This is a genomic window from Polaromonas sp., assembly GCF_049790275.1.
Taxonomy (GTDB): domain Bacteria; phylum Pseudomonadota; class Gammaproteobacteria; order Burkholderiales; family Burkholderiaceae_C; genus Polaromonas.
In genome coordinates, this window is sequence record NZ_JBAQYR010000167.1 from 1 (window position 1) to 56,041 (window position 56,041).

54 protein-coding genes and 2 tRNA genes are annotated in these 56,041 nt (G+C 61.6%); 37 read left to right on the top strand and 19 right to left on the bottom strand.

Annotated features, from left to right (window positions below; translation table 11 throughout):
- Positions 1–85 precede the first annotated feature (85 nt).
- Together tatB and tatC are read left to right on the top strand one after the other, a co-directional pair.
- The gene (gene tatB / locus WA904_RS21325; RefSeq protein WP_425199130.1) at positions 86–565 is read left to right on the top strand and encodes a Sec-independent protein translocase protein TatB; all 480 of its coding nucleotides are present in this window, start codon (positions 86–88) and stop codon (positions 563–565) included.
- A 54-nt stretch (positions 566–619) separates the two neighbouring features.
- Complete coding sequence (gene tatC / locus WA904_RS21330) at positions 620–1,420, top strand: twin-arginine translocase subunit TatC (RefSeq protein ID WP_425199131.1); 801 nt, start codon at positions 620–622, stop codon at positions 1,418–1,420.
- Between the two features lie 65 nt (positions 1,421–1,485).
- On the opposite strand, the gene WA904_RS21335 is transcribed toward tatC, so the two are convergent.
- The gene (locus tag WA904_RS21335) at positions 1,486–2,640 is read right to left on the bottom strand and encodes a trypsin-like peptidase domain-containing protein (protein ID WP_425199132.1); all 1,155 of its coding nucleotides are present in this window, start codon (positions 2,638–2,640) and stop codon (positions 1,486–1,488) included.
- A gap of 219 nt (positions 2,641–2,859) precedes the next feature.
- On the opposite strand from WA904_RS21335, the gene cysK reads away from it, so the two are divergent.
- The gene (cysK, locus tag WA904_RS21340) at positions 2,860–3,783 is read left to right on the top strand and encodes a cysteine synthase A (protein ID WP_425199133.1); all 924 of its coding nucleotides are present in this window, start codon (positions 2,860–2,862) and stop codon (positions 3,781–3,783) included.
- A gap of 121 nt (positions 3,784–3,904) precedes the next feature.
- The gene (locus WA904_RS21345; RefSeq protein WP_425199134.1) at positions 3,905–4,681 is read left to right on the top strand and encodes a Nif3-like dinuclear metal center hexameric protein; all 777 of its coding nucleotides are present in this window, start codon (positions 3,905–3,907) and stop codon (positions 4,679–4,681) included.
- Between the two features lie 16 nt (positions 4,682–4,697).
- Here the strand turns inward: WA904_RS21345 and WA904_RS21350 are convergent, their stop codons facing one another.
- Positions 4,698–5,993, bottom strand: coding sequence for a diguanylate cyclase domain-containing protein (locus WA904_RS21350; RefSeq protein WP_425199135.1), 1,296 nt, complete (start codon positions 5,991–5,993; stop codon positions 4,698–4,700).
- 232 nt (positions 5,994–6,225) lie between these two features.
- Here WA904_RS21350 and pdxA point away from each other — a divergent pair, with 232 nt between their 5' ends.
- Positions 6,226–7,266 (top strand): 4-hydroxythreonine-4-phosphate dehydrogenase PdxA, encoded by a 1,041-nt coding sequence (pdxA, locus tag WA904_RS21355; RefSeq protein ID WP_425199181.1) that lies wholly within the window; start codon positions 6,226–6,228, stop codon positions 7,264–7,266.
- Between the two features lie 172 nt (positions 7,267–7,438).
- On the opposite strand, the gene mscL is transcribed toward pdxA, so the two are convergent.
- Positions 7,439–7,861 carry a large conductance mechanosensitive channel protein MscL gene (gene mscL, locus WA904_RS21360; protein ID WP_425199136.1) on the bottom strand — a complete coding sequence of 141 codons (423 nt, stop codon included), beginning with the start codon at positions 7,859–7,861 and terminating at the stop codon, positions 7,439–7,441.
- 224 nt (positions 7,862–8,085) lie between these two features.
- Here mscL and petA point away from each other — a divergent pair, with 224 nt between their 5' ends.
- From petA to WA904_RS21390, 6 genes are all read left to right on the top strand, one after another.
- Positions 8,086–8,709, top strand: coding sequence for a ubiquinol-cytochrome c reductase iron-sulfur subunit (gene petA, locus WA904_RS21365; RefSeq protein WP_425199137.1), 624 nt, complete (start codon positions 8,086–8,088; stop codon positions 8,707–8,709).
- Positions 8,710–8,783: 74 nt separating this feature from the next.
- Positions 8,784–10,184, top strand: a complete 1,401-nt coding sequence (locus WA904_RS21370; protein ID WP_425199138.1) for a cytochrome b — start codon at positions 8,784–8,786, stop codon at positions 10,182–10,184.
- Between the two features lie 19 nt (positions 10,185–10,203).
- Positions 10,204–10,971, top strand: a complete 768-nt coding sequence (locus tag WA904_RS21375; protein ID WP_425199139.1) for a cytochrome c1 — start codon at positions 10,204–10,206, stop codon at positions 10,969–10,971.
- Between the two features lie 86 nt (positions 10,972–11,057).
- Positions 11,058–11,669 (top strand): glutathione S-transferase N-terminal domain-containing protein, encoded by a 612-nt coding sequence (locus WA904_RS21380; protein ID WP_096667159.1) that lies wholly within the window; start codon positions 11,058–11,060, stop codon positions 11,667–11,669.
- Between the two features lie 162 nt (positions 11,670–11,831).
- A complete protein-coding gene (locus WA904_RS21385; protein ID WP_425199140.1) occupies positions 11,832–12,365 on the top strand; it encodes a ClpXP protease specificity-enhancing factor in 534 nt (177 codons plus the stop codon).
- Positions 12,366–12,377: 12 nt separating this feature from the next.
- Positions 12,378–12,453: transfer RNA gene (locus WA904_RS21390), tRNA-Thr, on the top strand.
- A gap of 118 nt (positions 12,454–12,571) precedes the next feature.
- On the opposite strand, the gene WA904_RS21395 is transcribed toward WA904_RS21390, so the two are convergent.
- A complete protein-coding gene (locus WA904_RS21395; RefSeq protein ID WP_425199141.1) occupies positions 12,572–12,889 on the bottom strand; it encodes a hypothetical protein in 318 nt (105 codons plus the stop codon).
- A gap of 49 nt (positions 12,890–12,938) precedes the next feature.
- On the opposite strand from WA904_RS21395, the gene WA904_RS21400 reads away from it, so the two are divergent.
- The 7 genes from WA904_RS21400 to eutC all read left to right on the top strand — a co-directional run bounded on the left by WA904_RS21400 (position 12,939) and on the right by eutC (position 22,015).
- On the top strand, positions 12,939–13,919 hold the full coding sequence (locus WA904_RS21400) for a M23 family metallopeptidase (protein ID WP_425199142.1): 981 nt from the start codon (positions 12,939–12,941) through the stop codon (positions 13,917–13,919).
- A gap of 135 nt (positions 13,920–14,054) precedes the next feature.
- Positions 14,055–16,820 carry a preprotein translocase subunit SecA gene (gene secA / locus WA904_RS21405; RefSeq protein ID WP_425199143.1) on the top strand — a complete coding sequence of 922 codons (2,766 nt, stop codon included), beginning with the start codon at positions 14,055–14,057 and terminating at the stop codon, positions 16,818–16,820.
- Between the two features lie 38 nt (positions 16,821–16,858).
- Positions 16,859–18,100: a bifunctional glutamate N-acetyltransferase/amino-acid acetyltransferase ArgJ gene (gene argJ / locus WA904_RS21410; protein WP_425199144.1), complete on the top strand. Its 1,242-nt coding sequence runs from the start codon at positions 16,859–16,861 to the stop codon at positions 18,098–18,100.
- Between the two features lie 11 nt (positions 18,101–18,111).
- Entirely contained in the window at positions 18,112–19,083 is a 972-nt protein-coding gene (locus tag WA904_RS21415) for an ATP-binding protein (protein ID WP_425199145.1), read from the top strand.
- The gene (locus WA904_RS21420; RefSeq protein WP_425199146.1) at positions 19,080–19,550 is read left to right on the top strand and encodes an NUDIX domain-containing protein; all 471 of its coding nucleotides are present in this window, start codon (positions 19,080–19,082) and stop codon (positions 19,548–19,550) included. Before WA904_RS21415 ends, WA904_RS21420 begins: the two co-directional genes overlap by 4 nt.
- Before the next feature lie 203 nt (positions 19,551–19,753).
- Positions 19,754–21,160 carry an ethanolamine ammonia-lyase subunit EutB gene (locus WA904_RS21425; protein ID WP_425199147.1) on the top strand — a complete coding sequence of 469 codons (1,407 nt, stop codon included), beginning with the start codon at positions 19,754–19,756 and terminating at the stop codon, positions 21,158–21,160.
- Positions 21,161–21,184: 24 nt separating this feature from the next.
- A complete protein-coding gene (eutC, locus tag WA904_RS21430) occupies positions 21,185–22,015 on the top strand; it encodes an ethanolamine ammonia-lyase subunit EutC (RefSeq protein ID WP_425199148.1) in 831 nt (276 codons plus the stop codon).
- Positions 22,016–22,035: 20 nt separating this feature from the next.
- Here the strand turns inward: eutC and WA904_RS21435 are convergent, their stop codons facing one another.
- Both WA904_RS21435 and WA904_RS21440 read right to left on the bottom strand, forming a co-directional pair.
- Complete coding sequence (locus WA904_RS21435; protein ID WP_425199149.1) at positions 22,036–22,719, bottom strand: lytic transglycosylase domain-containing protein; 684 nt, start codon at positions 22,717–22,719, stop codon at positions 22,036–22,038.
- A gap of 5 nt (positions 22,720–22,724) precedes the next feature.
- A complete protein-coding gene (locus WA904_RS21440; RefSeq protein ID WP_425199150.1) occupies positions 22,725–24,467 on the bottom strand; it encodes a proline--tRNA ligase in 1,743 nt (580 codons plus the stop codon).
- A 114-nt stretch (positions 24,468–24,581) separates the two neighbouring features.
- Here WA904_RS21440 and WA904_RS21445 point away from each other — a divergent pair, with 114 nt between their 5' ends.
- A complete protein-coding gene (locus WA904_RS21445; protein WP_425199151.1) occupies positions 24,582–25,271 on the top strand; it encodes an RNA pyrophosphohydrolase in 690 nt (229 codons plus the stop codon).
- Positions 25,261–25,755 carry a CNP1-like family protein gene (locus WA904_RS21450; protein ID WP_425199152.1) on the top strand — a complete coding sequence of 165 codons (495 nt, stop codon included), beginning with the start codon at positions 25,261–25,263 and terminating at the stop codon, positions 25,753–25,755. Before WA904_RS21445 ends, WA904_RS21450 begins: the two co-directional genes overlap by 11 nt.
- Here WA904_RS21450 and proB read toward each other — a convergent pair.
- The 4 genes from proB to rplU all read right to left on the bottom strand — a co-directional run bounded on the left by proB (position 25,745) and on the right by rplU (position 28,773).
- On the bottom strand, positions 25,745–26,881 hold the full coding sequence (proB, locus tag WA904_RS21455) for a glutamate 5-kinase (RefSeq protein ID WP_425199153.1): 1,137 nt from the start codon (positions 26,879–26,881) through the stop codon (positions 25,745–25,747). The two genes, WA904_RS21450 and proB, sit on opposite strands and share 11 nt — an antisense overlap.
- Before the next feature lie 87 nt (positions 26,882–26,968).
- Positions 26,969–28,054 carry an Obg family GTPase CgtA gene (cgtA, locus tag WA904_RS21460; protein WP_425199154.1) on the bottom strand — a complete coding sequence of 362 codons (1,086 nt, stop codon included), beginning with the start codon at positions 28,052–28,054 and terminating at the stop codon, positions 26,969–26,971.
- A gap of 122 nt (positions 28,055–28,176) precedes the next feature.
- Positions 28,177–28,434: a 50S ribosomal protein L27 gene (gene rpmA / locus WA904_RS21465; protein ID WP_425199155.1), complete on the bottom strand. Its 258-nt coding sequence runs from the start codon at positions 28,432–28,434 to the stop codon at positions 28,177–28,179.
- Positions 28,435–28,461: 27 nt separating this feature from the next.
- Positions 28,462–28,773, bottom strand: a complete 312-nt coding sequence (gene rplU, locus WA904_RS21470; RefSeq protein ID WP_077593996.1) for a 50S ribosomal protein L21 — start codon at positions 28,771–28,773, stop codon at positions 28,462–28,464.
- 159 nt (positions 28,774–28,932) lie between these two features.
- Here rplU and WA904_RS21475 point away from each other — a divergent pair, with 159 nt between their 5' ends.
- The 8 genes from WA904_RS21475 (at position 28,933) to WA904_RS21510 (ending at position 35,712) form a co-directional block, all read left to right on the top strand.
- Complete coding sequence (locus tag WA904_RS21475; protein ID WP_425199156.1) at positions 28,933–29,916, top strand: polyprenyl synthetase family protein; 984 nt, start codon at positions 28,933–28,935, stop codon at positions 29,914–29,916.
- A gap of 19 nt (positions 29,917–29,935) precedes the next feature.
- Positions 29,936–30,012: transfer RNA gene (locus tag WA904_RS21480), tRNA-Pro, on the top strand.
- Positions 30,013–30,167: 155 nt separating this feature from the next.
- Entirely contained in the window at positions 30,168–31,904 is a 1,737-nt protein-coding gene (pilB, locus tag WA904_RS21485; protein ID WP_425199157.1) for a type IV-A pilus assembly ATPase PilB, read from the top strand.
- Positions 31,905–31,990: 86 nt separating this feature from the next.
- A complete protein-coding gene (locus tag WA904_RS21490; protein ID WP_425199158.1) occupies positions 31,991–33,208 on the top strand; it encodes a type II secretion system F family protein in 1,218 nt (405 codons plus the stop codon).
- Positions 33,208–34,068 carry a prepilin peptidase gene (locus WA904_RS21495; protein WP_425199159.1) on the top strand — a complete coding sequence of 287 codons (861 nt, stop codon included), beginning with the start codon at positions 33,208–33,210 and terminating at the stop codon, positions 34,066–34,068. The genes WA904_RS21490 and WA904_RS21495 overlap by 1 nt, the downstream gene beginning before the upstream one ends.
- Positions 34,069–34,072: 4 nt before the next feature.
- Positions 34,073–34,672 carry a dephospho-CoA kinase gene (coaE, locus tag WA904_RS21500; protein ID WP_425199160.1) on the top strand — a complete coding sequence of 200 codons (600 nt, stop codon included), beginning with the start codon at positions 34,073–34,075 and terminating at the stop codon, positions 34,670–34,672.
- Between the two features lie 38 nt (positions 34,673–34,710).
- Entirely contained in the window at positions 34,711–35,466 is a 756-nt protein-coding gene (gene zapD, locus WA904_RS21505) for a cell division protein ZapD (protein WP_425199161.1), read from the top strand.
- A gap of 39 nt (positions 35,467–35,505) precedes the next feature.
- Entirely contained in the window at positions 35,506–35,712 is a 207-nt protein-coding gene (locus tag WA904_RS21510; RefSeq protein ID WP_425199162.1) for a DNA gyrase inhibitor YacG, read from the top strand.
- A 369-nt stretch (positions 35,713–36,081) separates the two neighbouring features.
- Here the strand turns inward: WA904_RS21510 and grxD are convergent, their stop codons facing one another.
- From grxD to hemA, 4 genes are all read right to left on the bottom strand, one after another.
- Positions 36,082–36,402 carry a Grx4 family monothiol glutaredoxin gene (gene grxD / locus WA904_RS21515; RefSeq protein ID WP_425199163.1) on the bottom strand — a complete coding sequence of 107 codons (321 nt, stop codon included), beginning with the start codon at positions 36,400–36,402 and terminating at the stop codon, positions 36,082–36,084.
- A 90-nt stretch (positions 36,403–36,492) separates the two neighbouring features.
- On the bottom strand, positions 36,493–37,362 hold the full coding sequence (gene prmC, locus WA904_RS21520) for a peptide chain release factor N(5)-glutamine methyltransferase (RefSeq protein WP_425199164.1): 870 nt from the start codon (positions 37,360–37,362) through the stop codon (positions 36,493–36,495).
- 98 nt (positions 37,363–37,460) lie between these two features.
- The gene (gene prfA, locus WA904_RS21525) at positions 37,461–38,579 is read right to left on the bottom strand and encodes a peptide chain release factor 1 (protein ID WP_425199165.1); all 1,119 of its coding nucleotides are present in this window, start codon (positions 38,577–38,579) and stop codon (positions 37,461–37,463) included.
- 97 nt (positions 38,580–38,676) lie between these two features.
- Positions 38,677–39,957, bottom strand: a complete 1,281-nt coding sequence (hemA, locus tag WA904_RS21530; protein ID WP_425199166.1) for a glutamyl-tRNA reductase — start codon at positions 39,955–39,957, stop codon at positions 38,677–38,679.
- A 116-nt stretch (positions 39,958–40,073) separates the two neighbouring features.
- Between hemA and WA904_RS21535 the strand changes: the two genes are divergently transcribed.
- Entirely contained in the window at positions 40,074–40,364 is a 291-nt protein-coding gene (locus WA904_RS21535; RefSeq protein ID WP_425199167.1) for a hypothetical protein, read from the top strand.
- A 7-nt stretch (positions 40,365–40,371) separates the two neighbouring features.
- Here the strand turns inward: WA904_RS21535 and ugpQ are convergent, their stop codons facing one another.
- From ugpQ to ugpB, 5 genes are all read right to left on the bottom strand, one after another.
- Positions 40,372–41,109 carry a glycerophosphodiester phosphodiesterase gene (gene ugpQ / locus WA904_RS21540; RefSeq protein ID WP_425199168.1) on the bottom strand — a complete coding sequence of 246 codons (738 nt, stop codon included), beginning with the start codon at positions 41,107–41,109 and terminating at the stop codon, positions 40,372–40,374.
- Positions 41,106–42,122 (bottom strand): sn-glycerol-3-phosphate import ATP-binding protein UgpC, encoded by a 1,017-nt coding sequence (locus tag WA904_RS21545; RefSeq protein WP_425199169.1) that lies wholly within the window; start codon positions 42,120–42,122, stop codon positions 41,106–41,108. Before WA904_RS21545 ends, ugpQ begins: the two co-directional genes overlap by 4 nt.
- A gap of 108 nt (positions 42,123–42,230) precedes the next feature.
- Positions 42,231–43,082: a sn-glycerol-3-phosphate ABC transporter permease UgpE gene (gene ugpE / locus WA904_RS21550; protein WP_425199170.1), complete on the bottom strand. Its 852-nt coding sequence runs from the start codon at positions 43,080–43,082 to the stop codon at positions 42,231–42,233.
- A 79-nt stretch (positions 43,083–43,161) separates the two neighbouring features.
- Entirely contained in the window at positions 43,162–44,049 is an 888-nt protein-coding gene (ugpA, locus tag WA904_RS21555) for a sn-glycerol-3-phosphate ABC transporter permease UgpA (protein ID WP_425199171.1), read from the bottom strand.
- Positions 44,050–44,162: 113 nt separating this feature from the next.
- Entirely contained in the window at positions 44,163–45,473 is a 1,311-nt protein-coding gene (ugpB, locus tag WA904_RS21560) for a sn-glycerol-3-phosphate ABC transporter substrate-binding protein UgpB (RefSeq protein ID WP_425199172.1), read from the bottom strand.
- A gap of 204 nt (positions 45,474–45,677) precedes the next feature.
- Between ugpB and WA904_RS21565 the strand changes: the two genes are divergently transcribed.
- From WA904_RS21565 to WA904_RS21600, 8 genes are all read left to right on the top strand, one after another.
- Positions 45,678–49,622: a DUF3683 domain-containing protein gene (locus WA904_RS21565; protein WP_425199173.1), complete on the top strand. Its 3,945-nt coding sequence runs from the start codon at positions 45,678–45,680 to the stop codon at positions 49,620–49,622.
- Positions 49,623–49,641: 19 nt separating this feature from the next.
- Positions 49,642–50,055 (top strand): gamma-butyrobetaine hydroxylase-like domain-containing protein, encoded by a 414-nt coding sequence (locus WA904_RS21570; protein WP_425199174.1) that lies wholly within the window; start codon positions 49,642–49,644, stop codon positions 50,053–50,055.
- Between the two features lie 159 nt (positions 50,056–50,214).
- Positions 50,215–50,946, top strand: coding sequence for a bifunctional demethylmenaquinone methyltransferase/2-methoxy-6-polyprenyl-1,4-benzoquinol methylase UbiE (ubiE, locus tag WA904_RS21575; RefSeq protein ID WP_425199175.1), 732 nt, complete (start codon positions 50,215–50,217; stop codon positions 50,944–50,946).
- A gap of 23 nt (positions 50,947–50,969) precedes the next feature.
- Positions 50,970–51,914, top strand: a complete 945-nt coding sequence (locus tag WA904_RS21580; RefSeq protein ID WP_425199176.1) for a Tim44 domain-containing protein — start codon at positions 50,970–50,972, stop codon at positions 51,912–51,914.
- 139 nt (positions 51,915–52,053) lie between these two features.
- Positions 52,054–52,632, top strand: coding sequence for a hypothetical protein (locus WA904_RS21585; protein ID WP_425199177.1), 579 nt, complete (start codon positions 52,054–52,056; stop codon positions 52,630–52,632).
- On the top strand, positions 52,629–54,182 hold the full coding sequence (gene ubiB / locus WA904_RS21590) for a ubiquinone biosynthesis regulatory protein kinase UbiB (protein WP_425199178.1): 1,554 nt from the start codon (positions 52,629–52,631) through the stop codon (positions 54,180–54,182). Before WA904_RS21585 ends, ubiB begins: the two co-directional genes overlap by 4 nt.
- Before the next feature lie 45 nt (positions 54,183–54,227).
- Positions 54,228–55,673: a sodium:solute symporter family protein gene (locus tag WA904_RS21595; protein ID WP_425199179.1), complete on the top strand. Its 1,446-nt coding sequence runs from the start codon at positions 54,228–54,230 to the stop codon at positions 55,671–55,673.
- Positions 55,674–55,808: 135 nt separating this feature from the next.
- Positions 55,809–56,041 (top strand): FmdB family zinc ribbon protein (locus WA904_RS21600; protein ID WP_425199180.1); only part of this gene is annotated, 233 nt, incomplete at its 3' end.

The following is a 56,041-nucleotide window of genomic DNA, read 5'->3' on the forward strand; positions in this document are numbered from 1 at the left end:
CTGCGCCTGCGGGCCGGCAAAGCCGGGCCCGCCGCCCTGGCTTGCAATCTCGCCACGCTCGCCCGTTCCTGGGTGCTGATCCCGCATGATTGATCTTGGCATTTCAAAAATCGCGCTGATAGGCGCAGTGGCCCTGATCGTGATCGGTCCGGAGAAACTGCCGCGCCTGGCGCGGACGGTGGGTACCCTGCTGGGCAAGGCGCAGCGCTACGTTGCAGACGTCAAGCAGGAAGTCAACCGCTCCATGGAACTGGACGAACTCAAGAAGATGAAAGAAACGATGGAAGGCGCCGCCCGCGACGTCGAAAACTCCATCCAGACCAATGCCAGCGACTTCGAGAAGTCCTGGGCTGAAACCACCGGCGCCGCCTCCACCGACGAGCTGCCGGGCATGGTCAGCTTTCCCGAATACAAACACCCGAAAAAGAACTGGCGCCTCAAGCAGGGCGCTACGCCGCAGTGGTACAAGGCCCGCTCGGGCACGCGGACACGCGCGCTCTCCGGTGCGGCGCGCGTGGCACGTTTTCGTCCCCGCCCAGGCACCTCGTCCGGGCGCAATGCCTGACCTTCACTTTTCCGCGCGTCCCCAGGCGCCACACCAACAGCGCAAACTTCCTTCATGAGCGACCCCAACACCGACAAGCCCGACGAACTCGCGGGTACCGAGCAGCCTTTTGTGCAGCACCTGATGGAGCTGCGCGACCGGATGATCAAGGTGGTGATCGCCATCGGTGTTTGCGCCGCGCTGCTGGCGCTGTACCCCGGCCCCGGCGCCCTGTATGACCTGCTGGCTGCGCCGCTGGTGGCGGCCCTGCCCAAGGGTGCCACCCTGATCGCCACCAACGTGATTTCTCCGTTTGTGGTGCCGATCAAGATCCTTTTCATGGCGGCCTTCATGATTGCGCTGCCGGTGGTGCTGTACCAGGTCTGGGCCTTTGTCGCCCCCGGCCTGTATTCGCACGAGAAAAAACTGGTGATGCCGCTGGTGGTGTCCAGTACGGTGCTGTTTTTTGTCGGCGTGGCTTTTTGCTATTACTTCGTGTTTGGCCAGGTCTTTCATTTCATCCAGAGTTTTGCGCCCAAGTCGATCACCGCCGCGCCGGATATCGAGGAATACCTGAACTTCGTGCTGGGCATGTTCCTGGCGTTCGGCTTGGCCTTTGAGGTGCCGATTGCCGTGATCTTGCTGGTGCGCATGGGCATTCTCAGTGTGGCCCAGCTGCGCGAGTACCGCGGTTATTTCTGGGTGGTCGCCGCCGTGGGCACGGCGCTGGTGACGCCGCCCGACGCAGGCTCAATGATCATGCTGCTGATGGTGGTTGGCGGCCTGTACGAAGTCGGAATTCTGGCCGCCCAAGTGTTTGTCAAACACACCAGGAAGCCCGAGACCGAGGACGACACCGAGACTGCCAAGCCTTAATAAAAAGGCCTTCAGCCGTTATTCGGCGGGCGCGAATAGCTATTAATTGGATAGCAATCAGGCGTTTACCGCTTGACTTTCGGGCGCTGCCGGGTGCCCGGTACCACCGTAATTTCAGTTTTCTTGTCCTTGCGCAGGACGCCCAGAGGGGCCTGCGCGCCCGGCTTGAGGGCCGCGACAGTGCTCAGCAGTTCGGTGACGGTTCGCACCGGCTTGCCGCCCACGTCGGTGATCACGTCGCCCGGCAAAATGCCGGCCTGTGCCGCCGGGCCGTTTTGCAGCACACCGGTGATGATCACGCCGCCGGCCTTGACGGCGTCGGGCCGGATGCCGAAGGCCTCCACCAGTTCGGGGCTCAAATCCTGCGGCTCCACACCTATCCAGCCGCGCGTCACCTGCCCGTCTTTCACGATGCTTTCCAGCACCTGCTTGCCGGTGGACACCGGAATGGCAAAGCCTATGCCCATGGAGCCTCCGGAGCGCGAGTAAATCGCGGTGTTGATGCCCAGCAGCCGGCCCTGCGTGTCCACCAGCGCACCGCCGGAGTTGCCGGGGTTGATGGCCGCGTCGGTCTGGATGAAATTTTCAAAAGTGTTGATGCCCAGCTGGTTGCGGCCCAGCGCGCTGACAATGCCGCTGGTCACGGTCTGTCCCACGCCGAAGGGGTTGCCGATGGCCAGCACCGGGTCGCCGACCTGCAGCGTGTCGGAGCTCCCCAGCACGATGATGGGCAGCTTGTCGAGTTCGATTTTCAGGATGGCCAGGTCGGTTTCCGGATCGGTGCCTATGACCTTGGCCTTGGCCTTGCGGGTGTCGTTGAGGATGACCTCGATATCGTCCGCGCCCTCGACCACATGGTTGTTCGTCAGGATGTAGCCGTTGGGGCTGACGATCACGCCGCTGCCCAGGCCGACCTGCGGCTCGCTTTGCCCGCCCTGGTCGCCGAAAAAGAAGCGGAACCAGGGGTCGTCCATGTTGGGGTTGCGCGCAGCCGCCTTGCTAGTGTTGATGCTGACTACCGCGGCCGAAGCCGCCTTGGCCGCTGCGGCAAAACTGCCGGCCGGTGCCGCCACGCCCGGCAGACCGGCCGGCGCTTCGATCACGGCCAGGGTGTTTCCCGGACCCCGGTCCAGCCACTGTGGCTTGAGCGTGGCCACCACGAAATAGGCGGCCAGGACAACCGTCACGGTTTGGGAAAACAGAAGCCAGAATTTACGCATGTTGGGATCCAGGACAAGGGCGGCCGAAGGGTAAAACGCCCTGAGGCTGAAAAGGTTGGGGGGGCGATGTGGAATTACCAAGTGTTGCGATTTTCCCCCACTTTCTGGCTGTGCTGGCCTGCGCAACGCCCCTGCGGCCGTCGGCGGGACGGGACATAATTTGCAGAACCTGCGTCCGCATCCGCCGGCGTGCCGATTGAAACACAAGGAACCCTCGCCATGAAAGCTTCCAGCGTCCTCGCCACCATTGGCAACACACCGCATATCCGGATCAACCGGCTGTTTGGCGCGGCCTGCCAGACCCACGAGATTTACGTCAAGTCCGAACGCAGCAACCCGGGCGGCTCCATCAAGGACCGCATTGCGCTGTCCATGGTCGAGGCGGCCGAACAGTCGGGCGCCCTGAAACCGGGCGGCACCATCATCGAGCCGACCTCGGGCAACACCGGCGTCGGGTTGGCCATGGTCGCAGCCGTGAAGGGCTACACACTGGTGCTGGTGATGCCCGACAGCATGAGCATCGAGCGGCGCCGGCTGATGCTGGCCTACGGCGCTACCTTCGAGCTCACGCCGCGCGAAAAAGGCATGAACGGCGCGATTGCCCGCGCCAAAGAGCTGGTGGCGCAGACCCCCGGCTCCTGGATGCCGCAGCAGTTTGAAAACCCGGCCAACATCGAGGTGCATGTGCGCACCACGGCGCAGGAAATCCTGGTTGATTTTCCGCAGGGGGTGGACTACCTGATCACCGGTGTGGGCACCGGCGGGCATCTGAGTGGCGTGGCGCAAGTGCTCAAGGCCAGATTTCCGAAGACCAGGGTGTATGCGGTGGAGCCGTCGGCCTCCCCGGTCATCAGCGGCGGCAAACCCTCGCCGCACCCGATCCAGGGCATAGGCGCAGGGTTTATTCCGGCCAACCTGCAGACGGCCTTGCTCGATGGCGTGATCCAGGTGGAAGGTGATGCCGCCAAGGACTACGCCCGCCGCAGTGCTGCCGAAGAAGGCCTGCTGGTAGGCATCTCCTCGGGCGCCACGCTGGCCGCCATTGCCCAGAAGCTGCCGGACATCGCGCCCGGCAGCACGGTGCTGGGGTTCAACTACGACACCGGTGAGCGCTATCTTTCCATCGAAGGTTTTTTACCTTGATACATGCCCCCACGCTCCCCACTTCGTGTGGTTCGCTGCCCCCCGAGGGGGCGCTGCGCCTGCGGACCGGCAAAGCCGGATCCGCGGCCCCGGCTGAAAGAAGAGCCGCTTGGTGTTACCCATGAACGCCGATAGCTCTGCCATTGCGCCGCGTGCGCTGTTGCTGGCCGCCTTCGACCAGCTGCTGCAGCCTGAACGCTTCAAGGACTATGGGCCGAATGGCCTGCAGGTCGAGGGCAAGGCCGAGGTGCGCAAGATTGTTTCAGGCGTCACTGCCAGCTTGGCACTGATCGAGGCAGCGGTGGCCGCGCAGGCGGATGCCATTTTTGTGCATCACGGCCTGTTCTGGCGTGGCCAGGACGGCCGCGTGACCGGCTGGATGAAGCAGCGCCTGGCGCTGCTGCTGGCGCATGACGTCAACCTGTACGCCTACCACCTGCCACTCGATGCGCATCCCGAGCTGGGCAACAACGCGCAACTGGGCAGCAAGCTCGGCCTCAAAGCCGACCGTTATTTCGGCGAGAACAACCTGGGTTTCATGGCCAGCGTGGGCAACGCCGGCCCGGGCGTCGCGCAACACCTGGCTGATCATGTGAAAAAAGCATTGAATCGGCCTGTAGTCCTTGTCGGACCTGCGCAATCAGCTATTAAAAATATAGCGTGGTGCACCGGCGGCGCGCAAGGCTATTTTGAGGATGCCATTGCCGCCGGGGCGGACGCTTTCATCACCGGCGAAATCTCCGAGCCGCAGGTGCACTACGCGCGCGAAATGGGTGTGGCCTTCATTGCCTGCGGCCATCACGCGTCCGAGCGCTACGGCGCGCCTGCGGTGGCAGCGCATGTGGCCGCGCAGTTCGGGCTGGTGCACGAATTCATCGACATCGACAACCCGGCCTGAGCGGACGCCTTTGCGTTCAGGCCGGCGATCGGCGTTGCCGCACTGCGTGCGACGGTCGCGTGTGGTGCGGCCGGGCCGGGCGCATGGCGTGCCAGCTGGCACCGAGTTCGGCGTTTTCCACCGGCACGGCCTGGCGGCTTATTTCGTCCAGCAGCGCGGCGCGTGATCGCATGCCGCGTGCCGCAGCCGCCATGTCTTCGGCCTCATGCAGCAGCTGGTCCACGTCCTTGCCGGCGCCCGACAGGTGCACCATGCCAACGGCGATGTCAGCGCTGAGCTTGATGCGTTCGCCGCTGAGCGAGGTTACCTCCAACGGCCGGCGCAGACTGGAGGCCACGCGCAGCCCCATCGTGCGTATCCAGCCCGGGGAATGCAGGCTCTCGATCAGCACGACAAAGCAGCGGTCGTAGTAGCGTCCTGCCGGGTTGACGACGCCGGTATGGCGCTGCATGCGCCGCGCCAGCTGGCTGTAGGCCTCGTTCAATCCATGCTGGCCGGCCAGGGCCAGCATCTGCTCGGGCTCGAACACGCGCACCACCATCAAGGCGCCGTCGCGCCGCGTGCGCGCCAGCCGGCGCTGTGCGCGAATGATTTTCTGCACGATCACCACGCTGTCATAAAGCTGGGTGGTGGGGTCGCGGTGCGACCGGCGGTCATGGCGGATCTGCAGGTCCTGGTGGTTGCGCAGCCACAGCACCACGCCGATCACGGAGATGCTCAGCAAACCCAGCAGCGCCACCCCGGCCTGTAGCAGGACCGAAGGCCGGCTGGTGTTGAGCGCCATTCCGTACAGCCCCAGCTGCAGCGGAAGTGTCAGCAGGCAGCCGGCGGCCAGTCCCCAGGCCAGCCGGTCGCCTTGCTGGGTAGCCCGCACCGCCAGCCAGAGCGCCACGGACAGGCTCAGGACGGTCAGTACGGCCGATGCGGCAAGCTGTATGCCTGACGAGGGCAGCAGCAGGCACAGGGGGCCGCCGGCCAGGCACAGCGCACTCGTGCTGCGGAAACTGATGTCGGTCAGCCGGTCGCGCCTGGGTGCCGACAGCCAGTGGCCGGCCCCATAGGTGCCCAGGCCTGCACACAGGGGACCGATCAGCACCTGCGCCGTCTGCAGCCATGGCGCGCCACCGGGCGGCAGCAGCGCTGCGGGCAAACCGCTGAGCAGGGTGAAAAACAGCCAGGAGGCGGTGAGGTAGATCAGGCTTTGTACGCTGGCGCGGCTACGACTGAAGACGGCATCTGCGACGCCCAGCAGGACCACCAGGCCGATCGAGCCCGAGGCGGCGCTCCAGATGATGGTTTCGGCAGCGTTCATGCCGCCACCCGCTTTCCCGCAGGCGCCAAGAGCAGTGTTTGCGCGAGAATACCGACAGAATGCATGTGTTCGCCTTTCTCCGTTCGGTGGTCCTGACCGCCTGTCCTTCGGTTGCTTCTGCTGGCCACCCGTCAGGTGGTTCGTGGATCCGGCGGCGCCTTGCAAACCATTATGGAGCGTTCAGATGACCAGGGGAAGACCGCGGCAGGCAGACCGATCACCAGGCGCCGTCATGCCTGTGGCCCGGCCGCTGGCCATCACCATGGGAGATCCCGCCGGCATAGGGCCGGAGATCATCGCCAAAGCGTTCCGTATAGCGCCTACCGGGCTGGCAGGCTGTGTGGTGGTTGGCGACGTCGCCACTTTGCGCCGGGCCGCGCAGCGGGTGGCCGCTGGCTGCGTCCTGCCGGTGGCCCAACTGGAGGCCTTGGCGGACTGGCAGGCGGTGCCGCCGAACTGTATTCCGGTGCTACAGAAATGTGAGCTGCCGGCGCCCGTTCCTTTTGGGCAGGTCAGCGCTCTGGCTGGCAGGGCCGCCGCCGACTGCATTGTCTGGGCAGCCCGCGCGACCCTGGCTGGCGAATGTGCCGCCATGGTCACCGCGCCGATTCACAAGGAGGCGCTGGCCGCCGCCGGCGCGGCTTTTGCGCGTTTTCCCGGCCACACCGAACTGCTGCAGGCCGAAGCCGCCGCTTTTCTCGGCAAGGACGTGTCCGCGTTGCCGGTGCGCATGATGCTGGCCAATGATGAGTTGAAGACCGTGCTGGTCAGCATTCACCTCTCGCTGCGCGAGGCGCTGGATGCCGTGACCTTCGACAACGTGCTGCAGACCCTGCGCATCACGCACCAGGCGGTACGCAGCGCCTCGGGCGGCAGGCCGCGCATCGCGGTGGCTGGCCTGAACCCGCACGCCGGCGAAGGCGGCCTGTTCGGCAGGGAGGAAGTGGACATCATCGCGCCAGCCATTGCCAGGGCCCGGGAGGAAGGCATGGATGTGAGCGGTCCCTTTGCGCCCGATACCGTGTTCATGCGGGCCAGGGCCAAAGCCGGACAGGCCGGTGAGTTTGACGTGGTGGTGGCGATGTACCACGACCAAGGCCTGATCCCGGTCAAGTACCTTGGGGTGGAGCAGGGCGTCAATGTCACGCTGGGCTTGCCGCTGGTGCGTACCAGCCCGGACCACGGTACCGCGTTTGACATTGCTGGTAGCGGCAAGGCAGACGCGTCCAGCCTGATCGCAGCCATTCGCATGGCGCGCCAGCTGGCTCATTGAGTGGATAAAGAGCTCGCAGACCAATAGGGACTGGCGCGAGAAGCTACCGAATCGATAGCGAGCGCCCTGTATTGGCAAGCGAGGGCCGCCGGTCTGGCTTTGCCAGCCGGCAGGCGCCGTCCACTGCAGGGGAGAGGCCGCTACACGAAGTGAGCGAGCCACAGGGGGGAGCCTACTTCTTCAGGCTGTCGCGGATCTCGCGCAGCAGCGCGATGTCTTCCGGGGTAGCCGCGGGCGCTGGTGCAGCCTGCTGGCGCTTGAGCCGGTTGATCTGCTTGACCATGATGAAAATGATGAACGCCAGGATCAGGAAGTTGAGCGACACCGTCAGGAAGTGGCCATAGGCAAACACCGGCACACCGGCCTTGCGCAAGGCATCCAGCGACATGTCGGTGCCCGCCGGTACCGTGCCGAGCAGGATGTAGAGGCTGGAAAAATCGAGCTTGCCGAAGACCAGGCCGACCACCGGCATGATCAGGTCGCTGACCACGGCGTCCACAATCTTGCCAAAGGCGGCGCCGATGATCACGCCCACCGCCAGGTCAATGACGTTGCCCTTGACGGCAAATTCCCTGAATTCCTGCATCATTCCCATGGAGTGCTCCTTTGCTGTGGGTGGATCAACCGGGCCGGGGCTGGTGCCCTCGCTCGAACTTGCAGCAGGAATTATGGACGCGCGTTGGCCGGCTTGCCGCCTGGCCTCGCTGCCGGAGGGGTGCCCTGCGGCTTGAAAAAGCACTTCGCGCTCCGTTACAATCCCGGGTTGACCCCAATCAGCCCCCTTTCAAGTTTTTCAAGCCCTGTTCTTGTAGGACATCCATGACCCACGCAAGCCTCAACGTGCCGCCCGGCGCACCCATTGACAAAGACAAAAGAAACTGGATCGTGACCACCTGCGCCGTCGGCGGTGCCGGTGTGGCCGCTGTCGCCGTGCCCTTCGTCAGCACTTTCCAGCCTTCCGAGCGTGCCAAAGCCGCCGGTGCGGCCGTTGAGGTGGATATTTCGGCCTTGAAGCCGGGCGAGAAGCTCACGGTGGAATGGCGCGGCAAGCCGGTCTGGATCGTTCGCCGCACGCCCGAGCAGCTGGCCGAACTGCCCAAGCTCGATGCGGAGCTGGCTGATCCGAAGTCGCTGCGAAAACCCGGAGAACTCACGCCGGAGTACGCGCGCAATGAACACCGCTCGATCAAACCCGAATTCCTGGTGGCCGTCGGCATCTGCACCCACCTGGGTTGCTCGCCCAGCGACAAGTTCCAGCCGGGTGCCCAGCCTTCGCTGCCCAGCGACTGGGCGGGCGGTTTCTTGTGCCCTTGCCACGGCTCGACCTTCGACATGGCCGGCCGCGTCTTCAAAAACAAGCCGGCGCCGGACAACCTCGAAGTGCCACCCCACATGTACCTGTCAGACGCCAAGCTGCTGATTGGTGAGGACAAAAAAGCCTGAAGCTTTGCTGGACAACCCGCCGGCGCCGCGTGGCGCCCGCCGAGTCCCCCATCGAGTAGCAAATAGGACCCCTTATGGCTGAATTCAAAGAAATTTCCCCCGATGCGCCGGCTGCCGCCAAGTTGATGAACTGGGTCGACAACCGCTTCCCGGCGAGCAAGCTCTACAAGGAGCACATGAGCGAATACTACGCACCGAAGAACTTCAACTTCTGGTACGTGTTCGGCTCGTTGGCGCTGCTGGTGCTGGTCATCCAGATCGTCACCGGCATTTTCCTGACCATGCATTACAAGCCTGATGCCGCGCTGGCGTTTGGCTCGGTCGAATACATCATGCGTGACGTGCCGTGGGGCTGGCTGATCCGCTATATGCACTCGACCGGCGCATCGGCATTTTTCATCGTGGTCTACCTGCACATGTTCCGCGGCCTGCTCTACGGCAGTTATCGCAAGCCGCGCGAGCTGATCTGGATTTTCGGCTGTGCGATTTTCCTGGCGTTGATGGCCGAGGCCTTCATGGGTTACCTGCTGCCGTGGGGCCAGATGAGCTACTGGGGCGCCCAGGTGATCGTCAACCTGTTTGCCGCCATTCCCTTCATCGGTCCCGACCTGGCCCTGTTGATCCGCGGCGACTACGTGGTCGGCGACGCCACGTTGAACCGCTTTTTCGCCTTCCACGTGATCGCCGTGCCGCTGGTGCTGCTGGGCCTGGTGGTCGCGCACCTGATCGCGCTGCATGAAGTCGGCTCCAACAACCCTGATGGTGTGGAAATCAAGGCGAAAAAAGACGCCGCCGGCAAGCCGCTGGACGGCATTCCTTTCCATCCCTACTACACGGTGCACGACATCTTTGCCGTCAGCGTGTTCCTGATGATCTTCTCGGCCATCATCTTCTTTGCGCCCGAGGCGGGCGGTTATTTCCTCGAGTACAACAACTTCATCCCGGCCGATTCGCTGAAAACGCCTTTGCACATCGCCCCGGTCTGGTATTTCACGCCCTATTACTCGATGCTGCGCGCCATCACCAGCGAGATGATGTACGCCCTGATTGCCTGCGTGCTGGCGGGTGCGGTGCTGGGCATGCTCAAGGCGAAAATCGCCGCGCTGTTCAAGCTGGTGATCGTGGGCGCGGCCGTCGTGCTGATTGCCGCCATGCTGATGATTGACGCCAAGTTCTGGGGCGTGGTTGTCATGGGCGGCGCGGTCATCATCCTGTTTTTCCTGCCGTGGCTGGACAACAGCGCGGCCAAGTCGATCCGTTATCGGCCCACCTGGCACTCGTGGCTGTACGGTATTTTTGTCGTCAACTTCCTGGTGCTCGGTTATCTGGGTATCAATCCGCCCTCAGTGATCAACGAGCGCGTGTCGCAGGTCGGAACGCTGTTTTATTTCGGCTTCTTCCTGCTGATGCCTTGGTGGAGCCGCCTGGGTACTTTCAGGCCGGTGCCTGATCGCGTGACTTTTGCTGCCCATTGAGCCGGAGACTCCTGACATGATGAAGACACTGAAACAACTGGCTCTGGGTTTTACCGTCGTGCTGGCCCTGGCCGGTACAGGCGCGCACGCTGCGACCACGGGCATGGCCTGGGACAAGGCGCCCAACAAGACCAACGACCTGGGCGCACTGCAAAACGGCGCCAAGCTGTTCGTCAACTACTGCCTGAACTGCCATTCCGCCGCCTTCATGCGCTACAACCGCCTGAAGGACATCGGCCTGACCGAGCAACAAATCAAGGACAACCTGCTGTTTGCCACCGACAAGGTGGGCGAGACCATGAAGGCCTCGATCGACCCGAAGCAGGCCAAGGACTGGTTTGGCGCAAACCCGCCTGACCTGACCGTGATCGCGCGGTCACGCGCCGGTCATGCCGGCACGGGTGCGGACTACCTCTACACCTACATGCGTACTTTCTACCGCGACGACACCACCGCCACTGGCTGGAACAACCTTGCCTTCCCCACCGTGGCCATGCCGCATGTATTGTGGGAGCTGTCCGGCGAGCGCAAGCCGCTGTTCGATGAAAAGGAAGAGCACGGCCACAAGGTCGCCGTCTTCAAGGGCTGGCAACAGATCACGCCCGGCACCATGACGCCGCTGCAGTACGACCAGGCCATGGGCGACCTCGTGGGTTACCTGCAATGGATGGCGGAACCTGCACAGAATACCCGCGTCCGGGTAGGTGTCTGGGTGCTGCTGTTCCTCCTGATGTTGACCTTTGTCGCCTGGCGCCTGAACGCCGCGTTCTGGAAAGACGTCAAGTAATTTTTCGCCGGGGATCCAGTTCCCCGGCACCTTCTGGAGTGGTACCTTCAACGGTGCCACTCCTTTGCATTTAGGAGTCCCGAGACATGATGGTCCTTTATTCAGGCACGACCTGCCCGTTTTCGCATCGCTGCCGTTTTGTGCTGTTTGAAAAAGGCATGGACTTCGAAATCCGCGACGTGGACTTGTACAACAAGCCCGAAGACATCAATGTCATGAACCCCTACGGCCAGGTGCCGATTCTGGTGGAGCGTGACCTGATTCTTTACGAATCGAACATCATCAATGAGTACATTGACGAGCGTTTCCCGCATCCGCAATTGATGCCCGGCGACCCGGTGGATCGCGCGCGCGTTCGCCTGTTCCTGCTCAACTTCGAGAAGGAACTGTTCGTCCACGTCAGCACGCTGGAAGCGCGCGCCTCCAAGGGCAACGAAAAGGCGCTCGAAAAGGCCCGCTCGCACATCCGCGACCGCCTGACGCAGCTGGCTCCGGTGTTCCTGAAGAACAAGTTCATGCTGGGCGACAATTTCTCCATGCTGGACGTGGCAATTGCCCCGCTGCTCTGGCGCCTGGACTATTACGACATCGACCTGTCGAAGAACGCCGCGCCGCTGCTCAAGTACGCCGAGCGCATCTTCTCGCGCCCGGCTTACATCGAGGCGCTCACGCCGTCCGAGAAGGTCATGAGGAAATAATGGCCCCCACGCTCGCCACTGCGTGTGCTTCGCTGCCCCCCGGGGGGGCCGCTGCGCCTGCGGACCGGCAGAGCCGGACCCGCGGCCCCTGCTTGAAGGAGCGGGTCCCCACGCCTGTAACGTCATCTGCTGCACTGGCCCGGATCTCGCGTGGCTGATTTCATGAACGCGCTCGACTCCACCTCCACACGCCCCTACCTGATCAGGGCGCTGTATGACTGGTGCACCGACAACGGGCTCACGCCTTATGTGGCTGTGGCTGTGGACGAGACCGTGCAGGTGCCGCGTGAGTACGTGAAGAACAATGAAATTGTGTTGAACATCAGTTTCGATGCCACCAGCTCCCTCAAGCTGGGCAATGACTTCATCGAGTTCAAGGCGCGGTTTGCGGGAAGTGCCCGCGAGATCATGGTGCCGATTGGCCGTGTGATTGCCATTTACGCCCGCGAAAACGGCCAGGGCATGGCCTTTCCATTGGCTGTATCCCCTTCGGCATCCTTTGAGCCTACCCCGGCAGACGGAGCGGAAGTTGCAGCGCCGTTGATTGAGCATGCGCTTGGGCTGGCATCCGAGGCGAAGGTCGTACAATTGGTTCCGCCCAACAATACTTCTTCGGCGCGTGACGATGATCCGGAACCGCCCGAGCCACCCAAACCGCAGCAAGGCAAACGTCCTTCGCTCAAGCGCGTCAAGTAAAATAGTATCCGTGCCGCTTTAGCTCAGTTGGTAGAGCAACCGCCTTGTAAGCGGTAGGTCGTCAGTTCGAATCCGACAAGCGGCACCATTCATCTCAGACCCCAGCCCTTAGGGCCGTTGATCGCCTGGCCGCAGCCGGCTATCAGTTCGATAGCAGGTCGTTCAGGCCAGGCAGGCCTTGCCGGCTGGAGACTCCGGACCGGCTACTACTTTCGGGTGATTAGTATCTTCAACCGAATTGATGTAACCTTCCAACCTTTGTCGACTAGGCGTGACTGGAGCAGGGGCAATAGCTGACGCACTTTGGCTGCAGCGGCGTTGCTGCTCACCAGCAGGCACCAGGTGCCATCTTCAATCGGCCCGGCCTGAATTGCGGGGCGCAAGGCTTTGGGGATCAGGGGTTCAATGGCCTTGAGCCGGTCACTGGATTCCTGGACAAGGCCGGCCAGCCGCGCGAGCGATGGCGAGTTCTCGACAGCCTGGCTGAAAGTGACAGCCTGGTGCAGGCGTGGGCTGGGGTTCAAGATGGTTGGGCTCAGCGGGTTATGGGACAAGTTCCAAGGAGAAGAACACGTGCATTTGATTATCACGGATGCGTGGCTTGCGCAAAGCCGTGCGATCTATCTGAGCGGGACCAAACTGGTAGTGGCGGGCTTTGTCATGGCACTGGCGCTGATGCTGGTGGCCGCAGGCATGTACCACTGGGTTTTCCTCAAGGGCGCGCGCGAAGGGTGGCCGGTCATCGGCGCCCTGGTTAAACTCATGGTCAAGGACGAGTTCGAGCAGCGCGACAGGTTCATGCGTGAAAATCTGGACGTCCTGGCCAAACGCCTAGGTGAAATGCAGGCCAAGATGATGCAGCTCGAGTCGCTCGGTGAGCGGGTATCGGGCCTGGCAGGCGTCAATCCCAATGACATCAAGACCCAGCCCGGACGCGGCGGTGCTCTGGTGGAAGGGCGTTCACTGAGCATGGAAGAGCTGCAGGCGACCCTGGCCGATCTCGACAAGTTGACGGACCAGCGCGTGGACCTGATGACGGTGATGGAGTCTAGGCTTTTCGACCAGAAGATCAAGAAGATGATGGTGCCGACCCAGCAACCGGTGGCGACCGGTGTTCTCGGGTCCGCCTTTGGGTGGCGGATTGACCCGCTGAACGGGCGCTCCGCACTGCACACCGGGCTGGATTTCCCGGCCGATCCCGGCACAGCCATCCTGTCCGCTGCGGGTGGCGTGGTCGTCACCCAGGAATACCACGCTGCTTACGGCAACATGGTCGAGGTGGACCATGGCAATAACCTGGTCTCGCGCTACGCACACGCTTCGAAAGTGATGGTCAAGAAGGGTGACCTGGTCAAACGCGGCCAGAAGATCGCCGAGGTGGGCACGACCGGGCGTTCTACCGGGCCGCACCTGCATTTTGAGGTGCTGGTGCAGGGCGTGTTCCAGGATCCCCAGAAATTCCTCACGGCCGGGCAGAAACTGCCTGCGCCCATGGCGATTGCCGCTGTTCCGTCGCCGGCGATGCAGCCCGCCCAGCCTCCCCGGCCCAGATAGCTGCAGGGCAGAGGTAAAATCGGCGGTTTGCGCGCAGTTGAAACCGGCTGGCAGCGCCCACACCTAAGTCGATACTCAATAAGGATTTCGGCCGCACTGCCCGCTCATTGGAGCTGTCAGCGCGGCCTCGCATTTATGGCTTCCAACATCCTGACCAAAATTTTCGGCAGCCGCAACGACAGGCTGCTCAAAACCTACCGCAAAAGCATAGAGCGCATCAATGCCCTGGAAGCAGAGTTCGAGAAGCTGGATGACGAGCGGCTGCGCGCCAAAACCCGGGAGTTCATAGACCGCATCGCCGGGGGTGAAACCCTCGATGCCATCCTGCCGGAAGCCTTTGCGGTGGTTCGCGAGGGCAGCAAGCGCGTCATGAAGATGCGCCATTTCGATGTGCAGATGCTGGGCGGCATGGCTTTGCACAACGGCAAGATTTCCGAGATGGGAACGGGCGAGGGCAAGACGCTGACCGCAACGCTGCCGGTCTATCTCAACGCACTGACCGGCAAAGGCGTGCATGTGGTCACGGTCAATGACTACCTGGCCAACCGCGATGCGCTGTGGATGGGCAAGCTCTACAACTTCCTGGGCCTGACCGTCGGCATCAACCTGCCCAACATGCAGCGTCCCGAGAAACAGGACGCCTACCGCGCCGACATCACCTACGGCACCAACAACGAATTCGGTTTTGACTACCTGCGCGACAACATGGTCTACGAAGTGGCCGACCGCGTGCAGCGCGGCCTGAACTACGCCATCGTCGACGAGGTGGATTCCATCCTGATCGACGAAGCCCGCACGCCGCTGATCATCAGCGGCCAGGCCGAAGACCATACCGAGATGTACCTGGCCATCAACAAGGTGGTACCCCTGCTCACGCGCCAGGAAGGTGAGGCCGACCCGCGCACCGGCGAAGGCATCATCAAGCCCGGCGATTTCACGCTGGATGAAAAGACCCACCAGGTGTTCCTGACCGAGCAGGGCCATGAAAACGCCGAGCGCATTCTTTTCAGTCTGGGCCTGATCCCCGAAGGCGCCACCCTGTACGACCCCGCGAACATCTCGCTGATGCACCACCTGTACGCCGCCCTGCGTGCCAACCACCTGTACCACCGCGACCAGCATTACGTGGTGCAGGACGGTGAAATCGTGATCGTTGATGAATTCACCGGCCGCCTGATGGCGGGCCGGCGCTGGAGCGAAGGCCTGCACCAGGCCGTCGAGGCCAAGGAAGGCGTGGCGATCCAGCCTGAAAACCAGACACTCGCCTCCATCACCTTCCAGAATTACTTCCGCCTGTACGGCAAGCTGGCCGGCATGACCGGTACCGCCGACACCGAGGCTTACGAGTTCCAGGAAATCTACGGGCTGGAAACCACGGTGATTCCGCCGAACCGCCCAAGCCGGCGCGAGGACCAGCTGGACCGCGTGTACAAGACCACGCGCGAAAAATACGAGGCAGCCATCAAGGACATCCGCGAATGCCATGAGCGCGGGCAGCCGGTGCTGGTGGGCACCACGTCGATTGAAAATTCTGAAATCATTGATCAGCTGCTGGACAAGGAAAAGCTGCCGCACCAGGTGCTCAACGCCAAGCAGCACGCGCGCGAGGCCGACATCGTGGCCCAGGCCGGGCGCCCCGGCATGATCACGATTGCCACCAACATGGCCGGCCGCGGCACCGACATTGTGCTTGGCGGCAATGTGGAGAAACTGGTCGAAGCGGTTGAGACTGACGAGTCGCTCGATGCCGGCGCCAAAGAAACCGAGATTGCCCGTCTGCGCGCGCAGTGGGTGCAAGACCACGAGAAAGTGACATCGCTGGGCGGTTTGCGCATCATCGCGACGGAAAGGCACGAATCACGTCGCATCGACAACCAGCTGCGCGGTCGCTCGGGCCGTCAGGGTGACCCCGGCTCTTCGCGTTTTTATCTGAGCCTCGATGACACGCTGATGCGCATTTTTGCGGGCGACCGGGTCCGCGCCATCATGGAGCGGCTCAAGATGCCCGACGGCGAAGCCATCGAGGCCGGCATTGTCACGCGCAGCATTGAGTCTGCCCAGCGCAAGGTGGAAGCGCGCAACTTCGACATCCGCAAGCAGTTGCTTGAATACGATGATGTGGCCAATGACCAGCGCAAGGTGATTTATCAGCAGCGCAACGACATCATGGACGCGGCCAGTCTGGAAGGGCAGATCGCCTCGCTGCGTGAGGGCTGTTTCACGGATCTGGTGCGGCAGTACATCCCGGTGGAAAGCGTGGAAGAGCAGTGGGACATTCCCGGTCTTGAAAAAGTGCTGCGCGACGAGTGGCAGATGGAGCTGTTGCTGCAGGGCGATGTGGAGGCTGCCACCGCCATCACCGATGAAGATCTGCTGGAAAAAGTGATCGCGGCCGCCAACTCGGCTTTTGCTGCCAAGGTTGAAAAAATCGGCGAGGAAAATTTCACGCAGTTCGAGCGCATCGTGCTGCTGCAGAGCATTGACTCGCACTGGCGCGAGCACCTGAGCGCGCTCGACTATTTGCGTCAGGGCATTCACCTGCGCGGCTATGCCCAGAAGCAGCCCAAGCAGGAGTACAAGCGCGAGGCTTTCGAGCTGTTCGGCCAGTTGCTCGACAGCGTGAAAAACGAGGTCACCAAAATCCTCATGACGGTCCAGGTGCAATCGGGCGAGCAGCTCGGTCAGGCCGCCGAGGAAATGGAGGACCGGGCGGAAAGGATCTCCAACGTCACCTACTCGGCGCCAACCGAAACCGGTGAGGTGGAAACCACGGTGGACGAAGAGTCGCAGCACTACAAGAAGGCCTTGCCGGACGGCGCTGTGCCGCGCGTGGGTCGTAACGACCCCTGTCCCTGCGGCTCCGGTAAAAAATACAAGCTCTGTCACGGCAAGCTGAACTGAGTCCGGCTGCCGGCCCCGTTATCTGGAGTGAAGAAACCATGCCCGTGAACCTGCTTGCCACCCCCGCCGACCAGCTTTACCCTGTGCCGGGTGTACGCTGGGGCATTGCCGAAGCGGGCATACGCAAGGCCGGCCGCAAGGACCTGTCGGTGCTGCTGCTTGATGAGGGCGCCTCGGTGGGAGCCGTGTTCACTCAAAACCGTTTCTGCGCAGCCCCGGTGCAGATCTGCCGCGAACACCTTGCCAAAAACGGCAAGCAGGGCCGCGGCATCCGCGCCATGCTGATCAACACCGGCAATGCCAACGCCGGCACCGGTGCCGATGGCCTGGGCCGGGCGCAGGCCAGTTGCGTGGCGCTGGCGCGCGAACTCAAGGTGATGCCGGAGCAGATCCTGCCGTTTTCCACCGGCGTGATCATGGAGCCCTTGCCGCACGAACGCATCGCCGCCGGCCTGCAGGCCGCGCTGGCCGATGCAAAGGCAGACAACTGGGGCAAGGCCGCCGAGGCCATCATGACCACGGACACCGTGGCCAAGGCGTTTTCAAGCCGCATCACACTGGGCGGCGCACCGGTCACGATCACCGGCATCAGCAAGGGCGCCGGCATGATCCGTCCCAACATGGCCACCATGCTGGGCTTCATGGCGACCGATGCCCGTGTCTCGCAGGGACTGATGGCACAACTCGCCACGGAGCTGGCAGAGGGCTCCTTTAACCGCGTGACTGTCGACGGCGACACCTCGACCAACGACTCTTTCGTGGTGATCGCGACCAACCAGGCGAAGCATCCGGAGATCACTTCGCTGGACAGTGTCGAGGGTGCCGCGTTGCGCGCCGCCATGCTCGATATCGCAAGAAAGCTGGCGCAGGCCATCGTGCGCGATGGCGAAGGCGCGACCAAGTTCATTACCGTACAGGTTGAAGGCGGGAAGACCGGCGCCGAGTGCCGCCAGGTCGCTTACGCCATCGCGCATTCGCCTTTGGTCAAGACAGCTTTCTTCGCGAGCGACCCCAATCTCGGACGTATCCTGGCTGCCGTCGGTTATGCCGGCATTGCAGACCTGGACCAGACAAAAATCGATTTGTATCTCGACGACGTGTTGGTGGCCAAAAATGGCGGCCGCCATCCCGACTATGTGGAAACCGATGGCCAGCGGGTCATGAAACAAAGCGAAATCACTGTGCGGGTGGTGCTTGGCCGCGGTGCAGCCACAGACACGGTCTGGACCTGTGACCTGTCCTATGACTACGTCAAGATCAACGCCGACTACCGCAGTTAACCAGGCCGCCCATGAACGAGCAGTTTGAACGCCTGATGACCCGCGTTGAGTCCCTGATGGCGCGGATTGAGTCCGTGCTGCCGCAACCCCTGAGCGCGCCGGACTGGAGCGCCTCCATCGCCTACCGCTACCGCAAGCGCAGCTCCGGCCACGGTGCGCTGGAGCCGGTGCGCCACATCGGCAACATGAGCCTCGGCGACCTCAAGGAAATCGAGGACCAGAAGGAAAAGATCAGACGCAACACCGAGCAGTTTGTGCTCGGCAAGCCTGCCAACAACGTGCTGCTGACCGGTGCGCGCGGCACGGGCAAGTCCTCGCTGATCAAGGCCTGCCTGAATGAATATGCGGCGCGGGGCCTGCGATTGATTGAAGTCGACAAGGCCGACCTGATCGACCTGCCGGACATCGTCGATGTGGTGTCCGGTCTGCCCGAAAAATTCATCGTCTTCTGCGACGACCTGAGTTTTGAAGAAGGCGAGCCCGGCTACAAGGCGCTCAAGTCCATCCTCGACGGTTCCATCGCGGCGGCCACGCCCAATGTGCTGATCTACGCGACCAGCAACCGGCGCCACCTGCTGCCCGAATACATGACGGAAAACCTCACCTACAGCCGCAGCGAAGACGGCGAAGTGCATCCCGGTGAGGTGGTGGAAGAAAAGATCTCGCTGTCCGAACGCTTCGGCCTGTGGGTCAGCTTTTACCCCTTCAGCCAGGACGAATACCTGACCATCGTCGCGCAGTGGCTGTCGTCATTCGGCGTGGGTCCGGACGCGATTGCGGCCGCCAAGCCAGCATCGCTGGTCTGGGCACTGGAACGCGGCTCGCGTAGCGGCCGCGTGGCCTACCAGTTCGCCCGCGACTACGCCGGCCGTGACAGCGCCAGCCGGCCCGTGGCGACACCGGTCATCGCAGCCTATGAGCGGCCAGGCGCTGCGTTGGCATCGCCCGACCAGGGCGACCAGGCCCCCGACCATTCGACATGAGCGTGCTGGTGGCCGACGGCGAGCGCCCGCGCGAGGGCGGTGCAGACCGCAAGGTGGTCGATGTGGCCGTCGGTGTGCTGGTCCGGCCGGATGGCGATTTCCTCCTCACCTCGCGCCCGCCGGGCAAGGTCTATGAACACTACTGGGAGTTTCCCGGCGGCAAGCTGGAGCCGGGCGAAACCGTGGAGCAGGCCCTGCGCCGCGAATTGCAGGAAGAAATCGGCATCACCATCGGTGCCGTCCAGCCCTGGAAGGTGGAGCTGGTGGACTACCCGCATGCGCTGGTCAGGCTCCATTTCTGCAAGGTGTTTGACTGGACAGGCGAATTGCACATGCATGAAGGCCAGCAGTTCGCCTGGCAGCGCCTGCCGGTTGAGGTCAAGCCGGTGCTGCCGGGGACACTGCCGGTGCTGGCGTGGTTTGCCGGCGAGCGCGCTTTTTCAGGTGCCACCCACGACGCGGACTGATGATTTCTTCCCCGGCGCCTGAGTTTGGCTGGGCGCTCCTGTATTGATAGCTGCTTGCGCCCGACTTATAAGGGCAGAGGGCCCTTTTTTCTTATAGTATTGGGTGGTAGGGGGTATCAGCCGCAACGGCTTGCCCCCAGGGCTGAATGGCCCCAAGATAAGGTGGCCGCCGCACTGTCTGCAGCGGTTTTGAGGGAAATGCCATGCCAGCCCATGCACTGAGCCATACAGCCGGTACTGTCACCTACCACTTCCACGACCTGAAGGATCTGCTGGCCAAAGCGACGCCGCTGCGCTCGGGTGACAGGCTGGCCGGCGTGGCCGCGGCTACTGACGAAGAGCGGGTCGTGGCGCAGATGGCGCTGGCTGAACTGCCGCTGGCCCGGTTTCTGAATGAAGCCGTCATCCCGTATGAAGACGACGAAGTCACGCGCCTGATCATGGACGGGCATGATGCCGCCGCGTTTGCGCCCATCCGTCATCTGACCGTCGGAGATTTTCGCAACTGGCTGCTCAGCGATGCGGTGGACAGCGCAACGCTGGCGGCGGTTGCGCCCGGCATCACGCCGGAAATGGCGGCCGCCGTGTCCAAGATCATGCGCAACCAGGACCTGATCCTGGCGGCGCAGAAATGCCGGGTCGTTACGGCGTTCCGGGGCACCATCGGCCTGGCGGGGCGCCTGTCCACGCGGCTGCAGCCGAATCATCCGGTGGACGACGCAGCCGGCATTGCCGCCAGCCTGCTCGACGGCCTGCTGTATGGCAGCGGCGACGCGGTGATCGGCATCAATCCCGCCAGCGACCATGTGCCGCAGGTGGTGCATTTGCTCACGCTGATGGACGAGATCATCCAGCGCTACGCCGTACCTACGCAGTCCTGCGTGCTGACGCACGTGACCAATACCCTGGAAGCGATAGGCCGCGGTGCGCCGGTCGACCTCGTGTTCCAGTCGATTGCCGGCACCGAGGCGGCCAACCGCAGCTTCGGCGTCAATCTGCAATTGTTGGCCGAGGCCCAAAGCGCCGCTTTGTCGCTGGGGCGCGGCAGCGTTGGCAACAACGTGATGTATTTCGAAACCGGGCAGGGCAGTGCCCTGTCGGCGAATGCCCACCACGGGCTGGACCAGCAGACCTGCGAAGTGCGGGCCTATGCCGTGGCGCGCCGTTTCAAGCCCCTGCTGGTCAACACCGTGGTCGGTTTTATCGGCCCGGAATACCTGTTCGATGGCAAGCAGATCATCCGTGCCGGGCTGGAAGACCACTTCTGCGGCAAGTTGCTGGGCTTGCCCATGGGTTGCGATGTCTGCTACACCAACCACGCCGAGGCCGACCAGAACGACATGGATGTGCTGCTGACCCTGCTGGGGGTGGCCGGCTGCACTTTTGTCATGGGCGTTCCGGGCTCGGACGATATCATGCTCAATTACCAGAGCACTTCCTTTCACGACGCCCTGTATGCGCGGCGCATGCTGGGCCTGCGGCCCGCGCCGGAGTTCGAAGCGTGGCTGGAGAAGATGCAGATCGCCAGTGCAGGGACGCAGGGCGGCGGCTTCCAGCTGACGGAAAACCTGCCGCCCGTTTTTCATGACGCCTTGCGCCGGCTGGGCTGAGTCGGTTCACAGCAGTAGAAGCCCATGAGCGTTTCCAAAACAATCGTTGTCACCAATCCCTGGCAGCAACTGCGCGGGTTCACCGCGGCGCGTATTGCATTGGGCCGCACGGGTGTCAGCCAGCCGACGCAGCCGCAACTGGCGTTCCAGCTGGCCCATGCACAGGCCCGTGATGCGGTGCATCTGGCGCTTGACGTGCCGCAACTGCTCCATGATCTTGAGAGTGTGGCACTGGCGCGCACCCAGGACTGTCTGGTGCTGGACAGTGCTGCGGGCGATCGTCTGCGCTACCTGCAAAACCCCGACCTCGGGCGGCGGCTTGACGAGGCCTCACGTGCCCGCCTTGCGGACAGAACGCCACCGGCGGCTGCGCGCAATTACGACATGTCGGTGGTGCTCGCAGATGGCCTGTCGGCCCAGGCCATTGCGCAACATGCAGTGCCGTTCTTGATTGCCCTCGGCCGCCGTATCGCGGCAGAAAACTGGTCGCAGGCACCGCTGGCCATCGTGCGGCAAGGGAGGGTGGCTATCGGCGACCAGGTGGCCGAGCTGCTCGGCGCACGGCTGGTGCTGCTCCTGATCGGCGAACGCCCGGGCCTGAGTTCTCCCGACAGCATGGGCCTGTATCTGACCTGGATGCCGCGTGTGGGCCTGCGGGACGACAGCCGCAATTGCATCTCCAATGTACGGCCGGCGGGATTGTCTTATGAAGAAGCCGCGCTCAAGACGCATTACCTGCTGTCTGAAATGCAGAAGCGGCAGTTGTCGGGCGTCCTGCTCAAGGACGAGAGCCCCGGTGGCCCGGCTTTGCCGCGCTCGCCGGGGTACCATTTTCTGCTGGACCGCCCTGCCTGAATCCAGCCGCAGCCAAGGGACTAAGGGGTGAACTCCCACTGCTTCCTGGCACCCAGCACCGCGTCCGGATAGGCCGCCTTGCCGCGCGAGCCGTTGTAGCGGCCCAGGCCCATGAACAGGTCGCCCTTTTCGCGGTCCAGGTAGTGCCGCAGGATCACGCAGCCAAACCGGAGGTTGGTCTGCATGTGAAACAGCTTGCCGGCATCGCCGTCGCCGATCACGCGGGTCCAGAAAGGCATCACCTGCATGTAGCCGCGCGCGCCGACCCGGCTGACGGCAAATTTGCGGAAGTTGCTCTCCACCTGGATCAGGCCCAGCACCAGGGCCACGTCCAGCCCGCCGCGCCTGCTTTCGTACCAGACGGTCTGCAGAAATTCCTTGCGGATCTGCCACTCGGGCTTTTTCTTTTTGAGGCGCTCGCTCATGGCGCCCAGCCAGCGCAGGTAGGCCAGGCGGCTTTCGGTGTCGCGAAATTCGGGCACCGGCGGTGCCTGGTTGGCGATGGCCGAACTCAAGGCGGTGCGCACCGAGTCGATGAGGGGTTCCTCAATCTGCGCACCGGCGCTCACTTGCTCCGAAAACAATAGCGAGCTACCCAAGACAGACAAGGACTGGAGGCACTTTCTCCTTGATATTTCTACCGCTCCGGTAACCGGCACGGCATCGGGTGCCGGCTGGTGCAGGGGCGGGGCAAAAGATGTCATGCGGTTCAGGAGGCCAGCTTTCCCTTGAGGAAGGTGAAGGCGTCGGCCACGTTGATTTTGCTGGACGCTGCATCACGGCGATGCTGGTATTCCAGTTGCCCGTCCTTCAGGCCACGGTCGCCGATGGTCACGCGGTGCGGAACACCAATGAGCTCCCAGTCGGCAAACATCGCACCGGGCCGTTCGCCCCTGTCATCCAGGATCACATCGACACCGGCGGCCAGCAGTTCTTCGTGTAGCTTGTCGGCTGCAGCCTTGACCTCGGGGAAACGGTCCGGGCTGATCGGGCACAGCACCACAGTGAAGGGGGCAATGGCATCGGGCCAGATGATGCCGCGCTCGTCATGGTTCTGCTCAATGGCCGCGGCCGGCAGGCGTGTGATGCCTATGCCGTAGCAGCCCATTTCCAGAAACTGCGGCTTGCCGTTTTCGTCGAGGAAAGTTGCGTTCATGGCCTGGCTGTACTTGGTGCCGAGGTAAAACACATGGCCCACCTCGATGCCACGTTCGATCACCAATGCGCCCTTGCCGTCGGGCGAGGCGTCGCCTGCGACCACATTGCGCAGGTCGGCGACGAGGTCGGGTTCTGGCAGGTCGCGGCCCCAGTTGACGTCGGTGAGGTGAAAGTCGACTTCATTGGCGCCGCAGACCCAGTCAGCCATGGCCGCCACTTCCCGGTCCACCGCCAGCTTCACCGGTTTCTGCAGGTTCAAAGGCCCCAGGTAGCCAGGCTTGCAACCAAAATGGTCTTCGATTTCGGGCGGGGTGGCAAAGCGGAAGTCCGCCAGGCCGGGTACCTTGCCGACCTTGACTTCGTTCATGTCGTGGTCGCCGCGTAGCAGCAGCAGCCAGACCTGCGTCTTGACGATCTTGCCCGTTTCGTCAGTCTGGTCGGTGGCCAGCACCAGCGACTTGACCGTGGTTTGCAGCGGGATGCCCAGCAGCTCGGCGACATCGGCGCAGGTCGCCTTGCCGGGTGTGGCGGTTTTGGCCATGGTTTGTGACGCCCCCCTGCGCGCGCCCTGTGGTGCCAGCGCCTCGGCTTTCTCCATGTTGGCGGCGTAGTCGCTGCCCGGGCAGTAGACGATGGCGTCTTCGCCGGTCGCGGCAATCACCTGGAACTCTTCGCTCAGGTCGCCACCAATCGCGCCGCTGTCGGCCGCCACTGCGCGGTAGCTCAGGCCGAAGCGGTCAAAAATCTTGCGGTAGGCGGCCGCCATGACCTGATAGCTGGCCTTTGCTGCCGTTTGGTCGCGGTCAAAGCTGTAGGCGTCCTTCATGACGAACTCGCGCCCGCGCATCAGGCCAAAACGCGGGCGGCGTTCGTCGCGGAATTTGGTCTGGATCTGGTACAGGTTTTTCGGCAGCTGCTTGTAGCTCTTGATGTCCTGGCGCATCACATCGGTAACAACTTCCTCGCTGGTCGGCTGGACCACAAAGTCCCGGCCGTGCCGGTCCTTGATGCGCAGCAGCTCCGGGCCCATTTTCTCGAAGCGCCCGGTTTCCTGCCAGAACTCGGCGGGCTGGATCACCGGCATGCTCATCTCCACTGCGCCGGCGCGGTTCATTTCCTCGCGCACGATGGCCTCCACCTTGCGGATCACGCGCAGGCCCATGGGCATGTAGTTGTAGATGCCTGCGCCCAGTTTCTTGATCATGCCGGCGCGCATCATCAGCTGATGGCTGACGACCTCGGCATCGGCAGGCGCTTCCTTGAGCGTGGAAATGAAGAACTGGGAGGTTTTCATGGAATGTTTTTCTGGGCTTCGTGAGGTTTTTGGGACTGCCGCCCCGGGGTGCCCTTGGCTCTGAGCATTCTGCTGTGCATAATGGACTCAGTTTAAAAAATTTGAGGTTTGATTATGCTTGACCGGGACGGCTTTAGGCCCAACGTCGGCATCATCTTGCTCAACCAGAGAAGTCAGGTATTTTGGGGCAAGCGTATCCGTACCCACTCGTGGCAGTTTCCGCAGGGTGGCATTGACCGGGGCGAAAATCCCGAGCAGGCCATGTTCCGTGAACTGCATGAAGAAGTGGGGCTGCTACCGCAACACGTGCAGGTGCTTGCCCGAACCCGGGACTGGTTGCGCTATGAGGTGCCTGACCGGTTTATCCGCCGCGATGCGCGCGGACATTACAAAGGCCAGAAACAGATCTGGTTCCTGCTGCAGCTGGTCGGCCACGACTGGGACTTGAACCTGCGTGCGACCGACCATCCGGAGTTCGATGCCTGGCGCTGGAACGACTACTGGGTTCCGCTCGATGTGGTCGTGGAGTTCAAGCGCGGCGTCTACGAAATGGCGTTGACCGAGCTGTCACGTTTTGTGCCGCGCTTTGACAATCGTTCCGAGCCGCGGCCGGACCATCGCAACCGCTATCTGCGCGGCGGCATGCGCCACCGCGATCCGGCAGATGCCGCGGCGGGCGACCAGGGCGCCCCCGGGCTGCGGGGTGCCGGTGCGTCTTTCGAGTTGCCACCCGGGGCAACTTTCGAACCCGATCCCCAAACCAGCCTGGTGGCTGCCTCCAGGAATGACAAGCATGACGTTTAGATCTCTGGGCCTGGCCTGTCTGTTGGGGCTGTCCCTGACAGCTGCGGCGCAAAACATGGTCGATACTTCCGACTGGAAAGAGGGCGAGGTACCCCCGCCTCCTGCTTTTGATGCAGCGAAGCTGTTGCGCTTTGATGTGTCGTCCGGCTCCGCGCTGGTCTATGGCGTCGATCCCGCTACCTTGAGCATCGGGAAGGACGGCATCGTTCGTTATGTACTGGTGGCCAGCAGCAGCTCCGGCGCGCGCAATGTGTTGTACGAGGGCCTGCGCTGCTCGAGCGGCGAGTTCAAGACCTATGCGCGTTACCTGCCCGAAGGCAGTTGGGCCTCGGTGGAGAAAGCGGAATGGCGCTCCATGTTCGGGAACCTGCCGTCCAGGCACGCCTTGCAATTGGCCCGGGCTGGTGCCTGCAACAATTCAGCCCCGGCTTCCTCGGTTGGCGAAATTGTCCGCCAGCTCAAAAAACAGGGCCTCAGCCCGTAAGCACCAGGTTGGTCCGGTGGATCATTTCCGCCTCACCGGTATAGCCCAGCAGCTTTTCGAATTCGGCAGAAGGTTTGCGGCAAATCAGCCGGGCTTCGGCGCTTGAATAGTTGGCCAGTCCGCGGGCGACTTCCGTACCTTCGGCATCGCGTATGGCAATCACGTCGCCGCGGGAGAATTCGCCCTGTACGCCGGTCATTCCGATGGGCAGCAGGCTTTTGCCCTCGTCGCGTACCTTGGCGGCAGCCCCGGCATCCACCGTGACCGCGCCGCGCAACTGCAGGTGATCGGCAATCCATTGCTTGCGGGCCTGGGTTTTGGCAGTCTGGGCGACCAGCAAGGTGCCGATGGCTTCGCCCTGCGACAGGCGGATCAACGCGTTCGGCTCACGGCCCCAGGCAATCACGGTGGAGGCGCCGGAGCCTGCGGCGCGTTTTGCGGCCAGGATTTTCGTGATCATGCCGCCTTTGCCGATGCTTGAACCTGCGCCGCCCGCCATCGCTTCCAGGGCGGGATCGCCGGCCTTGGCTTCATGGACAAAGCGCGCAGCAGGGTCTTTGCGCGGATCGGCGGTGTACAGGCCTTTCTGGTCCGTCAGGATGACCAGCGCGTCCGCGTCCACCAGATTGGCGACCAGCGCACCCAGTGTGTCGTTGTCGCCGAACTTGATCTCGTCGTTCACCACGGTGTCGTTTTCGTTGATCACCGGCACCACACCAAACTGGAGCAGGCTCAACAGGGTGGAGCGCGCATTGAGATAACGCTCGCGATCGGCGAGGTCGGCATGTGTCAGCAGCACCTGGGCGCTGCCGACGCCGTTTTCGCGTAGCTGGCTTTCGTACACCTGCACCAGGCCCATCTGGCCGACAGCTGCTGCGGCCTGCAGCTCATGGATGGCCTTGGGCCGTGTTACCCAGCCCAGCCGCTTCATGCCCTCGGCAATGGCGCCACTGCTGACCATGATGACTTCGTGCCCGCCCTTGACCAGCACGGCGAGCTGCTGGCACCATTGTCCGATGGCTTGCGCATCCAGCCCCCGCCCTTCATTCGTGACCAGGCTGGAGCCCACCTTGACCACAATGCGCCTGGCGTTGAGAAGAACCTTGGAACCTGGATTTTCTTGCATGTTCAGGTGGTTTTAGTGCTCAAACCCATAGTGGATGGACGCAGGCAGCTATTATTAATATAGCAAAAAGGCGGGCCGGTAGCGCTTTCAGCCGGCGGCCGGCGGCTCGGCCGGCAAGTCCGCAAACCGCGGATCGATCTCTTCCGGCTCCTGCTCGCTTTTCTGCACCGACTTCACATGCTGGTAAATCGTTTTGACCAGTTGCTCGCAGCCTTCGCGTGTGAGGGCCGAAATTTCGAACACCGGCCCTTTGAACTTGAAGCGTTTGACGAAATCCTTGACCAGTGCGGCACGTTTGTCCGCGTCCACCATGTCGAGCTTGTTGAGTACGAGCCAGCGCGGCTTGTTGTACAGCGCCTCGTCGTACTTCTTGAGCTCGCCCACGATGGCCTTGGCCTGGGCCACGGGATCCACACTGTCATCAAAAGGAGCCATGTCCACGATGTGCAGCAGCAGGCGGGTGCGCTGCAGGTGCCGCAGGAACAGATGGCCCAGGCCCGCACCCTCGGATGCACCTTCGATCAGTCCGGGCAAATCCGCGACGACGAAACTCTGCTCCGGGCCGACACGTACGACGCCCAGGTTGGGGTGCAGGGTGGTGAAAGGGTAGTCGGCGATACGCGGCCGCGCATTGGAAACGGCGGAAATGAAGGTGGACTTGCCGGCATTCGGCATGCCCAGCAGGCCGACATCAGCCAGTACTTTCAGCTCCAGTTTCAGGCTTTTGTGTTCACCAGGCCAGCCTGGAGTCTTGCTGCGTGGCGCGCGGTTGGTCGAACTCTTGAAGCGCAGATTGCCAAAGCCGCCATCGCCGCCTTTGGCGATCAGCACTTCCTCGCCGGGTACCAGCAGTTCATAAAGAACTTCGCCGGTTTCGGCATCGGTCAGGATGGTGCCGACCGGCATTTTGAGGATGATGTCGTCGCCCTTGGCGCCAAACATGTCCGAGCCCATGCCGTGTTCGCCATTTCTGGCGTGATGACGGCGGGAAAACCGGAAATCCACCAGCGTGTTCAGGTTCACGTCCGCCAGAGCATAGACATGCCCGCCGCGACCACCGTCACCACCGTTCGGGCCGCCGAACTCCTTGTATTTTTCATGGCGGAAGGAGACGCAGCCACTCCCGCCATCGCCTGCGGCGATGTCAATATAGGCTTCGTCAACAAATTTCATGATATTGGAGGGAGTCCGGTAGCCTGCAGAGGCTTGAATCCTGAGGGTAGTTTACAAATTCGCGGGGCCAAAACAACAAAGCCCCGACCAAGCGGGGCTTCGATGCCATCGAAGTGATCAGCTTACGCTGGTGTCACGCTGACGGTGTGCTTGTTGAGCGAGCCCTTGACGGCAAAAGATACCGAACCGTCCACCAATGCGAACAGGGTGTGGTCCTTGCCGATGCCGACATTGACGCCCGGGTGGAACTTGGTGCCGCGCTGGCGCACGATGATGCTGCCAGCGTTGATCACTTCGCCGCCAAATTTCTTGACGCCCAACATCTTTGGCTTGGAATCGCGCCCGTTTCGCGTAGAGCCGCCGCCTTTTTTCTGTGCCATTTTTCGTTACTCCTGGTACTTCGCTGCTTAACCGACGATGGCGCCGATTTGCAGTTCAGTGAAGTTTTGCCGGTGACCCTGGCGTTTTTGGTAATGCTTGCGACGGCGCATTTTGAAAATGCGAACCTTGTCGTGCCTGCCCTGCGACAGGACAGTAACCGTAACAGTAGCGCCGGACACCAAGGGCGTACCAACCGTGATCGTGCTGCCGGTTCCGACAGCCAATACCTGGTCAATAACGATCTCTTGGCCTACGTCCGCAGCAATCTGTTCTACTTTAATTTTTTCGCCAGTAGCAACTTTGTATTGTTTGCCACCGGTTTTTATGACCGCGTACATGTGAGACCTCGTATGTGAGTTCTGCGGACGGATTTCCACAGAGCCCGCTATTCTAGCACGGAGAGCTCGAAACCTCTCAACCCTGAATCCGCGGCGTTCGGGGGCCTGGGAGGATGTGCTGGCTTCCTATAATCCTCAAAACCTCTTGTCTGGACCGTTTTGACAGTAAATTCTTCTAGTACGGCCGCCGCGCTGGCCCTGATTGCCGATGATATGAAGGCCATGGACGCGGTGATAGCGCGCCGCCTGAACTCTGAAGTCTTGCTGGTCAGCCAGGTATCCCAGTACATTGTTGCTGCGGGCGGCAAACGACTGCGGCCCGCGTTGCTGCTGTTGATGTGCGGGGCCCTTGGCTACCGTGGCGATCAGCGTTTCAATCTGGCCGCTGTGGTGGAATTCATACACACAGCCACGCTGCTCCACGACGATGTGGTGGACGAATCCACCCTGCGCCGGGGCCGGGCCACTGCCAATGCGAATTTTGGCAATCCAGCCAGTGTTCTGGTGGGTGATTTCCTGTATTCGCGGGCCTTTCAGATGATGGTGGATGCGGGTGACATGCGCATCATGCAAACATTGGCCGAGGCAACCAACATCATTGCCGAAGGTGAAGTGCTGCAATTGATGAACATGCATGATGCCGGCCTCTCCGAAGAGGGTTATTTGCGTGTGATCAGGTCCAAGACCGCCAAGCTGTTTGAGGCAAGTGCCCGCCTGGCCGCCTTGCTGGCCAAGGCGCCTCCTGAAGTCGAACAGGCTTGTGCGGCGTACGGGCAGTCATTGGGGACGGCTTTTCAGGTCATTGACGACGTTCTGGATTACGACGGTGATGCTGCAGAAATGGGCAAAAACCTGGGAGATGACCTGCGTGAAGGTAAAGCCACTTTGCCGCTGATCATCGCCATGCAACGGGGGGGCGCCACTGAAAGGGACATCATTCGCCAGGCGATAGAAACCGGTGGGACGGAGCGATTGGGCGAGATCGTGGCGATAGTCAGACAAACCGGGGCTTTGCAGGCTGCCCGGGATGCGGCGGCGGCAGAGGGTCAGCGGGCGGCCCAGGCTTTGACGCGGCTCGGGCGCAACACCTACAGCGAGGCCTTGCTACAATTGGCAACGCAACTGCTGCAGCGTCGTTCGTGACGCCTGATTCGGCATTTTTCGGGGTGTAGCTTAGCCTGGTAGAGCGCTACGTTCGGGACGTAGAGGCCGGAGGTTCGAATCCTCTCACCCCGACCATCTGCGGTCTTTTTCCTTATTTTTCTGCCGGGTTTCTTTGGGCAATTTGCCTTGGTTCCAACACCAGCGCGGGTGCAGACCGTTTTTCGATTTACACCGCCAAAGCTATCAGCGATGATGTCAATTTTGTCAATTCAAGATTGATTCGCGAAACCATGGCTGCCATCGATACCGTAACCAATACACCCGCCACCTTGGCTTTGCCGGGCTTGGGTCGGGCGTTGGTGATTGCCGGCAAGCTCGGACAGAAAGCCGCAGAAGATATCTTTCGCAAGGCCCAAAGCGGACGCACCAGTTTTATCGCTGAATTGACAGGCTCGGGTGCGGTTTCCCCGTCGGATCTCGCGCACACCATGTCTACGGCTTTTGCGGCTCCGCTGCTCGACCTGGACGCCATAGATACCCAGCGTCTGCCCAAAGGCCTGCTGGATGCCAAGATCTGCCAGTCTTACCGTATTGTTGTTCTCAGCAAGCGTAACAATCGCCTGATTGTGGCTACGGCTGACCCATCGGATCAGGAAGCCGCGGAAAAAATCAAGTTTTCCACGCAGATGGGTGTGGACTGGGTTATTGCCGAATACGACAAACTGTCCAAGATGGTGGAAGCATCCGCCACCACGGCGTCCGAGGCCATGGACAGCATCATTGGTGACGATTTTGAGTTTGACGAGTCCACCGCCGAGGCCGCCAGTGCGGACAGCAATGACACGGGTGTTGCTGAGGTCGAAGATGCGCCGGTCGTCAAGTTCCTGCACAAAATGCTGCTGGACGCGTTCAGCATGCGGGCTTCGGACCTGCACTTCGAGCCCTACGAACATACCTACCGGGTGCGTTTCCGTATCGACGGTGAGTTGCGTGAAATTGCATCTCCACCGGTCGCCATCAAGGAAAAACTGGCGTCTCGCATCAAGGTCATCTCGAAAATGGACATTTCCGAGAAGCGGGTGCCGCAGGACGGAAAAATGAAACTGAAGATCGGTCCCGACCGGGTGATCGATTTCCGGGTCAGCACCCTGCCCACGATGTTCGGCGAGAAAATCGTGATTCGTATCCTGGATCCCAGCAGTGCCAAGCTGGGCATTGATGCGTTGGGGTACGAGCCGATCGAAAAGGAGCGCCTGCTCAACGCCGTTCAGCGCCCCTACGGCATGGTGCTCGTGACCGGCCCTACCGGTTCGGGTAAAACCGTGTCACTGTACACCTGCCTGAATATTCTTAACAAGCCGGGCGTGAATATTGCCACGGCCGAAGATCCGGCCGAGATCAACTTGCCCGGTGTCAACCAGGTCAGCATGAACGACAAGGCCGGCCTGACGTTTTCCGTGGCCCTGAAAGCCTTTTTGCGGCAGGACCCGGACATCATCATGGTTGGTGAGATCCGTGATCTGGAGACCGCCGAAATTTCCATCAAGGCGGCGCAAACGGGCCATCTGGTGCTTTCCACCCTGCACACCAACGATGCGCCGGCCACGCTGACGCGTTTGCGCAACATGGGCATTGCACCTTTCAATATCGCATCAAGCGTCATCCTCATAACGGCCCAGCGCCTAGCCAGGCGCCTGTGCCCCAACTGCAAGGCGCCAGCGGACATTCCCCGCGAAACCCTGCTGGACGCGGGGTTCAAGGAAGAGGATGTGGACGGTTCCTGGACGCCTTATCGTCCGGTGGGTTGTTCAATGTGCAACAACGGTTACAAGGGCCGCGTCGGGGTGTATCAGGTAATGCCCATCACGGAAGAGTTGCAGCGGATCATCCTGCGGGATGGCAGCGCGCTTGAAATCGCCGAGCAGGCAGAAATCGAAGGTGTGAAAAGCCTGCGGGGCGCGGGCTTGCACAAAGTCAAGCTGGGCATGACTTCACTGGAAGAAGTTCTGGCCTGTACCAATGTTTAAGCTGTTATCAGTGAATAAAAACCTGGTTTTTCGCTTCGCCGGACGTTTCAAGTCCCCACCATCACTTCCGCACTGAAGAAGGTACCATGGCAACTGCAGCATCCAGAGATATCAAGGAATTTGTCTTCGAGTGGGAAGGCAAGGATCGCAACGGCAAGCAGGTGCGGGGAGAAACCCGGGCTGTCGGTGAGAACCAGGTCAAAGCCTCCTTGCGCCGTCAGGGTGTATTGGCCACCAAGATCAAGAAGCGCAGCATGCGCTCCGGCAAATCCATCAAGCCCCGTGATATCGCCATCTTCACGCGCCAACTGGCGACCATGATGAAAGCGGGTGTACCGCTTCTGCAGGCCTTCGACATCGTGGGCCGTGGCAATGCCAATGCCAGTGTGACCAAGTTGCTCAATGATGTGCGTACCGATGTGGAAACCGGTACCTCCCTGAGTGCGGCTTTTCGCAAATACCCGTTGTACTTCAATGCGCTGTACTGCAATCTGGTGGAAGCAGGCGAGGCGGCCGGTATTCTGGAGCAACTGCTCGATCGTCTTGCGGTTTACATGGAGAAAACTGAAGCCATCAAGTCAAAGATCAAATCAGCGCTGATGTACCCGACTTCAGTCGTGGTGGTGGCTTTTGTGGTGGTCGCAGTGATCATGATTTTCGTGATTCCCGCGTTCAAGGAGGTGTTCACTTCGTTTGGCGCGGACTTGCCTGCTCCGACCTTGTTTGTGATGGCGATCAGCGAATTCTTTGTCGCCTACTGGTGGCTTATTTTCGGTGGTGTTGGCGGGGGTGTTTATTTTTTCATGCAAGCTTGGAAGCGTAATGAAAAAATGCAGCGTTTCATGGATCGTGTTCTGCTGAAAGTGCCAGTTTTTGGGGCGTTAATTGAAAAATCCTGTATCGCCCGCTGGACCCGTACGCTATCGACCATGTTTGCTGCCGGTGTACCTCTGGTGGAGGCGCTCGACTCGGTCGGTGGCGCTTCCGGCAATTCACTGTATGCCGACGCGACTCTGAAAATCCAGCAGGAAGTGTCGACAGGAACCAGCCTGACAGCAGCCATGGGCAATGCCAATCTGTTTCCAACCATGGTGCTGCAGATGTGCGCGATTGGCGAGGAGTCGGGCTCCGTGGACCATATGCTCGGAAAGGCTGCAGATTTTTATGAGGCAGAAGTCGATGAAATGGTTGCGGGCCTGTCCAGCCTGATGGAACCCATCATCATCGTTTTCCTCGGCGGCCTGATCGGGGGGATCGTGGTGTCCATGTACCTGCCGATTTTCAAGCTGGGTCAAGTGGTCTGATGCCCGGGCCCGCGCTCGGTTTGCCTGCCGAATTCAACGCCGCGCTGGCCGGCATTCTGGGGTTGCTCATTGGCAGTTTCCTCAACGTTGTCATCTACCGTTTGCCGAAAATGATGGAGCGGCAATGGGCGGCAGAATGTGCAGAACTCACCGGCACGCAGCCGGAGAGCGCGGAAAAATTCAATCTGGTGGTTCCCCGGTCCCGCTGTTCGAATTGTGGCCATGTGATTGCCTGGTACGAAAACATTCCCATCCTGAGCTATCTTTTTTTAAGAGGGAAATGTTCGGTTTGTGGAACGAAGTTCGGATGGCGCTATCCATTGGTCGAGGCCGTGACCGGAGCCCTGTTTTTTTTCTGCGCCTGGCGATGGGGCTTGACAAGCACCGGACTGGCCTGGAGCGGATTCTCGGCAGCCTTGCTGGCCCTCGCACTGATTGACTGGGATACCACGCTGCTGCCGGACGATATCACCCTGCCTCTGCTGTGGGCGGGCCTGATCATTGCAGCGCTGGGCTGGAACCCGGGCGTTCCATTGGGCCAGGCATTGTGGGGTGCGGTGGCGGGTTACCTGTCCCTGTGGCTGGTTTACTGGGCGTTCAAGCTGGTGACCGGCAAGGAGGGCATGGGTTATGGCGACTTCAAGCTTTTTGCGGCTTTGGGGGCGTGGTTCGGCTGGACTGCACTGGTGCCTATGATCCTGATGGCGTCCGTGATCGGTGCTGCAGTAGGCATTGCCATGAAGCTGGCCAGCAATCTGCGTGAAGGGGGTTATGTGCCATTTGGACCGTTCCTTGCCGGTGCAGGGCTGACGGCCATGGTGTTCGGCCCCCAGTCCATCCTGCGTGTCATAGGACTGTAGTGACATGGATCCGCTGCGGGTAGGTTTGACGGGCGGTATTGGCAGCGGGAAAAGTACGGTAGCCCAGGTGCTGGCCGATTGCGGCGCCGCAGTGATTGATTCCGACGCGATTTCGCACCTTGTCACAGCACCTGGCGGAGCGGCCATTGAGCCGATTGCCAGGCAGTTCGGGCCGCAGTTCATCACACCGGAAGGAGCTTTGGACCGCGACGTGATGCGCCAACTGGTTTTTGCGGATGCCGGGGCAAAAAAGCGGCTTGAATCCATCGTGCATCCTCTCGTGGGTGAGGAAGCCGTCCGGCAGGCGGCACGGTCTGACAGTGCCTGCATCGTGTTTGATGTTCCCCTGTTGGTCGAATCCGGGCGCTGGCGCCAGCGGGTGGACCAGGTGCTGGTGGTTGATTGCAGCGAGGCAACGCAGATCAGCCGTGTGATGGCGCGCAACGGCTGGACGCGCGAAGCGGTGGAACGCGTGATGGCCAGCCAGGCCAGCCGCGACCAGCGACTGACCGCCGCCGACATCTGCATATACAACGACGCACCTTTGTCACTGGCTGCACTGACAGGGACGGTGCGACAACTTGCGCAACGCTTCGGGCTATGATGGACGGCCGACCAACCCGCTGAAAAAGATATATCGCAGTGATTCTTTACGAATATCCCTTCAACGAACGCATTCGTACCTATCTACGGCTAGAGCATCTGTTTCACCGCCTCGGCGAGCTGGCTGTGCGGGAGCATCCGACCGACCACCACTATGCGATCACGACCATTTTCGAGGTCATGGACGTGGCGGCCCGTGCCGACCTGAAGACCGATGTGCTCAAGGACCTGGACAGGCAAAAACACACACTCAATGGTTATCGCGGCAATCCCGCGATTTCCGAAGCGGTGCTCGACGAGGTCACAGCGCAGCTCGATGGCTGTTTTACGGCCCTGAACAGTCTGCCGGGAAAGGCGGGACAGTCGCTGACCGAAAACGACTGGCTGATGAGTATCCGCAGCCGCATTGGCATTCCGGGGGGCACTTGCGAATTTGACTTGCCGGCCTATTTCGCCTGGCAGCACCTTGATACACACGTGCGGCAACAGGACCTGCAACGCTGGATCGCCACGCTGGTACCCCTGGCCGAGTCGGTCCGCATGTTGCTCAAGCTGCTGCGCGATTCCGGTTTGCCTCAAAAAGTCGTGGCGGCAGGCGGGCAGTACCAGCAGACCCTGCCGCAGGGGCGGACGTTTCAGCTTTTGCGCCTGCTGATCGATCCAGGGCTGGGGTTGATTCCCGAAATCAGCGGCAACCGCCTCATGGTCTCCGTGCGGCTGATGCGCCACGAAAGCGATGACCGTCTGCATGCCTGCACCGATGATGCAGCATTCGAACTGACACTTTGTTCCTGAAAACGGGCTCGCAACTCCTGAGCCGTTTGAGTTTTGACGATGAATCGAGATTTTCCCAAGCCCCAAACCGTGGTCTGCCCCACCTGTGGCGGCCCCAGCATGTATGCACCAGAAAACCGGTTCAGGCCTTTTTGCAGCGAGCGCTGCAAAAACGTTGATCTAGGCGCCTGGGCCAGCGAAAGCTTCCGGATGCCGGCCGATGCACCGCCGGATGACCAAGTCTACGGCGATGCGAAGTTGCAGTAGAAACCTGCCATTGTGTAAAACGAAGCGGCGATTGAACGCCGGTCAACAGGGGGAAAAAAATGGATCAGCCATCTTTTGCACGCCGCACGGCGTGCCGTGCTGGCAGTGATTTACATGCTTGGCATGGCAGGTAGCCAGGCCCTGGCCGCCGCGAAAAAGGAAAAAGCCAAAAAAGCGGTAGCCACGCAGCCTGGCAAAAGTGCTAAGTTCATTCCCGGGTCGCAGGAAAGCGCCAAAGAGCGCTCAACGCGGCTCAAGCGCGAATGCAAGGGCCGGATCAATGCCGGGGCGTGCGAAGGTTATACCCAGTAGGGTAGTTCGCCATGAAGTAAACCATTGCCTGCCCCCGATGGGCAGGTGAACGGGCGCTTATTCTGCTGGGGTGCCGAGTACCTGCTGCAACTCGCCGTTCTCGTACATTTCCATCATGATGTCCGAGCCACCGACGAACTCCCCTTTGACATAGAGCTGGGGAATGGTGGGCCAGTTGCTGTATTCCTTGATGCCCTGGCGGATTTCTTCGTCTTCGAGCACGTTCACGGTTGCAGGCTTGTTCACGCCGCAGGCTTTGAGCACCTGGATGGCGCGGCCGGAAAAACCGCACATGGGAAACTGGGCGGTGCCTTTCATGAAAAGCACGACCTCGCTGGATTTGACAATCTGGTCAATGCGCTGCTGGGTATCGTTCATTTCAGGTCCTTAGGTGGGGCACGGAGCAGCCGGGAAAAACCGGCTTGTGCAAAGGTAAGTGGATTTCAAAAACGGAAAATCAATAGCCGATTATCCAGCCGTTTGCCGGCGGCTGCCTGCAGGGCCAGGCCAACGCCCTCCCGAACAGCGGGCAATGCCGGCCAGGTCGTTCCGGCTTTGCACCTCGGTGAAGCCGCGCTGCACAAGCAGCTCGCACACGGCGAAGGCCTGATCGTAGCCATGCTCGAGCAGCAGCCAGCCTTGTGGATGCAGATGTCCGGGTGCCTGCGCGATGATCTGGCGCAGATCGTTCAGGCCGTCCTCTCCGGCCGTCAGTGCCTGCAGTGGCTCATGGTGCAGGGCGGCGAGATGCTCATCGACACTCCCCACATAAGGCGGATTGCTGACAATCAGGTGAAAGTGGCCACTTACATTTTCAAACCAATCCCCTTGGATGAAGCTAACAGGTAGCTGGTGCGTCATCGCGTTGGCAGCAGCCACAGCCAAGGCGTCACTGCTGGCATCCACCGCTGTCACGTCCAGCGCGGGGAGGGTTTTTTTCAGCGCCAAGGCAATGGCACCGCTGCCCGTGCCCAGGTCGAGCACCCGGGTGGAGGCCGGAAAGTTCGCTCCGGCCAATTGCTCCAGAGCCCATTCCACCAGAGTTTCCGTGTCCGGACGCGGCACCAGCACCCGCGAGTCCACCTGTAGCCGGAGGCCAAAAAACTCCTTGCTGCCGACCAGGTAGGCTAGCGGCTCGCCCTGGGCACGGCGCTGGCTCAGGCGCTCGAACAGCTGTGCCACCTCGTCCGTCAGGACATCGGTGTCGTGTGCCAGCAACCAGGCCCGGTCAGTGTCGGGTTTGCCCAGCGCGTGCAGCAGCAACAGCTGGGCGTCCAGCCGCTCCAGTCCCATGGCACGGGCGGCAGACAGGGCCTGTGCACAGGTGACGGCGGTCAAGGGCGGATTCCCGAAGTCATAGAGTTACTATGTATTTGATAGCTGGTGACGCGCGTCCATAAAGGGCTGGAGGCCAATTTCGTTCATAAAACTTCTTTTCAGCCGTTCGAAGCTGTTTCCAGTTCCGCCAGCAGTTCGGCGCCGCGCGCCACCTGCAGGGCGGTGACCACGTCATCCAGATCACCCTCCATGATGGTCAGCAGCTTGTACAGGGTCAGGTTGATGCGGTGGTCGGTCAGCCGCCCCTGGGGGAAGTTGTAGGTGCGTATCCGGTCGCTTCGGTCGCCACTTCCGATCAGCCCCTTGCGCATGGCGGCATCCTTGGCCGCGCGCTCGGAGCGGTCTTTTTCATGAATGCGCGCCGTCAGCACCTTGAGCGCCTGAGCCTTGTTGCTGTGCTGGCTGCGGCCTTCCTGGCATTCGGCCACGATACCGGTGGGCAGGTGGGTGATGCGCACCGCCGAGTCGGTCTTGTTGATATGCTGGCCGCCGGCGCCGCTGGCCCGGTAGGTGTCGATGCGCAGGTCGGCCGGGTTGATCTGGATGGCCACCGCCTCGTCGGGTTCGGGCAGTACGGCCACGGTGCAGGCGCTGGTGTGGATGCGGCCCTGGGTTTCCGTAGCGGGCACGCGTTGCACGCGATGGCCGCCCGATTCGAAACGCAGCTTGCCGTAAACACCCACACCCAGCGCGTCAGTCGGACCCTCGATGCGCAGCACCACCTCCTTGTAGCCGCCCAGTTCGCTGGCCGATTCGCTGATGATTTCGGTGCGCCAGCCCTTGCGCTCGGCATAACGCGTGTACATGCGAAACAGGTCCCCCGCAAACAGGGCCGATTCGTCACCCCCCGTGCCGGCGCGGATTTCGATGAACGCAGGACGTGCATCGTCCGGGTCCCTGGGAATCAGCATCAGCTGCAGGGCTTCGTCGAGCCGGGTGATGTCGGCCCGGGCTGCCTCGATTTCTTCTTCGGCCATGGCGGCCATCTCGGGATCGTCCCTGGCCTCCGCCAGCATGGCCTGGGCGCTGGCCAGGTCAGCCTCGCGGGCCGTCAGCTGCTGGTACTGGGTGACCACAATGCTGGCTTCTGCATGTTCGCGCGTCAGGTTGCGAAAGCGCTCCATGTTGCTGACCACGTCGGCGGCCGACAGCAGGGCGTCGAGCTCGTGCAGGCGGAAAATCTGGCGGTCGAGGGTCTGGCGGAGAAAGGGTTTCATGGAAGGCCGGGAGCAAAAACATTCAGGAGACAGGCAGCCGGTGACTCGGCCCCGCGTTCAGCCCGACGCGCGGGCCGTGGTTCGCGCGCAAGTGGCGCTAACGCTCTTTCTGTTCCTGGGGCAGGTTGCCGCGCAGGAAAAGCCTTGAAACGGTCTGCGCGGTTGCCTCGCGGTTGTCCGCGTTGCCGGCGTGCAATTCGGCCAATGCGCCGTGCAGCATTTTCTGCGTCAGCCCACGCGACAGCGCCTCGAGAACGGTCTCCACGGATTCGCCCCTGGCCAGCAGCTTCCTGGCGCGGGCAATTTCTGTGGCGCGCCATTCGTCGGTCTGGGCATTGAGCTGCTGGATCAGCGGCACACTGCGCCGTTGATCCAGCCAGTGCATGAAGTTCTGCACCCCCGCATCAATGATGACTTCAGCCTGCGCAACGGCCGCCTGCCGGCTGTCCTTGCCGGTCTGCACTACGTGCGCCAAGTCATCCACGGTGTAGAGGTAGATATCGGACAGCTCCCTGACCTCCGGCTCAATGTCGCGCGGCACGGCCAGGTCGACCATGAACATCGGACGGTGTTTGCGCAGCTTGACCGCGCGCTCGACCGCGCCCAGGCCGATGATGGGCAGGGTGCTGGCAGTGCAGCTGATCACCGCATCGAATTCATGCAGCCGGCTGGGCAGGTCGGCCAGGCGCATGACCTCAGCGCCGAAGCGGCCGGCCAGCTTTTCGCCGCGCTCCAGCGTGCGGTTGGCCACCGTCATGGCCTTCGGATTTTTGGCGGCAAAGTGGGTGGCCGCCAGGTCGATCATTTCGCCTGCGCCGACAAACAGCACCTTGATGTTGCTCAAATCTTCAAACAGCTGCCCCGCCAGCCGCACTGATGCCGCCGCCAGGCTGATGCTGTGCGCGCCGATCTCGGTGCTGGTGCGGACTTCCTTGGCGACCGCGAAGGAGCGCTGGAACAGCTGGTGCAGCGTCGTACCCATGGCGCCCGCGTCTTCAGCGGCGCGCACCGCGTCCTTCATCTGGCCGAGGATCTGCGGTTCACCCAGCACCATGGAGTCGAGCCCGCTGGCGACGCGAAAGGCGTGACGTGCCGCCTGGTCGTTTTCAAGGGTGTAGGCATGGGAACGCAACAGAGCGGGCGAGACGCCGCCACGGTGCGCCAGCCATTCCATGGTGTGGTCCAGCTCGGATCTGCCGCCGGCACAATAGATCTCGGTGCGGTTGCAGGTGGACAGCAGCGTGGCTTCGGGCCGGCGCGCCAGCGATTCCCGCAAGCCCCTCAAGGTCGGCTCGATCTGGTCGATGGCGAACGCAAACCGCCCGCGCAAATCGAGCGGTGCGGTGGTATGGTTGATCCCCAGAGTCCAGACTGACATGGCCAGATTATAAAATTGAAGGCCGGGAGAGGTCCCGACATTCTTTCAATCCCCTTGATAAAGGGCAAGTCGCCAGTTCATGATCACTTTGACGCCATTTCCTCACTCCCGCTGCCATGACCGCACTCAACCTGACCAACCAGCTGCTCAATTTCATGGCACCGGCGGCCTTTGTTGCGGTGCTGGTGGTGCTGGGGACCCGGCTCCTCGCCCTGTTGTTCAGGTCAAAAAGGCCAGTAGCCCTTTCTGCATGGGCGCAGATAGCTATTGTTTTTGTAGTATCCCTGCTGGTACTTGTCGCCGGGCTGGCGGTGTTTGGCCGCGACGGCAAGATGGCGAGTTATGTCCTGCTTGCCTTCGGCGCGGCAAGCTGCCAGTGGGTCGTGCTGCGCGGCTGGCAAGCCTGAGCCGGTATCAGCTTTCGGGTGGGAAAAGATCGATGCGGTCGGTGATGATGCCGTCGGTGCCCAGATCGAGCAGGCGTTGGGCCGCCCACTCGTCGTTGACGGTGTAACTCAGGCAGCGAAAGCCGGCGCTTTTGGCCTGCAACACGCTGGAGCTGTCCCACAGGGCGTGGTTGCAGACCAGCGCGGCGCAATCGAGTGTCAACGCCGTTTCCAGCCAGCCTTTCCACAAACTGTCCAGCAGCAGGCCGCGCGACAGTTGTGGTTGCGCGGCTTTTGCAGCTTCCAGCGCATCGGGTTGAAAAGAAGTCAGCAGCGGCGGCACGGCGGCGCCTTCCCACAGACGGGCTGCGGCGTTGGCAACCACGGTACCGGTTTGCGCCTCCAGGCCGGGGGTGGGCTTGATCTCGATATTCAGGAAATACCCGTTGCGCAGGCAATAACGTGCCACGTTGTCCAGGCTGGCCAGCGGCTCGCCGGCATAAGTGCGCGAATGCCAGCTGCCGGCATCCAGCAACGACAACCTTTCCCAAGGCTGGTCACCGCCCGTGCCGTGGCCGCTGGTGGTGCGCTCCAGCGTTGCGTCGTGCATCAGGAAAGGCACGGCATCGGCGCTCAGCTTCACATCGCATTCGAACATGCGGTAGCCGTGGCTGGCGCCAAGGCGGAATGCCGCCAATGTGTTTTCAGGCGCGAGCCTGCCTGCACCGCGGTGGGCAACCCAGCGCGGATAGGGCCAGTCCGTCAAAGCCTTTTTCCTGTTTCGGCGTCAAACCAGTGCAGCCTGTCCGCGCGCGGCGCGACGTGAATGGTCGTGCCAATTTCTGGTGTGGCCTGGGTTTCATCGGTACGCACAATCAGGAATTCATCGCCGAAACGGCAATACAGCAGGCGTTCCGCCCCCAGCATTTCCATGGTGTCCACCTGCACCGTCCAGCCGGTGCTGCCGATCTGCAGATGCTCGGGACGAATGCCGAGAACGGCGCCGGGCCGGCCGCCGAAATCGGCGTTGGGCGCATGGTTGAGCAGGTTCATGGGCGGCGAGCCCATGAAGCTCGCCACAAACGTGGTGGCCGGGCGGTTGTAGACCTCTTCAGGCGTGCCGAACTGCTCCATGCGGCCGGCGTTCATGACAATCATGCGCTGCGCCAGGGTCATGGCTTCGACCTGATCGTGAGTGACGAACAGAGAGGTGATGCCGAGTTCGCGGTGCAGCTTCTGGATTTCCAGCCGGGTCTGCACGCGCAGCTTGGCGTCGAGGTTGGACAACGGTTCGTCGAAGAGAAACACTTGCGGTTGGCGTACGATGGCGCGGCCCATGGCCACGCGCTGGCGCTGGCCGCCCGAGAGCTGGCGCGGCTTGCGGTCGAGCAGATGGCCCAGCTCGAGAATCTTTGCAGCCTTGTCAACTCGGGTCTTGATTTCGTCGATGGGTACTTTCTTGATCTTCAGTCCGTAAGCCATGTTGTCAAACACGCTCATGTGCGGGTAAAGCGCGTAGTTCTGGAACACCATGGCAATGTCGCGTTCGGCCGGCTCCAGTTCGTTGACGATACGCCCGCCGATGGAAATTTCGCCGCCGGTGATTTCTTCCAGGCCGGCCACCATGCGCAGCAGGGTGGACTTGCCGCAGCCCGACGGCCCGACGATCACAATGAATTCGCGGTCGGCGATATCTGCATTGACGCCATGGATGACCTGTAGCGCATGTTTTCCGGTGCCGTAATGCTTGACGACGTCTTTGAGTTGGATTGAAGCCATTGAGACAACCTACGTTGGATTTAATTCAAGCGGACGACGCGGATCCGGCTTTGCCGGGCTGCTGGCGTCGCCCCTGAGGGGAGGCGCCGAAGGCGCTTGGTGGGAGGGTCATTTTTCGGTATCCACCAGGCCTTTGACAAACCAGCGCTGCATCAGGATGACCACCAATGCGGGCGGAATCATGGCCAGTACGGCGGTGGCCATCACAATGTTCCAGTCGGTTGCGGCGTCACCGCCGCTGATCATCCGTTTGATGCCGATCACGACCGGGTACATGGTCTCGTTGGTTGTCACGAGCAGGGGCCAGAGGTACTGGTTCCATCCGTAGATGAACTGGATCACAAACAGTGCCGCAATGCAGGTGGATGACAGCGGTGCCAGGACATCAATGAAAAAGCGCATCGGCCCGGCCCCGTCGATACGCGCAGCTTCGACCAGCTCGTCCGGAACGGTGAGGAAAAACTGCCGAAAAAGAAAGGTGGCCGTTGCTGACGCGATCAACGGCACCGTGAGTCCGGCGTAGGTATTCAACATGCCCAGATTCGCCACGACGGCGTAGGTCGGACCGATACGCACTTCGACCGGAAGCATCAGCGTGACAAAAATGGCCCAGAAGAAGAACATCCGGAAAGGGAAGCGAAAGTAGACGATCGCGAAGGCCGAGAGCAGCGAGATGGCAATTTTTCCAACGGCAATCACCAGTGCAGTGATCAGGCTGACCATCATCATCCGCCCCACCGGCGCATTCGAGGCCGCGCCCATGCCCGTTCCCTGCAGCGCGGCTGTGTAGTTTTCGACGAGGTGTTTGCCCGGCAGCAGTGACATCGGCGCCTGCAAAATCTCGGACGCGGTCTGTGTCGAAGCGACGAAGGTCACGTAAAGCGGAAATGCGACCACCAGCACGCCGATGATCAGCACCAGATGGGAAAGGACCCGCAAATAAGGGTTGCGTTCAACCATCAGCGACCGCCCGTCTGTCCGAAGGGCTCAGAACACGCGCCCGGGGCGCAGTGAACAGGGTGAACGTGGGGGACAAGCATCAGTACTGCACTTTCTTCTCGACGAACCGGAACTGGACGATGGTCAAGGCGATCACGATCACCATGAGCACCACGGACTGTGCGGCAGAGCCACCCAGGTCGAGCGCCTTGAAACCGTCGTAGTAGACCTTGTAAACCAGGATGGCTGTGTCCCTGCCGGGCCCGCCTTCGGTGGCGGCATCCACAATCGCGAACGTGTCGAAGAAGGCGTAGACCACGTTGATCACGAACAGGAAGAACGTGGTGGGCGACAGCAGCGGAAACTGGATCGTCCAGAAGCGGCGCCATGGCCCCGCGCCGTCAATGGCGGCGGCTTCGACCAGGGATTTCGGAATGCTTTGCAACCCGGCCAGGAAAAACAGGAAGTTGTAGGAAATCTGCTTCCAGACCGCGGCGATGACGATCAGGGTCATCGCGTGGGTGCTGTTCAGCAGGTGGTTCCAGTCCAGGCCCAAACCTCGAAGAGCGTAAGAAACAATGCCGATGGATGGTGCGAACATGAAGAGCCACAACACACCTGCCACAGCCGGTGCCACCGCATAGGGCCAGATCAGCAGGGTGCGATAAACCAGAGCGCCCTTGACAACGCGGTCGGCAAACACCGCAAGCAGCAATGACAAGCCGATGCCGAGCCCTGCGACCAACACCGAGAAGACAGCGGTGATCTTGAAAGAGGCCAGGTAGGAGTCGTCGTTGAGCAGGTTTTTAAAGTTCTGCAGCCCGACCCATTCCGTGGACAGACCAAATGCATCGGTCTGTTGAAATGACTGGAGCAATGCCTGCGCAGCAGGCCAGAAAAAGAAAATGGCAATCACGGCCGCCTGAGGAGCAAGAAGCACCCAGGGCAGCCATGCAGAGCGAAATACGACGCGTTTTTCAGAAGCCACGGTGTTCAGTCAGAATCGCCCCGCGCGTGAAAAACGGGCGAGGCGAGAGAAGGGAGTCGGCCCCCAAGGGGGCCGCGCGGGTTCCGCCCGCGCACGGCGAGTTTAAACCAGCGTTATTTGTTCGCGTTCTGGAACCGGACCAATTGCTCATTGCCCCGGCTGACAATGGCGTCAAGGGCTTCTTTGGCCGTCTTCTTGCCGGCCCAGACCTGCTCGAGTTCTTCGTCCTCGATGGCGCGAACCTGAATGAAGTTGCCCAGGCGTATGCCCCGTGACTTGTCCGTGGTTTTTCGGATCATCTGGTTGACAGCCACGTCGGTGCCCGGATTCTGCTTGTAGAAGCCGGATTTTTCGGTCAGCTCGAACGAGGCCAGCGTGATGGGCAGGTAACCGGTGCGCTGATGGCTCTTGGCCTGGATTTCCGCATTGGTCAGGTAATTGAAGAAATTGGCCACGCCCTTGTATTCGGCTGGCTTCTTGCCGCCCATGACCCACAGCGAGGCGCCGCCGATCACGGTATTTTGCGGTGCGCCGGCGACGTCGGGATAGTACGGCAGCGGGGCGATGCCAAAGTCAAACTTGGCGTTTTTCTTGATGCTGGCGTAGGTCGACGACGATGCCGTCGCCATGGCACATTCACCCGAGTAAAAAGGTGCGTCGGCCTTGTTGCCGCGTCCACGGTAGACAAACAAGCCCTGTTTGGCCATGTTGGACAGGTTCTCGATGTGGCGCACATGCAGGGGGCTGTTCACGGCCAGCCGGGCGCCGGTGCCGCCAAAGCCGTTGTTCAGCGTCGCAAACAGCGTGTTGTGCCAGGTGGAAAAGCTCTCAAGCTGGGTCCAGCCCTGCCAGCTGGTGGTCAGGGGGCAGCTGACGCCTGAAGCCTTCAATTTTGCTGCAGCCAGAACGACCTCGGGCCACGTCGCTGGCGGCTTGTTGGGGTCCAGGCCCGCCTTGCGGAACATGTCCTTGTTGTAATTGAAAACTGTTGTCGAGCTGTTCAGCGGAAAACTCAGCATCTGGCCGTTGGGCGCTGTGTAGTAACCCACCACCGCCGGAATATAGGCTTTGGGATCGAACTTGTAGCCGGCGTCGGCAAGGACTTTGCCTACCGGCACTACCGCGCCCTTGGCGGCCATCATGGTGGCCGTGCCAACTTCAAACACCTGCAGAATGTGTGGAGCGTTTCCGGCGCGGAAGGCGGCTACGGCCGCCGGCATGGTTTCATCGTAGGTTCCCTTGTAGGTGGGAACAACCTTGTACTCCTTCTGGCTGGCGTTGAAGCCGTTGGCCAGATCGATCACCCAGTCGTTCAGCCCCCCGGTCATCGAGTGCCACCACTGAATTTCGGTTTGCGCATGGCTGGTGACAGGCGCAACAAGCGCGCAAGCAGCCAAAGTGATCGCGGTCAAGCATTTTTTCATTACAACTCCTGGATGAAACGGTTCATTCACACAACAAACCGTCTAGTCTATAAATAATTTGTGACACTTCGATTTAAGCGACTAGCCACAGCCTTCACAAGCGGGTTTCCACGAGGGGGCCCCAAGCCGTCCTGAATGAATGTTGCGCTGCGGTAACATAGGGCTACCGCGCCGGACAGACGCCTGCAACCCCGGCTTTTCACGATGAACGCTCCTGATTCCCTCCAAAAAATAAACGTTTTTGCCGATGAGGCGAAAGCAGGCGAAGCCCGCATTCGCGAGATTCCCTACAACTACACCTCGTTTTCCGACCGCGAGGTTGTGATCCGCCTGCTGGGCGCGCGTGCTTGGGATTTGCTGAACCTGCTGCGAGATGAACGCCGCACCGGCCGATCGGCCCGCATGTTGTACGAAGTCCTGGGCGATATCTGGGTAGTGCAACGCAACCCCTATTTACAGGACGACCTGCTGGACAACCCGAAGCGCCGCCGCATGCTGGTCGAGGCCCTGCAGCACCGCCTGGGTGAGGTCGAAAAACGCCGCACACCCGAACAGGACACCCAGCGCGACGCCATCGTGGTCGAACTGCTGGATGCCGCCAAGGGCGCCGTTGCCCAGTTCGCCACCTCCTTCGAAAACATGTACGACCTGCGCCGCCTGACCGCGCGCAAGCTGGGCAAGTTCACCCTCAAGGACAACATCAAGTTTGATGGCCTGGCGCGTGTCTCGCATGTGACCGATGCCACCGACTGGCGCGTTGAATACCCGTTTGTGGTGCTGACACCCGACACCGAGGTCGAGATGGCCGGCCTGGTCAAGGGCTGTATTGAGCTCGGGCTGACCATCATTCCGCGTGGCGGCGGCACCGGCTACACCGGCGGCGCGATTCCATTGAGCTGGAAGTCGGCTGTCATCAACACCGAAAAACTCGAAGCCATGACCGAGGTCGAGCAGGTCGCGCTGCCCGGGCTGGACCAGCCCGTGGCCACCGTCTGGACCGAGGCCGGCGTGGTCACGCAGCGCGTGGCCGATGCGGCCGAACGTGGTGGTTATGTTTTTGCGGTCGACCCGACCTCGGCCGAAGCTTCGTGCATAGGCGGCAACATCGCGATGAATGCCGGCGGCAAGAAAGCCGTGCTCTGGGGCACGGCGCTGGACAACCTGGCTTCCTGGCGCATGGTGACGCCCGAGGCGCAGTGGCTGGAAGTCACGCGCCTGAACCACAACCTCGGCAAGATCCACGACGCCGAGATGGCCAGCTTCGAGCTCAAGTATTTCGAAGCGGACGGCAAGACGCCGGTGCGCACCGAGCGCCTGGACATCCCCGGCAAGACCTTCCGCAAGGAAGGTCTGGGCAAGGACGTCACCGACAAGTTCCTCAGCGGCCTGCCCGGGATCCAGAAGGAAGGCTGCGACGGCATGATCACCAGCGCGCGCTGGATCGTGCACCGCATGCCGGCGCATACGCGGACGGTCTGCCTGGAGTTTTTCGGCAACGCGAAGGACGCCGTCCCCAGCATCGTCGAGATCAAGGACTTCATGTTCGCCGAGCAAAAGCGCGGCGGCGCCATCCTCGCCGGCCTCGAGCACCTCGACGACCGCTACCTGAAAGCGGTCGGTTATGCGACCAAGTCCAGGACCCACGGCGGCCTGCCGAAAATGGTGCTGTTTGGCGATATCGCCGGTGACGACGCCGACGTGGTGGCGCGTGCGACTTCCGAAGTCGTGCGCATCGCCAATTCGCGCCGCGGCGAGGGTTTCATCGCCATCAGCCCGGACGCACGCAAGAAATTCTGGCTGGACCGCAAGCGGACGGCCGCCATTTCGCGCCACACCAACGCCTTCAAGATCAACGAAGACGTGGTGATTCCGCTGCCGCGCATGGCCGAGTACACCGACGGCATCGAACGCATCAACATTGAGCTGAGCCTGGCCAACAAGGTCAGGCTGTGCGACACGCTGGAAGCTTTTTTCCTCAAGGGCCATTTGCCCCTGGGCAAGTCGGACGATGCCGGAGAAATCCCCTCGGCCGAGCTGCTGGAAGACCGCGTCGGCCAGGCACTGGCGCTGGTTGCCGAAGTCCGCGCCTTGTGGTCCGGCTGGCTGCGTGATATCGATACCCTGTTCCCGCAGTTGCAGGACCACTCGTTGCGCGCCAGCTGGAAAACCCAGCTTCGCGCTCCGCTGCAGGCCATTTTTTCCGGTGCTGCTTTTGCGCCGATCCTCGAGCAGTGCACGGCTCTCCACAAACAGGTGCTCAAGGGCCGCGTCTGGGCGGCGCTGCACATGCATGCCGGCGACGGCAATGTGCACACCAACCTGCCGGTCAACAGCGACGACTACGAGATGCTGCAGACCGCCCACCATGCGGTGGCCCGTATCATGGTGCTGGCGCGCTCGCTGGACGGCGTGATCTCCGGCGAACACGGCATCGGCATCACCAAGCTGGAGTTTTTGACCGACGCGGAACTGCAGCCTTTTGCCGATTACAAGGGCAGGGTGGACCCCGAAGGGCGTTTCAATAAGGGCAAATTGCTACGAAATCAGGAGCTTCTTGCGCCCGCCAGTATTGGGCTGGAGGCCAAAAAAACTTACAAAATGGGCATGGACGAGGCTTTGTTTGCTGACCTCACGAACGCCTACACCCCCAGCTTCGGCCTGATGGGCCACGAGTCGCTGATCATGCAGCAGTCCGACATCGGCGCGATTGCCGACAGTGTCAAGGACTGCCTGCGCTGCGGCAAATGCAAACCGGTGTGCGCCACCCATGTGCCGCGCGCCAACCTGCTGTACAGCCCGCGCAACAAGATCCTGGCGACCTCGCTGCTGGTGGAAGCCTTTCTGTACGAAGAGCAGACGCGGCGCGGCATCAGCATCAAACATTGGGAAGAGTTCGAGGACGTGGCCGACCACTGCACGGTGTGCCACAAGTGCCTGAGCCCGTGTCCGGTGGACATCGACTTCGGCGAGGTGTCCATGAACATGCGCAACCTGCTGCGCAAGATGGGGCAGAAAACCTTCCGGCCTGGCAATGCGGCGGCCATGTTTTTCCTCAACGCCACCAGCCCGCAGACCATCAAGTTCATGCGCAGCGCGATGGTGGACGTTGGCTTCAGGGCCCAGCGTGTTGCCAACGAACTGCTCAAGCGCCTGGCGCGCAAACAGACGGCCAGGCCGCGCGCGACCGTCGGCCCGGCGCCGGTCAAGGAGCAGGTGATCCACTTCATCAACAAGAAGATGCCGGGCGGCCTGCCCAAGAAAACCGCGCGCGCCCTGCTGGACATCGAGGACAAGGACTACGTTCCCATCATCCGCAATCCGGCCAGTACGACGGCTGAAACCGAGGCGGTGTTTTATTTCCCCGGTTGCGGCTCGGAGCGACTGTTTTCGCAGGTGGGCCTCGCCACCCAGGCCATGCTTTGGCACGCCGGCGTACAGACGGTGCTGCCGCCCGGGTATCTGTGCTGCGGCTACCCGCAAAAAGGCAGCGGCCAGTTCGACAAGGCCGAGAAAATCATCACCGACAACCGGGTGCTGTTCCATCGCGTCGCCAACACGCTGAACTACCTCGACATCAAGACCGTGGTGGTGAGCTGCGGCACCTGTTACGACCAGCTGCAGGGTTACGAGTTCGACAAGATTTTCCCGGGCTGTCGCATCATCGACATCCACGAGTACCTGCTGGAAAAAGGCATCACGCTGCGCACCGACCAGCCCGGTGCCGGCTACCTGTACCACGACCCCTGCCACAGCCCGATGAAGCTGCAGGAACCGATGAAAACCGTCAAGGCGCTGCTCGGCGACCAGGTGCTTAAGTCCGAGCGCTGCTGTGGCGAGTCGGGCACGCTGGGCGTGACCCGGCCCGACATTTCAACGCAGATCCGCTTTCGCAAGGAAGAAGAATTGCGCAAGGACGAAGCCAAGCTGCGCGCCAGCGGCGCCGTGGCCGAAACCGGCAATGTCAAGATCCTGACCAGCTGCCCGAGCTGCCTGCAGGGCCTGACCCGGTACGGCGACGACCTGCAGAATGGCTTGCTCGAGGCCGACTACATCGTGGTGGAAATGGCCAACCAGATCCTTGGCAAGGAATGGCTGCCGGCTTATGTCGATGCGGCCAACAACGGCGGCATCGAACGCGTGCTGGTCTGATTCACCGAAGGAAAAGTTCATGGCAGGCCTGACCCCCGACACCCCGACACCCACCGCGCTGACCGTGCACGCCCAGTCGCGGATGCTGGAAATTGCGTTTTCGGACGGCGCCGAGTTCAAAATCCCGTTTGAACTGATGCGGGTTTATTCACCCTCGGCCGAAGTCCAGGGGCATGGCCCGGGCCAGGAGGTGCTGCAGACCGGCAAGCGCGAGGTCAGCCTGGTGGAACTCGAACCCATCGGCAACTATGCGGTCAAGCCGGTGTTTTCGGACGGCCATGAAAGCGGCATTTTTTCCTGGGATTACCTTTACTTCCTCGGTTCCGAGCAGGCGCGCCTGTGGGCCGACTACCTGCAGCGCCTGGAAACTGCGGGCGCGCAGCGCGATGCGCCCATGGCCCCAGCTGGCGGGCATGGGTGCAGCAGCCACTGATGCTTGCTGCCATCAAGCCCCCGTTTGCTATCAACTTCATAGCTGCCCGCGCTCGGCCGTCCTGCGCAGGTGTTGTTTTTCGACATATATACAGGGCAATGCCCCAAGCAGGACAGGGTTGTCGCTTGAATTGCCGGCTTTCACCCCTAGCATAAGACCATGAGCAGCACCCATTTCGGATTTGAGTCGGTTGACGAGAAGGACAAGGCGCGCCGCGTGCGCAGCGTGTTTGATTCCGTCGCATCCAAGTACGACGTGATGAACGACCTCATGTCCATGGGCTTGCACCGCGCCTGGAAGGCCTACACCGTGATGGTGGCCGACGTGAAGGAAGGCCAGCAGGTGCTGGATATTGCCGGCGGCACCGGCGATCTGGCGCTGGCATTTGCGCCCAAGGTCGGCAGCACCGGGTGTGTTGTCCACACCGATATCAACGAGGCCATGCTGCGCGAAGGCCGCAACCGCATGCTCGACGCCGGCAGGATCTTGCCGACCACGGTGTGTGATGCCGAACATCTGCCGTTTGCCGACGCCAGCTTTGACCTGGTCACCGTGGCTTTTGGCTTGCGCAACATGACGCACAAGGACGAGGCCATCAAGGAGATGAACCGCGTGCTCAAGCCCGGCGGCAAGCTGCTGGTGCTGGAGTTCTCGAAAATCGCCAAGCCGCTGGAGAAGGTCTACGACTGGTATTCCTTCAATGTGCTGCCCAAGCTGGGCAAGCTGGTTGCCAATGATGACGCGAGTTACCGCTACCTGGCGGAGTCCATTCGCATGCACCCCGGGCAGGAAGAGCTAAAGGCCCTGATGCACAAAGGTGGTTTCGGCCATGTGGACTATCACAACCTCACCGGCGGTGTCGTGGCATTGCATGTTGGAATCAAGTGTTGAAGCAATTAATCAGAGGAGACGGTATGAAACTTTGGTCTGCGATTCTGGCGGCTGTCCTGGCCGCAACCATGCTCCTGGCTTATGCCCCTGCGGAGGCCAAACGCATGGGCGGCGGCGGTTCGATCGGGCGCCAGTCGTCCAATGTGACGCAGCGCCAGGCCACCCCGCCAGCAGCGCCGGCCAACACAGGGGCTGCTGCGGCAGCGCCCAGGAAGCCCTGGGGCGCGATGCTGGGCGGTCTGGCCGCGGGTCTGGGCCTGGCATGGCTGGCCTCTTCGCTCGGTCTGGGCGGCGCTTTCGGGCAGATCATCATGTTCGCCCTGCTGGCCATGCTGGTGATGGTGGTCGTCGGCTTCATCATGCGCAAACTCAAGGGCAACCAGGGCCAGGGTGCCACGCCTTACGCCATGCAGGGGGCAGGCAGTGCGACCGTGCCACGTGACTACAGCCCCCAAAATGTCGGCAACGATTCATCGGCCCGGCCCTGGGAGCGCAGCAGCATGGCCTTTGATGCCACCAAGGCCGGCACGGCGGCCGGCGGTTCCATGATCGGTTCCGCCCTGGGTGGTTCGCAGTCTTGGGGTGTGCCGGCCGGCTTCGACGCCGAGGGCTTCCTCAAGGCCTGCAAGGCCAACTTCGTGACTCTGCAGGACGCCTGGGACCGCTCGGACGTCAACAGCCTGCGCGCCATGATGACCGATGAAATGCTCGAGCAGATCAAGGCGCAGCTGGCCGATCGCGAATCGCATACCGGCGGTACGGCCAACAAGACCGACGTAGTGATGCTCGACGCCCAGTTGCTGGGCATCGAAGAGCTCAGTGACGTCTACATGGCCAGTGTGGAGTTTTCCGGCATGATCCGCGAAGACGCGTCGGCTGGCCCCAGCCCCTTCCGCGAAGTGTGGAACATGACCAAGCCGCGCAATGGCGGCGGCTGGCTCGTCGCCGGCGTCCAGGCGCTCCAGTAAGCGCGAGCGCAAGGCCCTGTTTTTTTCAAGCAGGGGCCGCGGGACTGGCTTTGCCAGACCGCAGGCGCAGCGGCCCCCTCGGGGGGCAGAGAGCTACACGCAGTGAGCGAACGTGGGGGCTCTATAGAATCGGGGACGTATGAACACCACGTCCCCTTTTTCTTTTCTGCAATCCCTCGCCACCCGTTTTCAGGCCCCGGCCTGGGTCGTGGATGAAGGACAGCAGAAGCTGGTCCTGTTCCTCAACCATGTGCTGATGCAGGAGAAAGAGGCACAAAACCGTCTCCTGCGAAAAAAAGGCAGTGTGGTGCATATCCGCTGGGGCGTGTTTGCGCTGGACTTGCTGATCACGCCGGCGGGGCTGGTGGACCGTGCGCCGTCCTCCGCCAAGCCCGACCTGTTGCTGGCTGTCGCCGCAGAGTCTCCTGACGTGGTGTTCCAGTCGGTGCTGGCCGGCAAGGCGCCCCCGGTCAAAATTGAAGGCGACGTGCAGCTCGCGGCTGAGCTGGGCTGGCTGGCTGACAATTTGCGATGGGATGTTGAAGAAGACCTGTCGCGCCTGATCGGCGACGTGCCGGCCCATACGCTGGCCGGCCTGACGCGCCAGGCGCTGGCGGGTTTGCGGCAGTTTCTCGCCCAGGCGCCGCGGCCGCCGTCCGCCGCAACGGTGCAATCTGGTGCGGCACCCATGGCGGAGCCGACGAAGGCTTCCTCATGAGTCGCCTCTTCAGGGGCGTTTTCATCGTCTGGACGGTGTTGCGCTTCGGCCTGGACGAGCTGGTGCTTTCGAGTTTCAGCAAACCCTGGATCAGGATGCTGACCCGCATCGTGTCGGTCGGCCGCAATCTGAAAGCGCCGCGCGGCGAACGCCTGCGTGAAGCCCTCGAAAGCCTGGGCCCGATTTTTGTCAAGTTTGGCCAGGTCATGTCGACCCGGCGCGACCTGCTGCCGCTGGATATTGCCAACGAGCTGGCCAGGCTTCAGGACCGCGTGCCACCCTTCGATCCGGATGTGGCCATGGCCATCATCGAAAAAGCCTTTGGCCGGCCGATCAGCCAGATTTTTGCCACTTTCGAGCGCGAGCCGGTGGCCAGCGCCTCGATTGCGCAGGTTCACTTTGCCACCCTGCCGGATGGTCGTGAGGTGGCGGTCAAGGTGCTTCGGCCCAACATGCTGCCGGCGATTGAAAAAGACCTGGCGCTGATGCACATGATGGCGGGCTGGGTCGAAGGCCTGTCGGCCGACGGCAAGCGCCTCAAGCCGCGTGAAGTGGTGGGCGAGTTTGACAAGTACCTGCACGATGAGCTCGATTTGCTGCGCGAGGCCGCCAATGCGGCCCAGCTGCGCCGCAACATGCAGAACCTCAATCTGGTGCTGATCCCGGAGATGATCTGGGACTTCTGCATGCCCGATGTGATGGTGATGCAGCGCATGTATGGCGTGCCCATCGGGCAGGTGCAGCGACTGCGCGACGCCGGCGTGGACATGAAAAAACTGGCGCGCGACGGCGTCACCATCTTTTTCACCCAGGTCTTCCGGGATGGCTTTTTCCATGCCGACATGCACCCGGGAAACATCCAGGTCAGCCTGGACCCCGCAACTTTTGGGCGCTACATCTCGCTGGACTTCGGTATTGTGGGCACGCTCACCGAGGTCGACAAGGAATACCTGGCGCAGAATTTCAGCGCGTTTTTCCAGCGTGACTACAAACGCGTCGCCGAGCTGCACATCGAATCGGGCTGGGTGCCATCCCATACCCGGGTGGACGAGCTTGAAGCCGCGATACGCGCCTGCTGCGAGCCCTACTTCGACCGGCCGCTCAAGGAGATTTCGCTCGGCATGGTGCTCATGCGCCTGTTCCAGACCTCGCGCCGTTTCCATGTGGAGATCCAGCCGCAGCTGGTGCTGCTGCAGAAAACCCTGCTCAACATTGAAGGCCTGGGCCGCGACCTCGATCCGGACCTGGATCTGTGGAGCACGGCCAAGCCTTTCCTGGAAACCTGGATGCTGGAGCAGGTGGGCCCGGAAAAACTGCTGGAACAACTCAAGGCCGAAGCTCCGACCTACGCCAAGCTGCTGCCCGGCCTGCCGCGGCTCCTGCAGCAGTACCTGAAAAACCAGGGCGGCGGAAACCGCCAGGAACTCCAGGAACTGCTGCAGGAGCAGCGGCGCACCAACAAGCTGCTGCAAAGCCTGATTTACGGCGGCCTGGGTTTTGCTTTAGGCTTGCTGGCCATGCAACTGGTGCTGCGGATCCGCCTTTTCTAACGGGCCGGAATCTGGTGATAATCACGCATTCTTGAGGAGGCTGCTGTGCTGTTAACCCTGGTTTTCGTTTATCTTCTGGTCACCATCGTCATCGGCCTGTATGCCGCCAGGCGGGTCAAGAACACCGCCGACTATGCGATCGCCGGGCGCAACCTGCCGCTGGTCATGATCGTGACGACCACCTTTGCTACCTGGTTCGGCTCCGAAACCGTACTGGGCATCCCCGCCAAGTTTGTCAGCAGCGGGCTCAACGGGGTGGTGGAAGACCCCTTCGGCGCGGGCACCTGCCTGATCCTGGTCGGCCTGTTTTTCGCCGGCAAGCTCTACAAGATGTCGCTGTTGACCATCAGCGACTACTACCGCGAGCGTTTTGGCCGCACCATCGAAGTGGCCTGCTCCATCATCATCATGATCAGTTACCTGGGCTGGGTGGCCGCCCAGGTCACGGCACTCGGGCTGGTCTTTCACCTCCTGTCCGGCGGCGCCATCAGCACGACGGCCGGCATGCTGATTGGCACGGCTTCGGTGCTGGCCTACACGCTGTTCGGCGGCATGTGGTCGGTCGCCGTGACAGACTTCATCCAGATGATTGTGCTGGTCGCGGGCCTGGCGGTGCTGGCCATTTTTGCCGGCAACCTGGCCGGCGGTGCCGACAAGGTGATTGCCCTGGCCACCAGCCAGGACCTGTTCAGATTCTGGCCGGAGCCGAATTTCAATGACATGGTGTTTTTCTTCGCCGCCACCATCACCATGATGTTCGGCTCCATTCCGCAGCAGGACGTGTTCCAGCGCGTGATGTCCGCCAACAGCCAGAGCGCGGCAACCAAAGGGCCGGTCATAGGCGGCATTTTCTACATCCTGTTTGCCTTTGTCCCGATGTTTCTGGTCGCCAGCGCACTGATCATCATGCCGGAGCAGACGGCCCTGCTGCTCAAGGAAGACCCGCAGAAAATCCTGCCTACGCTGGTGCTCGAAAAAATGCCCTTCATCATGCAGGTGCTGTTTTTTGGTGCCCTGCTGTCGGCCATCAAGTCCACCGCGTCCGCGACCCTGCTGGCACCCAGCGTGACCTTTGTGGAGAACATCTGGCGCCAGTTCAAGCCGCGGATGAGCGACAAGCATGAACTCAAGCTGATGCGGACCACGGTGCTGGTGTTCAGCGGTCTGGTGCTGGCTTATGCCATTTCCATGCAGGGCACCTCGATTTACGACATGGTGTCGGGTGCCTACCAGGTGCCCCTGGTCGGTGCGTTCATCCCGCTGGTGTTTGGCCTGTACTGGAAAAAAGCCAGCACCCAGGGTGCGATTTTTTCCGTGGTCTGCGGCATCGCAACCTGGCTGCTGTTCACCTTCAGCACCCTGGGCGAGCAGTTTCCGGCCCAGCTGGCCGGGGTATTGGCGGCCACGTTGGGCATGCTGGTGGGTTCGCTGACACCCCAGACCATCGAAAACAGCCGCGGTAGCCATCACCGCCTGAGCACCGAAGCCTGAGCGGCGCCGGCAAGCGGCCGGCGCGCGGCCAAATGCAAGCGCAGCCACCGGGCGCATGCCCGCGCCTATAATTGAAGGTTTTGCATCCTGTGCTCTCCGCAGGAGCAGACAGCCCCGACAAAACCTTCCAGCACCATGCCAATTTACGCCTACAAATGCGAGTCCTGCGGGCATTCCAAGGACGTTTTGCAAAAAATGTCCGATGCACCGCTGACCGACTGCCCCCAGTGCGGCGCGCCCGCTTTCAAGAAGCAGCTGACCGCGGCCGGTTTCCAGCTCAAGGGTTCGGGCTGGTATGTGACCGATTTCCGCGGGGGTGGCGGTGCCACTGCCGTCCCGCCGGTCAGCGGCGGCGAAGCGCCTGCCGC

What these genes read in the sequence shown, in the direction of transcription:
- secA (WP_425199143.1), top strand. Translation starts at nt 14,055, where the DNA reads ATGGCTTCCAACATCCTGACCAAAATTTTCGGCAGCCGCAACGACAGG.
- prfA (WP_425199165.1), bottom strand. Translation starts at nt 38,579, where the DNA reads ATGAAACCCTTTCTCCGCCAGACCCTCGACCGCCAGATTTTCCGCCTG.
- WA904_RS21435 (WP_425199149.1), bottom strand. Translation starts at nt 22,719, where the DNA reads ATGACATCTTTTGCCCCGCCCCTGCACCAGCCGGCACCCGATGCCGTG.
- tatB (WP_425199130.1), top strand. Translation starts at nt 86, where the DNA reads ATGATTGATCTTGGCATTTCAAAAATCGCGCTGATAGGCGCAGTGGCC.
- ugpB (WP_425199172.1), bottom strand. Translation starts at nt 45,473, where the DNA reads ATGAAAAAATGCTTGACCGCGATCACTTTGGCTGCTTGCGCGCTTGTT.
- tatC (WP_425199131.1), top strand. Translation starts at nt 620, where the DNA reads ATGAGCGACCCCAACACCGACAAGCCCGACGAACTCGCGGGTACCGAG.
- ugpE (WP_425199170.1), bottom strand. Translation starts at nt 43,082, where the DNA reads ATGGTTGAACGCAACCCTTATTTGCGGGTCCTTTCCCATCTGGTGCTG.
- cgtA (WP_425199154.1), bottom strand. Translation starts at nt 28,054, where the DNA reads ATGAAATTTGTTGACGAAGCCTATATTGACATCGCCGCAGGCGATGGC.
- WA904_RS21580 (WP_425199176.1), top strand. Translation starts at nt 50,970, where the DNA reads ATGAAACTTTGGTCTGCGATTCTGGCGGCTGTCCTGGCCGCAACCATG.
- WA904_RS21570 (WP_425199174.1), top strand. Translation starts at nt 49,642, where the DNA reads ATGGCAGGCCTGACCCCCGACACCCCGACACCCACCGCGCTGACCGTG.
- WA904_RS21415 (WP_425199145.1), top strand. Translation starts at nt 18,112, where the DNA reads ATGAACGAGCAGTTTGAACGCCTGATGACCCGCGTTGAGTCCCTGATG.
- WA904_RS21510 (WP_425199162.1), top strand. Translation starts at nt 35,506, where the DNA reads ATGAATCGAGATTTTCCCAAGCCCCAAACCGTGGTCTGCCCCACCTGT.
- petA (WP_425199137.1), top strand. Translation starts at nt 8,086, where the DNA reads ATGACCCACGCAAGCCTCAACGTGCCGCCCGGCGCACCCATTGACAAA.
- ubiB (WP_425199178.1), top strand. Translation starts at nt 52,629, where the DNA reads ATGAGTCGCCTCTTCAGGGGCGTTTTCATCGTCTGGACGGTGTTGCGC.
- WA904_RS21545 (WP_425199169.1), bottom strand. Translation starts at nt 42,122, where the DNA reads ATGGCTTCAATCCAACTCAAAGACGTCGTCAAGCATTACGGCACCGGA.
- WA904_RS21585 (WP_425199177.1), top strand. Translation starts at nt 52,054, where the DNA reads ATGAACACCACGTCCCCTTTTTCTTTTCTGCAATCCCTCGCCACCCGT.
- eutC (WP_425199148.1), top strand. Translation starts at nt 21,185, where the DNA reads ATGAGCGTTTCCAAAACAATCGTTGTCACCAATCCCTGGCAGCAACTG.
- hemA (WP_425199166.1), bottom strand. Translation starts at nt 39,957, where the DNA reads ATGTCAGTCTGGACTCTGGGGATCAACCATACCACCGCACCGCTCGAT.
- WA904_RS21380 (WP_096667159.1), top strand. Translation starts at nt 11,058, where the DNA reads ATGATGGTCCTTTATTCAGGCACGACCTGCCCGTTTTCGCATCGCTGC.
- rplU (WP_077593996.1), bottom strand. Translation starts at nt 28,773, where the DNA reads ATGTACGCGGTCATAAAAACCGGTGGCAAACAATACAAAGTTGCTACT.
- pdxA (WP_425199181.1), top strand. Translation starts at nt 6,226, where the DNA reads ATGCCTGTGGCCCGGCCGCTGGCCATCACCATGGGAGATCCCGCCGGC.
- argJ (WP_425199144.1), top strand. Translation starts at nt 16,859, where the DNA reads ATGCCCGTGAACCTGCTTGCCACCCCCGCCGACCAGCTTTACCCTGTG.
- ubiE (WP_425199175.1), top strand. Translation starts at nt 50,215, where the DNA reads ATGAGCAGCACCCATTTCGGATTTGAGTCGGTTGACGAGAAGGACAAG.
- rpmA (WP_425199155.1), bottom strand. Translation starts at nt 28,434, where the DNA reads ATGGCACAGAAAAAAGGCGGCGGCTCTACGCGAAACGGGCGCGATTCC.
- pilB (WP_425199157.1), top strand. Translation starts at nt 30,168, where the DNA reads ATGGCTGCCATCGATACCGTAACCAATACACCCGCCACCTTGGCTTTG.
- WA904_RS21445 (WP_425199151.1), top strand. Translation starts at nt 24,582, where the DNA reads ATGCTTGACCGGGACGGCTTTAGGCCCAACGTCGGCATCATCTTGCTC.
- WA904_RS21375 (WP_425199139.1), top strand. Translation starts at nt 10,204, where the DNA reads ATGAAGACACTGAAACAACTGGCTCTGGGTTTTACCGTCGTGCTGGCC.
- proB (WP_425199153.1), bottom strand. Translation starts at nt 26,881, where the DNA reads ATGCAAGAAAATCCAGGTTCCAAGGTTCTTCTCAACGCCAGGCGCATT.
- WA904_RS21440 (WP_425199150.1), bottom strand. Translation starts at nt 24,467, where the DNA reads ATGAAAACCTCCCAGTTCTTCATTTCCACGCTCAAGGAAGCGCCTGCC.
- WA904_RS21350 (WP_425199135.1), bottom strand. Translation starts at nt 5,993, where the DNA reads ATGAACGCTGCCGAAACCATCATCTGGAGCGCCGCCTCGGGCTCGATC.
- mscL (WP_425199136.1), bottom strand. Translation starts at nt 7,861, where the DNA reads ATGGGAATGATGCAGGAATTCAGGGAATTTGCCGTCAAGGGCAACGTC.
- WA904_RS21535 (WP_425199167.1), top strand. Translation starts at nt 40,074, where the DNA reads ATGACCGCACTCAACCTGACCAACCAGCTGCTCAATTTCATGGCACCG.
- WA904_RS21425 (WP_425199147.1), top strand. Translation starts at nt 19,754, where the DNA reads ATGCCAGCCCATGCACTGAGCCATACAGCCGGTACTGTCACCTACCAC.
- WA904_RS21565 (WP_425199173.1), top strand. Translation starts at nt 45,678, where the DNA reads ATGAACGCTCCTGATTCCCTCCAAAAAATAAACGTTTTTGCCGATGAG.
- WA904_RS21490 (WP_425199158.1), top strand. Translation starts at nt 31,991, where the DNA reads ATGGCAACTGCAGCATCCAGAGATATCAAGGAATTTGTCTTCGAGTGG.
- WA904_RS21345 (WP_425199134.1), top strand. Translation starts at nt 3,905, where the DNA reads ATGAACGCCGATAGCTCTGCCATTGCGCCGCGTGCGCTGTTGCTGGCC.
- WA904_RS21495 (WP_425199159.1), top strand. Translation starts at nt 33,208, where the DNA reads ATGCCCGGGCCCGCGCTCGGTTTGCCTGCCGAATTCAACGCCGCGCTG.
- WA904_RS21335 (WP_425199132.1), bottom strand. Translation starts at nt 2,640, where the DNA reads ATGCGTAAATTCTGGCTTCTGTTTTCCCAAACCGTGACGGTTGTCCTG.
- WA904_RS21385 (WP_425199140.1), top strand. Translation starts at nt 11,832, where the DNA reads ATGAACGCGCTCGACTCCACCTCCACACGCCCCTACCTGATCAGGGCG.
- WA904_RS21420 (WP_425199146.1), top strand. Translation starts at nt 19,080, where the DNA reads ATGAGCGTGCTGGTGGCCGACGGCGAGCGCCCGCGCGAGGGCGGTGCA.
- grxD (WP_425199163.1), bottom strand. Translation starts at nt 36,402, where the DNA reads ATGAACGATACCCAGCAGCGCATTGACCAGATTGTCAAATCCAGCGAG.
- WA904_RS21450 (WP_425199152.1), top strand. Translation starts at nt 25,261, where the DNA reads ATGACGTTTAGATCTCTGGGCCTGGCCTGTCTGTTGGGGCTGTCCCTG.
- WA904_RS21370 (WP_425199138.1), top strand. Translation starts at nt 8,784, where the DNA reads ATGGCTGAATTCAAAGAAATTTCCCCCGATGCGCCGGCTGCCGCCAAG.
- coaE (WP_425199160.1), top strand. Translation starts at nt 34,073, where the DNA reads ATGGATCCGCTGCGGGTAGGTTTGACGGGCGGTATTGGCAGCGGGAAA.
- cysK (WP_425199133.1), top strand. Translation starts at nt 2,860, where the DNA reads ATGAAAGCTTCCAGCGTCCTCGCCACCATTGGCAACACACCGCATATC.